The organism is Prevotella sp. P3-122 (genome assembly GCF_002251365.1).
In the GTDB taxonomy this organism is placed as follows: Bacteria; Bacteroidota; Bacteroidia; order Bacteroidales; family Bacteroidaceae; genus Prevotella.
The window spans coordinates 57,672-115,342 of sequence record NZ_NPJH01000087.1; the positions used below are offsets into that span (position 1 = coordinate 57,672).

Consider the following 57,671-nt stretch of genomic DNA (forward strand, 5'->3'; position numbering starts at 1 on the left):
TGCGCCAAGCTCGGTCTGCTGACCAACCTCGAAACCTTCAAGTCCTGCCTTTGTCTCCTCCTCGAACAGCTGCTCGTAAGAAGGATTGTGAGCGATTACCGTAGCGCCGGTAATGCCATACTTTGTCAAATCTAACTTTGCCATTTTCTATAAATGTATTTAAGTTGTAAATATATCCGTCGTCACAGATAGTCAGCCGCTATCTGTTTTCGGGCGCAAAGATAGCAAAAAATATAGACTTTCCCGACTTTTACAATGACAAAAATATCATTCTCTAATTCTTTTTAGGTTAAAGAACTTAAAAAACAGTCCACGCAAAAGATATTTGCCACATAGAGTTTGCAAATGTCTATTAGACAACAATCTGTTGCAATCACACATTATTATATTTAGGATGGGTTCTATTAATTCGCTTTGTCAGATTTTGTTTTTTCGAGGATAAATTGTAATTGGCTTTCGCCTTCCTCCTCCGCGTCTCGGCAATATTCAAGCAAGCTTGACATTGCGCTCGCTGCTCCATCGGTTCAGGAATAAAAAGAAAAATTCCATTTTCCTTTTATATTCCGTTCGTTTGCACTACCTTTTCATAATGTAGGCTGCATTTGGCTTAGCCGACCTCTGTCACGACTCGGCAATGTCAAGTTTGACATTGCGCTCGCTGCTCCATCGGTTCAGGAATAAAAAGAAAAATTCCATTTTCCTTTTATATTCCGTTCGTTTGCACTACCTTTGCAAACGAAAAGGCAAAAATATGGAAATCATAAACTTATCTGACACAAACAGTATTCTCGGCCAGTATCTTTCAGAGATACGTGACAAGGACTACCAGCAAAACCGGTTGCTGTTCCGCAACAACATCATGCGCATAGGAGAATACGAGGCGTTTGAAATATCAAAATCGTTGGAATACGTCCGTAAGGAGGTTACGACACCTCTGGGTACAGCTGTTGTAAACGTACCGAAGGACAAGATTCTGCTCGGAACCATCTTCCGTGCAGGTCTGCCATTCCACCAGGGCTTCCTGAACATCTTCGACCATGCCGGCAACGCTTTCGTGTCTGCTTACCGTGAATATACCAACGATGCGCATACCGAGGTGGGCATACATGTTGAATACCTTGCCACACCGAGCGTAGACGGGAAAGTGCTGATAATTGCCGACCCGATGCTCGCTACGGGCGGAAGCATGGAACTTGGCTATGAGGCTTTCCTGACAAAGGGTACGCCAAAACACATCCATGTGGCATGCGTCATCGCCACGCCAGAGGGTATTGACCATATAAAGAATACTTTCCCTGCCGAGAAGACCACCATCTGGTGTGCCGCCATCGACCCGGGGCTGAACGAGCACAAGTATATAGTGCCGGGATTTGGCGATGCCGGAGACCTATGCTATGGAGGCAAGATTTAACAACAGAGAGGTTGAAGCCTACAGAATTAAGAAACAGTTTTTATTGATAACACAAATTACAGAAAGAGATGAACATAGAAAATCAGATATGCAGCTCAGTGATAGCTGCCATTAAGGAACTATACGGACAGGATGTACCGGGAAATATGGTACAGCTGCAGAAGACAAAGAGTACTTTCGAGGGCAACCTCACACTTGTGGTATTTCCATTCCTGAAGATATCAAGGAAGAAACCGGAAGACACAGCACAGGAGATTGGCGAATATCTTGCAGCTAACTGCAAGGCCGTCAGCTCGTTCAATGTTGTGAAAGGTTTCCTGAACCTCGTCGTGGCCCCTGCCGCATGGGTAGGACTGCTCAACGACATCCATGCCGACGGGAAGTTCGGAGAGAAGACCGCTGACGAGAACTCGCCACTGGTGATGATAGAATACTCCTCACCAAACACCAACAAGCCATTGCACCTCGGACATGTGCGCAACAACCTCCTTGGTTGGAGCCTTGCCAAGATTATGGAGGCCAACGGCAATAAGGTTGTGAAGACAAACATCGTCAACGACCGTGGTATTCACATCTGCAAGTCGATGCTCGCATGGCTGAAATGGGGCAACGGCGAGACTCCAGAGACATCAGGCAAGAAGGGCGACCACCTGATAGGCGACTACTACGTGGCCTTCGACAAGCACTACCGCGAGGAGATAGCCCAGCTCAAGACACAGTACATGGCAGAGGGCATGGATGACGAGGCCGCCACAGAGAAGGCCAAGGCTGAGGCTCCGCTTATCAAGGAAGCTCATGAGATGCTTGTGAAATGGGAACACAACGACCCGGAGGTACGTGCCCTTTGGCAAAAGATGAACAACTGGGTATATGCCGGTTTCGACGAGACATACAAGACTCTGGGCGTGAGCTTCGACAAGATTTACTACGAGTCAGACACATATCTTGAGGGTAAGGCCAAGGTAGAGGAAGGTCTCAGCAAGGGCCTCTTCTTCCGCAAGGACGACAACAGCGTATGGGCAGACCTCACCGACGAGGGACTTGACCAGAAGTTGCTTCTGCGCTCCGATGGCACCAGCGTATATATGACTCAGGACATCGGTACCGCCAACATGCGTTTCCGTGACTTCCCTATCGATAAGATGATATACGTTGTAGGCAACGAGCAGAACTACCACTTCCAGGTGCTGTCGATACTGCTCGACCGCCTCGGCTTCAAGTGGGGCAAGGAGCTGGTACACTTCTCCTATGGAATGGTAGAGTTGCCAAACGGTAAGATGAAGAGCCGCGAGGGAACGGTTGTTGATGCTGACGACCTCGTAGCGACAATGATTGAGGACGCACGCAAGACATCCGATGAGCTGGGTAAGTTCGACGACATGACTGAGGAGGAAAAGCAGGAGATAGCACGAGTGGTTGGCCTGGGAGCACTCAAGTACTTCATCCTCAAGGTAGACGCGCGCAAGAACATGCTCTTCAACCCAGAGGAGTCTATCGACTTCAACGGAAACACCGGCCCATTCATACAGTACACCTACGCCCGCATCCGCTCCATCATGCGCAAGGCCGAGGCTCAGGGCATCACCATCCCGGCAGCACTCGCAGACGATGCTCCTCTAAACGAGAAGGAGACTGACCTCATACAGAAGCTCAACGACTTCGGAGCTGCCGTTGCTCAGGCTGGCATCGACTACAGCCCGAGTGGCATAGCCAACTACTGCTACGAGCTGACCAAGCAGTTCAACCAGTTCTACCACGACTACAGCATCCTCAATGCGGAGGACGACACACAGAAGACCGTCCGTCTTGTTCTTGCCGCCAATGTTGCCAAGATTATAAAGAATGGTATGGAGCTGCTCGGCATAGAGGTGCCCGAGAGAATGTAATCTGCCAGAGGATGAACAAGGATGGAAAAACTTATTAATCCACCAGACTATAGGCACGACACCATACTACCTCTGCACATGGAGGTCAATGCCAACGCGTGGGCTGTAGATGCCGCGTGCAGCGGCAATCCCGGCCCGATGGAATACAGGGCTATTGACTTGCAGACTGGAGCGGAGGTGTTCCACTTTGGTCCCATGCACGGCACCAACAACATCGGTGAGTTCCTTGCCATTGTTCACGCACTGGCACTGATGGAACAAAGGGGCATCAAGGACAAGGTCATATACAGCGACTCCTACAACGCCATGCTCTGGGTGAGAAACAGAAAGTGCAAGACTAAACTGGAACGCACGCCTCAGACAGAACAGCTCTACAACATAGTGGCAAGGGCAGAGAGATGGCTGCTCACCCACAGGGTGACAACACCGATAATAAAATGGGAGACAAAGCGTTGGGGAGAGGTGCCCGCCGACTTTGGCAGAAAATAGCAGACAGCAGGAACAGAACACCAATTCTGTCCCTGCTGTTTTTCTATTCTCAAACTTCAGTTATCAAAAAAAACAGAAAAAACTTGCCGGTTTAAAACAATTTAACTACTTTTGCACAAGCGAAACAAATTCACCACAACACTCAAGGCAGACAACAATGAAACTACATGCCGAAACTGCCGATAAACACACATTATTCAGCAATTTTTGAAAACTATTACATGCATTTCCATTAATAATCATTATTAAAATGAAAACGAAAATTACTCTCACGTTAGTAGCACTGCTATGCTGCTTCAACATCAACGTAAATGCTCAGGACGAGTATAGTTATGACGAGTCTTCTGAATTCAAATTTGGCATCTGTAAGCACGTGGCTGTAGGCGCAAGCTTGTCAACGCTTGGTGTGGGCTTCGAGGTGGCCACCGATATCACAAAGTTTTTTGCCCTGCGTGCCGGCGTGAATTTCATGCCTGCATTTAACCTCAAAGGCGACTTGGATGTAGACATTGATAATGTTGGAGGTAACCTTACGGAAACAACCGTTCAGGCAGAAGGCTCATTCAAGCGCACTACCGGCGAGCTTCTTATAGACTTCTACCCTCTCGGTGGCACACTGTTCCTGACAGGCGGTTTCTCCTTTGGCGGAGGACAGATTCTTAAGGTGAAGGCTCACTCCGACGAATTGGCTAACAGCAATAATGCCAGCATTATCATCGACAAGTACAATCTGCCAGTTGATGAGAACGGTGATGCCAATGGCGAGATTAGAGTAAAGAACTTCCGTCCCTATCTTGGCATAGGCTTAGGTGGCCGTGCAGTGCCCAAAGGACGTCTTTCCTTCAGAACAGAGCTTGGCGTGCAATTCCATGGTAAACCGAAGGTGACAGCAGGTGGGCAAGACCTTGTGGAAATGGCCAGAGAAGCTGGCGACGACGACATTTCCAAAGTTGTAGACAAGCTGGTTATATACCCCGTAATTAAGCTCAGACTGTGCGGAAGAATATTCTAAAAGGCAGATAAAGTCTTAGAATCTTTGTAGAAGTGAAAGGAATATCCATTTACAATCACAAACATAACTATTCAAACCAATGACAAGGACACGACTCATAGCCCTGATACTAACACTTTTCTTGGTCTCCAACAGTGTATATGCACAGTCCAAGAAGAAACGTTCAACAAAGAAGCCTGCAAAGACAGTAGTGGTAGAAACTCCTGTTGAGCCTGAAATACCTGTTCTGCCCGTTGACACGGCAGTAGTTGACTCAACCCAAGCCGACACCGTGGTCATAGAGGTACCAAAGGACCGTACCGACACCATATACTATGACAAGACCTGGCGCGTGATATCAAACAAGACATTCGCCACCTACTACAGATATGCCCTATACCCCGCTGACAGTCTGGCACCTAAGTATTTCAAGACCTTCTATCTGAACGGCGAGTTGCAGGGCGAAGGCAACTTCATCGAGCTTGGTGACAGGAACGACGCCAACAGCATCTTCGATGGCGAGATAGACTACTACTATCCCGGTGGAGCCCTGAAACGCCGCATGTTCTACAGCAATGGCAAGTCCAACGGAGAATGCACTGACTACTACGAGAACGGTAATATCAAGGAGCACATCAGCATTATTGATGGCAAGAAACATGGCATAAACTCGTCATTCACCGAGGATGGTATCGTATGCCGTCTGCAGGAATACGATAATGACAAGCCATCTGCATTCTACGTCATTGTTGACAAGGACGGAAACTACTCCAAGTATGATGCCGCTACAGAGCAGCCATTGCTTGAGGAGCCGAATGTCGACGAGAGACAGACGGAATACAAGAATGGTGTGGCATGGCCATACTATAACAAGAACGGACTTATCCTCGGTGTTAGCAACTCCAATGTACGCGACAACATCGGCAACTTCCGCGAGATAAGAGTATTCCTGGTCAACAAGAGTATGATTAATGTAGAGATAGACCCAAAGAATGTCACTGTATACTCTGTCAAGAAGGACAAGCGCACCAATTTTGAGCTTATGGAGGCCGACGAGTATGATGAAAAGGTCTACAAGAAGCAGGTGAAGAACAAGAAGCGCTCGCTCAAGAAGAAAGCTGTCGTTACCATAGAGCGTGAGGACAACGTGAGCGAGAACCTCGGAGCATCAGTCTTCGATGCCGGAACCTCCAACACACTGAAGGCATTCCAGGAACGCATCATCTCTCTGAAGACCCTCGTCAATACAAACAGGATGAAATATGCCGAGCGAGAGCACGATGACCTCGGCTATCTGGAGCGTACAACCGTTCACCCGGGCGAAATGGTGGCAGGCTTCCTGCTGACCGATGACAAGAAGGTTGACGACCTCTTCGTAGAAGTTACCATCGGTGGCATCAAGTATGTTTACGAATGGAAAACTGAGAAGAAGTAAGAAGGACTGAGGTCAAAGGGCTAAGGACTAAGGTCAAAGGGCTAAGGACTGAAGACTGAGGACTGAGGACTGAGGACTGAGAGTAAAGGTTGTGACATGATAATTTATTAGGGTGTACAGTTTGATGTGCAAAAATTGAATATCCTAATTCTGAAGTTCATGTCGGTAATTGTCGCGCTGTAAGCGCAGAAGCACATAGCCCAGGGTAGAGCGTAGCGACACCCTGGGCTATTTCATGTAGATGATTGTCGCGCTGTAAGCGCAAAAGCGTAGATAACAGCAGGATATATAACGCTTTTGCCCTTTCAGGGCGCATTGATTAGATTCCTCTAATACCCAGGGTGCCGCTACGCTCTACCCTGGGCTGTGCGCAGGTTGCCCTTTGCCTTTCCTTTCAGCCGGCGACCTTTGGTTCAGGGCGTTGTGCTACTGATTTTTGTACAACAAACTGGACGCCCTAATAATTTATCCCTATGGCTATCTAGCTCCCCTCCCTTTTGGGGAGGGGCTGGGGGTGAGGCTTTACAGTCCGCAGGGCAATGTTAGCAGCTGGTACATGAGCGTCTTGGCCATGCGCTCATGTCCCTTGTCGTTAGGGTGCAGGCGGTCGGTATCAGCATTGTTGAAATACTGTGAGTGTGCGTCAATCATTGGGAACAGTCCCGATGTGGCGTTGAGGTCCAGTACAGGTACTGCCCACACATTGGCAGCCTCTTTCACGGCATCTATATAGCTGTCGAGATACTCCCCGCAACGGTTCACGTAGTCTTCCGTACACTGCCAGTTTTTCTCGTTGGCATAGAAGCCTGCGCGGTGAATGGGTGTGAGCAGCACTATCTGCTTGGTAGGGTACATTCGCTTCAGCGAGTCGAGGGCTATATTTATGCGGCCCTTGTAGGTGTCCTTATTCATGGACGGATGGCGTCGCATCCTCTGCTCGGTTCTCTTGGCATACCTGTGGCCATACTCCACATTCTCCAGCCGTTCCTCATACCATTGTCCTATTGGCACGGCATTATTGTAGTCGTTGGTGCCCATGAATATCAGTATGGCATCGAAGTCGTCACCATGCTCTTCCTTCAGTTTGTTTGCCTGGCGTGGAATGTCGTCCCATTGTCTTCCGCTGACGGCATACACAAATGGTTTTATGCCGAGCCATTGCTCCAGTAAGTTCCAGTATTTGTTTCCCGCAGCCTTATTGTTCGGGTCGGTGATGGAGTCGCCGAAATATGCCACTCGCTTTCCCTGCCACGGATGCGTGAACGTGGTTTGCGTCTTGTCGTTCTTCTTCTGTGTCTTGGCCTGAGCCGATACTGTGGGAGCAGCAGCCAGCATACCTATTATTATATAGGTGGCAGCAGTGTGGAAAAAGTTTCTTGTAGCCATCATCTTTCTTGTTTGATGTTAGTAGTCTGTAAGTAGATGAAAATGATGTTAGGATAGTGTGAATAAGGCTTGTATGCGTGGTCTCACCGAGAATCGAACTCGGATCTAATCTTTAGGAGAGACTTGTTCTATCCATTGAACTATGAGACCCCAACAATAAAGCGGTTGCGAAATTAATCATTTTTTACGAGATGACAAAGAAAAAAGGCAAAAAGTTACACGAACACGCTATTTTCGCCTTTTCCTTGCCTTCTGTTTTGTGTATTATCGGTTGTATATCCGTATTTATAATAGTTACCACCGAGACTAAATTATATAACACTGATGAAACCCACCATACGGCAAACATTATGAGAGCATTTATTACATTAGCATTCGCAGCTCTGCCGTTTTCGGCTGTACAGGCTGACGACGGCCTTGAGAAGTACCTGGAACCATACATGCAGTTAGTGGCCGAGAACCCTTGCTGGCTCTCGTCACGCCTTCAGATGTACTGGTCGACTAATGCCACCGATGTATTCATCATGGGTGAGAGTTTCGACCATCCTGGCGGCGAGCGGGCACCACACCCTACCGTGAAGTTCAACGGCACCCGAAGCAATGCCTCGCAGTATAACAGGCCCAAGCTTGAGGATATCATCCCATACGACGATACTCCGCAGGGTGAGGTAACATTCATTAGCCGCGCAACGGGAGTGATGGAGAGAACGCACCCGTCAAAAACCGGATGCAACATCGACGGAGTAAACAGGCAGATACTCGGACTGGCGTCTGATGCGGCAAGAGCGTATGTGCAAACGGGAAAGAAGGAGTATGCCGACATGGCGCGTGGGGTTTTCGACGTGTTTATGAGGGGCATCTACTACCGCAACGCACCCACCGACCTCAACCATGGCCATCAGCAGACCCTTGTGGGCATGTGTACGTTCGAGGTCATTCACGAGGATGCGCTGGTGAAGTGCTGCGAGATATACCAGTACCTGAAGTCCGCACTGCACGAGGACAGCTGCGCGCTCTATGATGCTGCACTGAAGAAATGGGCCGACCTGGAGATTGCCAACGGTGTGCCGCACAACAACTGGAACATGTTCCAGGCAGAGTACATCACAGACATAGCCCTGGTGCTTAAGGACAATAGCTCATACAGCGACGGCAAGGGACGGCAATACTACCTTGACAAGGTTATGAACGCCACGGACATAAGGCAATGGGGCATGCGCAAGCTCTGCGACTTCGGCTTCGATGCCGATGCCCACATATGGTACGAGTCTCCGGGCTACAGCACTACCGTGATGGCCGACCTTGGCAAGTTCGCCAACAAGCTACACCTGGAGGCCGGCATCGACATGTTTGCCGAGATACCCGAGATAGCACGCTCCATAAAGAACCTACCGCAGTATCTCATGCCCAACCGCATGATATGCGGCTTCGGCGACACACATCCCAACTACCTGAACACAAAGGGTATGGAACAGCTTCTTGCCTATAGCAAGCGACGTTCCGACAATGCCACCCAGGATGAGATTGCAAGGCTGATGGAGGCCGTGGGCAAGGATGCTCCGGCAGAGACCGTCGAGCGGTATGTGTCACCGAGCTTCTATTCCGAAAAGGTGTCATGGCTCATACAGCGCAGCGGCATGGACAGCCGTCACGACCTGGCAATATCGCTCAACGGAAGCATTGGAAACCACATGCATGCCAACGGCATCTCGATGGAGCTGTACGGCAAGGGATATGTGCTCGGTCCTGACGCTGGCATCGGACGCAGTCTGTACAGCGGACTGGACTACCAGGAATACTACAGCCAGTTCCCTGCACACAACACGGTGTGCGTAGACGGAATATCCAGCTATCCGGTGATGATGTCGAGCCATGCCTTCAAGCTCATAGACCGCTTCCCGGCCGACAACTCCCTCACCCTCGCCAGCAGCAAGGGAGACACGCACTCGACGGTGGAGTTCCTGGAACCGGAGACCAACAGCAGGCAAGTGCGCACCAACGGCATCGTGAAGACAAGCAGCAAGGGTGGCTACTACATAGACATCTTCCGCAGCAGGAGAAACGAGGGCGGAGACAAGTTCCACGACTATTTCTACCACAACCTCGGACAGCAGATGACGCTCACGGCTGACAGCGGCGAGGACATCGGCCTTCAGCCTACCGACGAGCTGGCCTTTGCCGGGGGACACCTGTACGCCTACTCATATATATATAATAAGGTGGGAACGGAGACCGACAAGAACCTGAAGACCACGTTCACCATCAACATGCCCGACGGCAACGACATACACATGACAATGTGGATGAAGGGTGAGAGGGGACGCGAGATATTCAAGGCATTGTCGCCCGTAAACCTCGGATATGAGCGTATGCCAAACCAGCCATACAAGATAGATGAGCAGCCGGTTCTGACCTTCGTGGCACGGCAGCACGGCGAGGCATGGACAAAGCCGTTCGTAGCCGTCTACGAGCCATCGGCCAATGACGAGCCGTCGGAGATAGAGTCTGTAAGCTACTTTCAGCCAAAGAGCAAGGATCCTGACGCCATAGGTATATGCGTACGGCTGAAGAGTGGAGCCACGCACTACATATTCTCAAGCGCCAACGGCAGTGAGATGAGATATGAGGGCATGAGGGCCAAGGGATGGCTTCAAGTGATAAAAAAATAAAAAAATCAGCTGCCTGTTAGGTACTTTTCGCATAACTAACGTATTTATCAGCAATAAGAGTATAGTTTTATGATATTTAGGTTAATTAGTACAGTTAGTATTATTTTGGTCATGTCCACAAACTGGACAGTAAGCGCAAAGGAAGAGTTCTCTGTTGATAGGGAGCTCTCCTATTGCCGCTCGCAAGTGAAAAAAGCTCTTAAGGAACTTCGTCCATACAACTTCAATATGCAGCCGCGCAACATACTGCAGGGAGACAAGCAGAAAGGGTGGAACCTGCGCGAGGCAAAGGCAGAGGAATGGTGCTCGGGCTTCTGGCCGGGAATATTGTGGATGACGTACAGCATCGACAAAGACCCGGAGATACTGAAGGCCGCCAAGGGATATACGCAGTCTCTACGCGACCTGGCATACCGTCCCGCCTACGACCACGACCTGGGCTTCCTGATGTTCTGCTCCTACGGCAAGGGCTACGAGGTTACCCACGATGCCACCTACCGCGACATCATCAACGCCACCTCCGATACGCTGGCCACGCTGTTCAATCCCCTCGTAGGCACTATCCTCAGCTGGCCCCGTGAGGTGGAGCCAAACAACTGGCCTCACAACACCATCATGGACAACATGATAAATCTCGACATGATGTTCTGGTCGGCTGCCAATGGTGGCAACAGACTGCTCTACGACATGGCCGTGACACATGCCAAGACTACCATGCTCAACCATTTCCGTCCCGACGGCTCGTGCTATCACGTTGCCGTCTACGACACTCTCTCGGGCAACTTCATCAAGGGGGTCACCCATCAGGGATATGCCGACTGGTCGATGTGGGCACGCGGACAGAGCTGGGCCATATATGGCTACACCATGGTGTACCGCTGGACACGCATGCCCGTATTTCTCGACTTTGCCAGGAAGGTTACTGACGTCTACCTGCGCAGGCTCCATGACACCAGCGACGACATGGTACCAAAATGGGATATGGACGATCCTCGGGGCAAGGATGCTCCCAAGGACGCCTCTGCCGCCTGCGTTGTTGCCTCTGCCCTGCTTGAGCTCTCGGAATATGTCGGAGGCTCTCAGGGTGAATACTACCGCCAGCAGGCCATCAGCATGCTGGAATGTCTCAGCACGGACAAATACCAGAGCCGCGACCGAAATGTGGCATTCCTCATGCACAGCACAGGACACCATCCTGCCGGCTCCGAGATAGACGCAAGCATCATCTATGCCGACTACTATTACCTTGAGGCTCTACTGAGACTGGCAAGGAAGTAGACGCTCAAAAATAGCAATAGGCAATTATTTCTCCCCAGCCATACCTTAATAAGAGGATGGTTGGGGAGTTTTTTTTGTTTTTTGGGCTGTTTTAATGATAATTCCCCGCATTTTGACGATTTGTATCCTTGCCATATCGAATTAAATTGCTATCTTTGCAACCGAAGCCTTGCCAATATTTGCTACTATATCAATTTTAAATATCAATATTACTAATTAACTTATCAAAAGCATGAAAAAAGTACTACTAATGTCTCTTGCGATGTTTTTAGGCGTTAGTGCCTACGCGCAAGAAGAAGATGTAACGCATCTTATTAAAAATGCTGGTTTTGATAGCGGTTTAACATTTACCGATGAAGGAAAACCAGTCAACGAGACCACAGCTACCGGTGCTACTTCTGAACGTTCACGTTTCGTCAAGTCTACCGACGGCAGTATCTATGCTGTTCCAACTGACGGCAAGGGAAATAACATCGTAGGTGACCTATCATGGTATGGCTTCCTCGGCAATATAGAAGGATGGGAAGTACCAGCAGAATATGCAACGGAAACTCCTGAGTGGAAGTATTTCGGTGCTCTGCCCTATTCATTAAAGACAGACTATCTCGGTGTCGGTGACGGTAAGCCAGCTGGTGCCATCAATGCTCCAGAATCAAAGCCAGGGGGAAATGACACTGACGACAACACAGGTTTCCTCTATCTGCGTGCAGGATGGGGAGGTGCATGTGCATACAAGCAGGTAGTAAACCTGCCTTGCGCACAGTATCGTCTTGAGTATTGGACTATCAACACCAATGCCAAATCTACCGCCGAGGCTACCAACCTCTCAGAGGTTGTTTGCCGCAAGGATGTTTTCAAAGATACAGAGGGCTTGTCTTCTACAACATGGACAAAGCACGAGATTGAGTTCACGCCCGTTGACGAGTTCTCTATCCAGTTCGGCTACAAGTCTGCCGGCTCCAACTCAAACTCCAATCCTTGGCTTATCATCGACGGTATCAAGCTGTATAAGATTGGAGAGGCTACAGAGGAGGAAATCATTGCGTCTGACCTCAGTAGTCTTGAGGCAGAAATGTACGAGCTGATGGAAAGCGCTGGTGAGTATGGAGGCTTAACAGAGGAAATCAACGACGCTATCGTTGAGATAGACGATTGTATTGGCAGTGGTGACCTTGCTACCATGAAGGAAGGTTACGAGAAATACAATGCCTTGAAGGAGCAGATTGCTGCTGTTGTGGAGTCACTCCCTGCAACAATTGCCTTCTACAACAAGGCTGAGGCAGCTCTCGCCTTGGGTTATCCTGGCGCAAGCGCTCTGCAAGAGATTCTTGCCAAGTGGGATAATATTATCAACAGCGGCTACTCTGCCGCTATAGCAGCATACGCAGAGGAACTGAACCAGGCCTACCGCGATTACATGTTCAGCCAGGAGGCTTCTGAGGCCAGTCCTGCTGACTATACATTCCTTATTGCCAACCCATTGTTCGTTACCGCAGGCAACGAGCCAACCATCGAAGGCAGCACCTTCACATATCCTAACCAGGATACATACGAACTGGGTAAAGCTCCTGCTGACGCTACTTCTGAGGGTTGGTACAAGGCTGGTACAAATACCGGCGGCGACCAGCGTCTGAACTATGCTCAGTACCGTATATGCTGGAACGCATGGGCAAGTAATGCTGACGGAAAGACTCTTGCTGTTGCCACAGACCTTGAGAACCTGCCTAACGGTTACTATAAGGTTGCCGGCGACCTCATCACACAGACAGGCTTCGTTACCGACCAGCACGTATTCGGCACAAGCGCATTGCAGTCTGCCAACTCTGCACCTCTGACAGATGCTCTGTGGAGCGATGATGGCTATGGCACTTGGACAACACTCACCACAGAGAAGGTTCTCGTACACGACGGTAAGCTCACCATCGGTGCTTCCGGCACAATGGCCAACGCTAACCAGTCTGGCTGGTTCTGCGCAACCAACTTCAAGCTCTACTTCGTAGGCAAGGCTACCGACCAGGAGATTGCCGATGCTCTTGCCGCTAAGGTTGCTCACGCTCAGAAGCTTGCTGCCGCCATGCACTTCGCTGCTGACAAGGCTCAGGTTCTCGACAGCATCAGCGCATACACTGCTTCCGGCGACGTTGCCGTACTGAATGGCGGTATCGCTCTTGCAGAGACTTCTGAGGCTAAGTACGAGGAGGTTAATGCCGAGGGCAAGACCATTCCTACCGTTGCCCAGGGTCTGGCAGACAACATCTACGGCGAGGCTACCGAGTTTGTTAAGTACGCTTACGGTGCTGTTCAGGATTACTTCACTTCTGACGAGGCTACATATACTGCAGTTGACGCCATATTAGCTCAGCTCAAGGCTTATGTTAATAATTACGCTCCTGTATACAACTCTGCGTACGAGACTTACACAACCCTGACTTCTGCTACTGCCAAGGCTGCCCTTGAGGCAACATTCGCAAACCACAAGGCTCTGCTCACAGCTAAGCTCGAGACCGAGGCCACTGTAGCAAGCGCTGTTAGCGAACTGACAGCAGCCGTTGCCACAGCACAGGCTCAGGAGAAGTACGAGAACAATCCTAACGCTTCCGACTACACTGCCTTCATCATCAACGCTCAGTCTGCATCTACCGATGGCTGGACTGTTGTCAAGGGCGACGGTGACGGTCCTGTAAAGAAAGGTCAGTACTTCACAGGTGATGATTCACGCACTTACTTCGACACATGGAACGGTACAGCAGGCAAGAACAACTTCTACATGGAGCAGGTAATCGAAGGTCTGCCTAACGGTACATATACTCTCGGTGCCAACGTACGTACATCTGGTCTGGGTGCTTGTCTCTTCGGTGCTGTAGGCCCAGAGGCTGCTGACACCACATGGATGGAGATTCCTTTGCAGACTTACACTTACCAGGATCCTGCTTCTGGTGATTATGTTACAGAGAATGCTCTCGACAAGTGGGGACAGATATGGGAAGATGCCAAGAAGCAGCTCGAGACAGATACACAGAACGCTTATCTCGCTTCTATCACCAATGCAAACGCCACTAACGGTTATGGATGGATGCACCTCGATGTTCCAAACATCGAAGTTGTTGACCACACTCTCACCATCGGTCTGACTTCTGACTCTACCAAGACAGGCAAGCCTACTACTGTTACATGGTACTCAGCTACCGACTTCACCCTCACCCTGACCAAGCTTGGCAACAACGAGGGATGGAACGGTCCTATCACTGGCATCACAGAGATTAAGAACGAGGCCCTCAAGGCTGACGCCATCTACAACATCAACGGACAGCGCGTTGCCAACACTGGCAGCAAGGGTCTGTACATCGTTGTACGCAACGGCAAGGCCGTAAAGGTTGCTACAAAGTAAATACTGCCATCCCGTAACGGGACAACAGAAATGACTATAGGAACTCTCTTCTCCAGCTTGTGGGGAAGAGAGTTTTTTTTAGCTTTTCACTTGCCTATTTGGGCAACAAGTAGTATATTTGCAAAATAAAACCAACAATACTGTCGGCAAATCTGGCAAGTATTATCAACTATTCCAATATATACTGACTAAACTTACATACTGATGAAACAAATACTGTTACTCGCCTCTTTGGCTTTTCCAGCCTGCATGACGGCACAAACCGATGTTACTACTGACTATGTGAAGAATGCATCCTTCGAGGCTGATGACATCAGCACTCTCAGCGCAGTGAACAACTCCGCCGACGGTCTCCGTGGCTACACTCTGGCATCGCCCGCCAGCTGGACTGTCAGCGGTACCGGCGTGACCCAGCTGCTTGTCACCGCTGACTGCTACACGGACAACAACTTCGGAAAGGTTACCACCCTTGCCGACGGCACACAGGCTTACTACCTGCGTATGGGCTGGTCTACCGGCTCCACCACTCTGCAGCAGACACTTGGCGAGCTGCCCAAAGGCAAGTACAAGCTCTATGCCGACGTGCGCTCGGCCTATGCCAACTCCGCAACGTCCTCGTTCAAGCTCTTTGCCGGCGATGCCAACATCTCCGCAGCTTTCGACCAGGGTGCCACATCATATTTCACCACAGCAAAGTGGAACACCCATGAGCTGACATTCGAGCAGGAAGTGGATGGTGACGTAAATATCGGCGTAACAGTTGACTGGCTATCCGGAGGCAGCTGCATCATGGTCGACAACATAAGGCTCGTACGCATGCCCGATGACTATGTTGAGCCAGGAGACCCAACGGAAGACGAGATACAGAGCGTCACCGAGGGCATCATCAATGGTGACTTCGTTGACGAGGCTACCATGCAGGGCGACCTGCTGCAGATGCTCGCCAACTTCGCCACATATCTAAAGAACGACTTCCAGCAGGCACAGGCACCAAACAGTGTCGGAGAGGTGTGCGGATGCTTCAAGAGCAACTCCACCATGCAGAACAACGAAGACGGCGTGCGCTCGAATGCCGACCTGTCTATGATATGCGCCTTCCTCGCCAAGTATGGCAAGGACAAGGTGACGCTGCCTGCCAACGTCACATGGGATGACATCGAGGATATGGCCATGAAGTCGCTTGTCTTCGCTTATTCCACACATAAGGCAAACAAATTGAAGGTGTGCTCGGGCAACACCTATTGGGGCTCTACCTCTACCTCTGACCACGTTTGGGAAAGCTCACTGTGGGCAATGTCTGTTGCCTACTCCGCCTTCTTCCAATGGAACAAACTGACCGATGCACAGAAAGGATATGTCAAGGCACTGCTCAAGGCAGAGTGCAACTACGAGCTCTACCGCTCCATTCCTACAGGCTATGCCGGCGACACCAAGGCAGAGGAGAACGGATGGGAGGCTGACGTGCTTGCCGCCACTCTGGGACTCTTCCCCGATGACGAGCTTGCACCAAAGTGGTTCGCACGCCTTCGTGAGTTTGCCATCAACAGCTACTCCCACAAGGACGATGCCAACAACAACACCGTCATCGACCCCGACTACGACAACACAACAGTGGCTCAGCTCTACAAGGGACAGAACCTGTACGATGACTATACCCTACAGAACCATAGCTACTTCCATACATCTTATCAGAACGTGGTCATTCAGGAGCTTGGCGAGGCCGCGCTCGCACTGAAGCTCTTCCAGACTGCTCTCTACGGAGAAGAGAAATGGAAGACCAACGCACTGATGCACAACAACGACAAGGTGCAGAAGGAGGTGCTCAACTGGCTTGCGCTGGCCGACGGTGAGCTGGCCATGCCTAACGGCAACGACTGGAGCCTCTTCCTCTACGACCAGATTACCTCTTACTCTACCAATGCCTGCTTCCTGCGCGATGCAGACGCACTGATGCTTGAGAACCTGGCATACAAGATGATCAAGGCACGACAGACTACCACGGAGGATGGCTCGTGGCTGCTGCGCTCTGATATCGGAGCACGCCGCATGGGTGTCGAGGCTCACCGCGTCATGATGTCCTACCTCATGCACCTCGTTGCCTCTACCGCCGACATGCAGCCTACCGACTTCGAGACATTCCGCGCAAGACACTCCGAGGCCAAGCACATCAAGGAACAGAACATCGTGAGGGCATATACCAAGGACCGATTCACAACCTTCTCATGGGCACCGGGCATCAGCAGCTACACTGGCTACATTGCCGCCAACTCTGTTGACAAGAACAAGATTGTCGTGCCGTTCAAGCAGAACAACACCGGAAACTTCCTCGGCTTCTATACCGTCAGCGGCAAAGGCACCAACGCTACTCCCGTTGTCAACGGCATCTACCAGTTCGATGGCAACGCATGGGTGATGAATGGTGAGCTGAATACCAACGACGCCACTCTCAACAACCGCTTTGTCATCTACTCCACTCCAGGCAACGCTGTAATCTATCTCGACAACGTGACGGCTCTTGCCGACGGTACCATAACAAAGGAGCAGGGCGGACTGACTGCCATATCGGTAGACGAGCTGACAAAGACTCAGCGCACTCTCTACTATGAAGATACTCACAAGCTTTCGGATGGCTCGCAGCTGCTGACCTTCACCTCTCCATGGGTGAATATCGACAACGCACTCGGCATCGTGGCACACAATGGCGACAAGGGCATGGCATTCGGTGACAAGGCTAACAACAACTCCGTGATGACGGCCAAGCTCTATCCTGCCTACTCCACATCAAGCAGGGCGTTCACAGCTGGCTCTACCGTAGACCGCCGCAACATCGTCTACTACAGCAACATCAGCGCAGACGAGACCAAGCGCATGAGCGACGAGCTGATTACGCTCACCGACAAGCTGCCGCAGGGATGGAACGGTGCTATCGCCGCTGACCCTGACGGCACACGCTATACCATCATCTCAAACTTCAACAGCGACGAGAAGGCGACCTTCGAGCTGCCTACGACTATTCTCGGATATCCTGTCCTCAGCGTACCGACGACATTTGGAAAGGTGACTGTGGCAATAGAGCAAAACAACTCTTCGGCAAGTGTATCAAGGATATTCGTTGACGACCCATCATTGACAACGGTTCTCGACAAGGACGATGCCAACGTGGCATACCTTCAGGCAACAGCCGACTGCGACTGCGAGTACACCGTAAGGGCTATCACTGAGAAGGGCATCGTGGAGAAGACTTTCAAGACTACTGGTTGTGTAAAGGTAACTATCAGCGGAGGCGACCTTCTGGTGGAAGGGAGCACGTTTCCCGTTGATAATGAAGAAAATCTCACGGAAGGATATACGGACATTACGGAAGACAAGGTGCAGAACCCAAGCTTCGAGGAAGACGAGACCTACGGACAAGTAAGTTCCAACATCACGGCAAGCGGTGTCACATACGCCACATGCTACACCAACAGCGTATCGGCCTCTAATGCCAAGTGGCCAAACGTGCTGCCTGTGGCAGGATGGACTCCCGGCTCTACGCTCTCTGGAGGCAGCAACTATTGCCGCATGTACTCCATGCCCTATAGCTCGACGATGTTCTGCGTAAGTCCGAGCAGCGTGGGAAACTATGCCGCAAAGACGTCGCACATGATAGCTGACGACAACTGTGGAGCCCGCACGCTCACCGTCCTCAACTCCTGGGACATGGGCAACAACGCCATCACTCAGTCTGTATCGCTTCCTGCCGGCACCTACCGCCTGCTATTGGACATGAAGTACGAGTGTGCCAACGAGACGTCCAATGACGGCAAGAAGGTGACAACGGCTAATAACACCAATACCTCGCTTACCGGCGTGGCATACAACGGTATCACCGACTACCGCTACCCGTCAGCACGCAGCCAGTGGGAAGTAATGGTCTACGACTTCACGCTCGACAGCCCTACTGACATCGTACTTTCTCTTGGCTACGGCTGTTCTGCCAGCCAAGGTGCTGCCAACAACACCTTATTATATATAGACAACCTGCGCCTGTTGCAGAAGACAACAACTGGCATCACTAACGTCAGCAACGATGCCAACGCCAACAAGCTCTATAACCTTGCAGGACAGCAGGTCGGCAACTCCTACAAGGGTGTTGTAGTAAGCAAGGGAAAGAAAGCTATAGTAAAATAAATTTCCTATCTTTGCAAAAACTTAAAATTCTCACTATTAATTATCAACAAATTCCTAAGAGACATGACCCTTAAACTTATCAAATCACTCGTAGTGATGCTTGTGTTGCTCACGCCTGCATCGGCGGTGGCAGCCAAGAAGAAACAGAAACAACAGACGGACCGTGAGTACTGGTGCGAGCAGGCCTACAAGATGGCGCAGCCAGTGCTGGAGAACATGGCAAAGGGCGAGTTGCAGAAGAACATGCAGCTTGAGGTATCGCCCAACTGGGACGGACGCAGCAAGAAGGTTGCCTACATGGAGTGCTTCGGCAGGCTCATGGCAGGCATCGCACCATGGCTGACCCTGCCTGACGATGACACCGCAGAGGGAGCACAGCGCAAGCAGCTCAGGGAGTGGGCATTGGCAAGCTACAAGAATGCCGTTGACCCAAACAATCCCGACTACCTCGCATGGAGAGGACACGGACAGGCACTCGTAGATGCCGCATACGTGGCCGAGAGTTTTCTCAGGGCATACACCACGCTGTGGGAGCCACTCGACGATACTACCAAGAAACGCTACTTCGAGGAGTTCACACAACTGCGACGCGTAGACCCTCCCTACACCAACTGGTTCCTGTTCTCAAGCATCATCGAGAGCTTCCTCGCCAAGGCAGGAGCTGAATACGATGAGTTCCGTGTTAACACGGCTTGCCGCAAGACCGAGGAATGGTATGTTGGTGACGGATGGTATGCCGACGGCCCCGTATTCGCCTTCGACTACTATTCCAGCTACGTCTTCCACCCCATGTACCTTGAGACCCTGCAGGCAATGGTTGACGCAAAGGCCAACACACGCCTCGACTACAAGAAATACTACGACCGCGAGCTGAAGAGGGCACAGAAGTTCTCCATCATCCTTGAGCGCTTCATCTCTCCCGAAGGCACTTACCCTGTCTTCGGACGCTCCACACCCTACCGCCTGGCAGCCATGCAGCCATTGGCTCTCATGGCATGGTACCAGAAGTTGCCTGCCGACATCAGCAACGGACAGGTAAGGGCGGCACTGACAAAGGTCATGCACCGCATGTTCGACCAGCAGAACAACTATAACGAGGGCGGCTTCCTCACCATAGGCTTCTGCGGTTCACAGAAGAACATTGCCGACTGGTACACCAACAACGGCTCACTCTACATGACCTCCCTCGCATTCATGCCTCTCGGCCTTCCCGCCGACTCTCCTTTCTGGACTGACGAGGCACAGCCATGGACACAGGTAAAGGCATGGGGCGGTCAGCCATTCCCCAAAGACCACCGATGGGCAGACGACATACAGACAAAGGATAAATGGTAATTATTCCTCAAACACTAAAAAAATTCCAACAATGAAAAGAACACTTATCATAGCCTTGGCATTCCTCGGTATGCAGTCAGCATCAGCCAAGGACTGGACAGTCACCGAGGTGAAGACCATTATCACGAAGGTCAACGACACATGGCAGCAGAACCATCCAAAGCAGGAACGCTCCTTCTGGGACCCTGCTGTATACCACACGGGAAACATGGAGGCTGCAAAGTACATGAACAACCGCAAATGGTACCGGTATTCATACGACTGGGCTGAGCAGAACCTCTGGCAGGGAGCACGCGAGACCGACAACACCAAGTGGAAATACAAAACCTACGGTGAGGGACATCAGTTCGTTCTCTTCGGCGACTGGCAGATATGCTTCCAGACATACATAGACCTCTACAACTCACCGCTCGCACCATCCGACAAGGAGTTCATGGTTAAGAGAGCCAAGGAGGTTATGGGCTTCGAGGCATACAGCGATGCCTCCGACTACTGGTGGTGGGCAGACGCCCTGTACATGGTAATGCCTGTGATGACAAAGATGTACAAGCTCACCGGCGACAAGCAGTATCTTACCAAGATGCACGACAACTGGCTATATGCCAACAGCATCATGTACGACAAGAAGACTGGACTATACTTCCGCGACGGCAAATACGTCTTCCCCAAGCACACCACGGCAGCAGGCAAGAAGGACTTCTGGGCACGTGGCGACGGATGGGTAGTGGCAGCTTTCGCAAAGATACTCCAGGACCTGCCAAAGGATGATGCCAACCGCAAGGAGTACATCAAGTACTACAAGAAGATTGTCAAGGGCGTAGCAGCATGCCAGCAGGCAGAAGGCTACTGGACACGCTCCATGATGGACGCGGAGCAGGCACCAGGCAGGGAGACCAGCGGTACGGCTCTCTTCGCATACGGCATACAGTGGGGCATCAACAACGGCATACTGTCGAAGAAATACCAGAAGGTTGTCGACAAGGCATGGGAATACCTTGCCACGATAGCTCTTCAGCCTGACGGAACAGTGGGATACGTACAGCCCATTGGCGAGAAGGCCATCCCGGGACAGGTCGTTAACCAGAAGAGCGTCACCAACTTCGGTACAGGCGCGTTCCTGCTCGCTGCATGCGAGTACGCAAGGCATCTCGAAAAGAAATAATCCTTACCGTAAGGGATATTCTGCTGCTTGCAGACCAAATCTGTGTAATCTGTGTAATCTGTGGACTTATTACTTACCCTCTTTCTTGTCCCACGGATTTCACAGATTTCACAGATTTTGTCTGTATGGCCCCTGTCCTGACAATCCGTGTCATCCGTGGTTTTTTCCCTTATCCTCTGTTCTTGTCACACGGATTTCACGGATTTCACAGATTTTATCTGTAAGGCCCCTGTCCTGACTATCCGTGTCATCCGTGTTTTTTTTACTTACCCTCCATTTTGTCCCACAGATTTCACAGATTTCACAGATTTTGTCTGTATGGCCCCTGTCCTGACTATCGCATCCTTTGAGCTTACTACCTCCCCTCTCCCCTTGGAGAGGGGCTGGGGGTGAGGCTTCTCCCTCTTCTTTCTGTCCTGACAATCCGTGTCATCTGTGGGACAATACCGAGCAGGAATATTCCTATCAGCTTGATGATGAGAGAGACACCATGGGCTCTGGTGCTATATAGTCGGACAGAAGGGATGGATTGAAATTGTTTTTCTATACTATACCAAAGATTTATTGTCTCAATTAAGAAAGATTAAAAAAAAATGTTATCTTTGCAACGCATAATTGAGACATCTACTAAAACTATTACCAGTAACACATACTATAAAAGTATATATATTAAAACAAACTATAATAATCCTACATTATGGCACACTCTCTTCTACTGCGAACAGTCATCGCACTGCTCACGTCTTTGTCAGTCCTTCAGGCATACTGCCAGGACGACCCGCTCTATTTCACTCATGACTTTGAAGACAAGAGCATCTATCCGTCGAGCCGCACAGCAACCGAACAGACGTTCAACGCTCCCTACGGTGAATGGATATACGTCAATGCAAGCTCAAGTACCAATTCAAGCTATCTGCGCACTGGCATGGGCACACGCGACCTGCGTATGCCTAAGAACATTGGCAGCTATGTAGTACTGCCCCTGCTCGACCGCGGTGCCAAGGAATTGTCGTTCATGGAGGGACGTGGCGACAGGAGCATCACTGTTTATACTTCCGAAGACGGAGGAAAGACATGGACGCTACATTCAACGGTAGCGACAGACAAAACGTCGTACACCAACCATGTGGCAATCAGCAATATCAAGGTGAACCGCATAAAACTCGCTAATGAAGGCACTGCCGATGCAGACGTGGACAATATTCAGGTGTCTATCCTCGCTGCCGGAACGAAAGCTACGATGCGGACGGGCGACGCAACGGACATCACAAAGAACGGCGCAACGGTGGAAGGAGAAATCCTCGATACAGGTGACAAGGATATGGTTGAATGGGGTGTTTGCTGGAGCACGGAGAATAGTATCCCGAAGACTGCCGACTACAAACAGATGGCAACAGAGAATCCCTTCCAGATAAAAATAACAGGCATTGAAGCAGGAACCACAGTATATTACAGGGCATACGCCATAACAGGTGCCGGCACGGGATATGGAGAGGTGAGCACCTTCAGCACCAACGATGCTACAATGGCTATGCTATCTACGACAGAGGCCATACTGAATTCCACATCGACAGACCACAGCACCATGTCTGCTTACTCCGGTGGAACAATAACCGACAACGGAGGGGCGACACCTATATTATATGGTGTTGTGTATGGCACGAATGTTCTCCCAACAACAGAAAAGTCAACGAAGGCTATCGGCAACGGTATCGATGCCGACGGCAGCTTCAACGCCGTCATGCGCCTCTTGCCTAACACAACTTACTACTACCGAGCTTTCGCTACGACAAAGGCCGGCACGGCATACGGCGACGAAAGAAGCATCACGACGGGAGATCTTGTCATTCCCGACTTCGACGGACAGATAATCCATTGCGCACCTACAGGAAATGACGAGACAGGAGATGGCTCGGAGGCAGCTCCTTTCTTCTCTCTGCAGAAAGCTGCTGACATGGCTCAAGCTGGCGACACCATATTTATGATGGCGGGAACATACGTATATGACGCACGCATCAACATCCTGCACAACGGAAGAGAAGATGCATACATCAATGTCTTCGCAAAGGGAGGACGCGCTGTGCTCGACTTCTCCGGCATGCCCTACCACTCACACTCTGACAATCCATATCAGGGCATCAGACTATGCGGCAGCTACTGGCACTTCTACCGCATCGACATAACGAACGCAAGCGACAATGGTATGCTCATCGAAAGGAACAAACCTGATGGAGGCACGGCTCAGGACATCATCAACGCAACAGACCAGGCACACGATAACATCATAGAAGAGTGCAACTTCTATCGCAACGGTGATTCTGGACTACAGATGAAAAACCTCGCCTCAAACAACCGCATCATCAACTGCGACTCTTACCTTAACTGCGACGAAGGACAGGGTGACGCCGATGGCTTCGCTCCGAAGATTTCCGTAGGCGACGGCAACTATTTCTATGGATGCCGGGCATGGTGCAACTCCGACGATGGATGGGATGTCTTCTATAAGAAGGACGGTGGCTTCGGTGACAATATGACGGTCATTCTTGAAGAGTGTCTGACGTACAAGAACGGATTCCTCGACGAGAACACCATAGCGCCAAGCGGCAACGGTAACGGATTCAAGATGGGAAGCGACCAGGGGGCAATGAACCTTTACATGAACAGATGTCTTGCTGTCTGCAACAAGTCGAAGGGATTCGACCAAAACCACAATGCAGGCGACATCATCATGAACAACTGCACGGGCATGACGCTGAAGAGCATAAGCGACAAGGCTTACTCATATAGAATCTACGAGTCGATAGCTGACGGTCATGTCGTCAGACTCACTAACTGTATCGCCATCAACGACAATGAGGCTACGGACAAAATAGACACAAGCACCGGTCTGCCCAAGGCTGGAGAAGAAGGAAAATACGGACAATATGGACGATTCCAGGTTGACACCTCGCTCAATGGACTGACAACAACGACATGCGAGTTCAGAAAAGCTTCGCCAGACCAATTCATCGACACAGAGAACCATGCCATGCTCATCGCTCCCAGAAATGACGACGGCAGTCTGCCTTATTCCACCTTCGCAAGGATAAAGGACGAGTCGTTCCTCATTGACAAAGGAACACCGGTAGAGGCTACGCTGTACAGAGGCATTGAAGTGGAAGGCATAGCCTACACCGGAACGGCTCCTGACCTCGGAGCATACGAGAAGGAAACTGGAACGACAGGAATAAAAAGCACTGTCGCAACAGAGGAAACCAACAACCTGCGCATAACAACGACAATGGGCGGAAGGGTGATGCTCACCGTATGCAACGCCTCTGGCACACAGCATTTCAAAGCTATCGTATACGACGAGAATGGAAGGCTAACGGCAAACCACGATTTCGTGGGAACAACGACGATGCTGCCTGCAATCACAGGAAAAGGTATCTTCATCATCAGGGTGGAGAACGGAAATGGATGGAAAGCAACAGCTAAGATTGCTGTTCGCTGAAACTGAAACACATTTTTCGCATGCGCCACCCCAAACCACCTGATTATTCCACGTGACTCGTTGATTATCATCATACGCTATATGATGGCGCATAAAAAGTGATGAAGTCAGGGAATTGCTGGTTCATGCTATATCTCGAGTGACAATATATTGTTGCGTGGTCTATGCATATATATATCATTGCCGATAAGGTTAATAACCTTAAGGCCGTAAGGTTAATAACCTTTCAGCCGTAAGGTTATTAACCTTATCAGGGATGCAAACGTATTCATCTCCTATGGCAAACGGTTTCACCCACTTCATTTAATAATATACTTCAGGAATAATATATTATTATGCGTCACTCCATATTTCTGATGAACCGAATTGCTCCATTATTTGAAAATATGCATCCAAAAGGAGTGAGTTTCTCGGATTTTATTACTATCTTTGCCCTGTCTGTTGGGTTTTATACATATTTTGATTTGCAACAATAAGAATAGGTGAAAAATCTGACATGACAAATTCCTGTGCCGCTCGGCTTTGACGCTTGCCATAAGCAAGGACTCTTTGTTGCTCAGGAACTTACAATAATAGTTAAACTAATGTGCTACGGAATTTTGGTAAAACAAATCATGAAACAGACTATTCTTCTATCCTTAGCTTGCCTCCTTGGCACACCTACCGTCTCGGCACAGCCACGCTACGACATGCAGCACATCTGCAGGGAAAAGCTCAACAGGGGCGTAGTGGCCATAAAGAGCAACGGAACGGTGACGGTATCATGGCGGCTGCTCAAAGCCGACCTGGCTGACACTCCCTTCGACGTTTACCGCAACGGCAAGAAACTGAACAGCAAGCCAATAGCAGACGGCGGAACATTCTTCATCGACGAGCAGCCACTGCCTTCTGATGCCACCTACGAGGTAAGGGGAGGCAGTGCCAACGGCTCATTCCTGCTCACGGCCAATGCTCCCGAAGGCTATCTGCCGATAAAAATAGACAAGCCTGCAGAGATGACCATGCCCGACGGCAAGAGTTGCACCTACTCGGCCAACGACTGCTCCGTGGCTGATGTAGATGGGGATGGAGAATACGAGATTATCCTGAAATGGGAGCCGTCCAATGCTGCCGACAACTCACATACGCGCTATACGGGCAATGTCTTCTTCGACTGCCTGAAGCTCGACGGCACAAGGCTGTGGCGCATAGACATGGGACGCAACATCAGGGCCGGAGCACACTATACGCAGTTTATCGCCTACGACCTCGAGGGTGACGGAAGGGCGGAGCTGATGATGAAGACTGCCGACGGCACTATCGACGGCAAAGGAAAGGCTATCGGTGACCCGACGAAAGACTGGCGATGCCATCAGCAGGGCAAATGCCTCGGACGCATCATGGATGGCCCGGAATACCTTACCGTCTTCAACGGACTGACGGGCGAGGCCATGAAGACTGTTGACTACATCCCTGACCGTGGACCGCTCGGCAGCTGGGGCGACAGCTACGGTAACCGATCCGAACGCTACCTTGCGGGAGTGGGATACCTCGACGGCCACCGCGCATCGGCAATCTTCTGCCGAGGCTACTACACGCGCACCGTCATAGCGGCATGGGACTGGGATGGCAAGGAGCTATCCTCACGATGGGTCTTCGACACCAACAACCCCGAATGGAAGAGCTATGCCGGACAGGGCAACCACAACCTGCGCATTGCTGATGTCGATGGCGACGGAAAGGACGAAATAACGTTCGGCTCCATGGCGGTAGACCACGACGGACGGGGACTCTACAACACTGGCTTCGGACATGGCGATGCCCTGCACCTCATGCCATTCTATCCTGACAGCGACAAGCTGCAGGTATGGGACTGCCACGAGAACCGCCGCGACGGCTCTGACTTCCGTGATGCTGCCACTGGCAAGGTGATATTCCAGCTGCCGGCCAACTTCGATGTCGGAAGGTGCATGGCTGCTGACATCGACCCAACAAATCCCGGAGTGGAGATGTGGAGTGCCAACAGCGGGGGCATCAGAAACGTAAAGGGCGAGCTGGTGAAGCCTGCAGAATACGAGGAGCCAACAATGGACAGGAAGAAGAGAAGAGGTATGTCCACCAACTTCGGCATCTGGTGGGACGGCGACCTGCTGCGCGAATTGCTCGACCATGAGAGCGTACAGAAATACGACTGGAAGACGGGACGCGTAGACATCATCAAGCGTTTTGATGGTAGGTTCAACAACTGGACAAAGTCCAACCCCTGCTTAAGCGGCGACATCATCGGCGACTGGCGCGAGGAGGTGCTCATACGCGATGAGGCCAGCACCCTCCTACGCCTATATGTCACCGACATTCCAACACCCCATCGCATCCCCTGCCTCATGGAGGACATACCCTACCGACTGAGCGTAGCCACCGAGAACGTGGCATACAACCAGCCACCCGAGCCCGGCTTCTACTTAGGAACAAAGTAGCCTCACCCCCGGCCCCTCTCCAAGGGGAGAGGAAGAAAAGCCTCACCCCCAGCCCCTCTCCAAGGGGAGAGGGGAGGTAGTAAGCTTAAAGGATGCGATGGTCAGGACAGGGGCATACAGACAAAATCTGTGAAATCTGTGAAATCTGTGGGACAAAATGGAGAGGAAAAAGCCTCACCCCCGGCCCCTCTCCAAGGGGAGAGGGGAGGTAGTAAGCTCAAAGGATGCGATGTTCAGGACAGGGGTATACAGATAAAATCTGTGAAATCTGTGAAATCTGTGGGACAAGAATGGAGGGAAAGTAAATAATCCACGGAGGACACAGATTAAGAGAAAATAATCTTTATAATAATGAGTAGTGCAATAGATAAAACTAACGGCGGTGATGATTTTTGCCTTTTCAGAACACTCAAGTACCCAAAGTGGCTTGTTACATTTTTTTTTGCAGTGGCATATTGTCTCAATATCGCCGCACAAAACATAGTGGTACGACCATTTCCCTTCGTCCGTCAGTTATACACTAATAATATCTATGAAATCTTTCAGGACCGTGAGGGCTACATCTGGATTGGCACTGCGTCAAGTCTGCAGCGCTGGGATGGACATTGGCTGACGAACTTCCGTAACACCGACTCGCGCACACACCTTCTAGCCGACAACAATATTTCGAATATTGTTGACACCGACCAGCTGCTGTGGATATGTACCAGTGGTGGCTTGACCCTTTATGACAAAGCAAAGGGACATTTCTTTCAACCTACAGACAAGCGCATCCGTGGCAAATGGACAAACAGCATGTGCAACGATAGTGACGGTGGCATGTGGCTGGCTATTGGCACAGAGTTGTACCATTGCGATGCCACCTGTACTCAGATTGAACAGGTCAACCCGTTTGGCAACAAGAATGGGAAGCACAATATCAATGCTCTATACATGGACAGCAAGGGCATGCTCTGGCTGCTGTGCAGCGATGGCACCCTGATGAGGGGGCGTGGCAAGCGGTTCGACGCCGTCAAACCCATACCTGATGGTGTGGCATGCACTATGTTTGAGGATGCGGATGGACGCTATTGGTTTGGAACCTGGGGGCAAGGATTGTGGCAGTATCTGCCCGAAAAGGCGAAAGCTAAAGGCGACTGTTGGTTGCAGCATCATGTGCAGGACAATGACGAAGGAGGCGAGGAGGATATATTCTTCTGCATACAGCAAGATAGGACAAAGCGCTGGCTGTGGATGTTGTCGTACAAGAAACTCTATGTGCTCGAATATGCAGGCGGAAGGTTGAAACCAATAGACCTGACAGCCTACTTGTCACCACGCCACGAGTACACCAATATGATATGTGATAACGTGGGTAATATCTGGCTGGCGGCTAACGATGAGAGTTCCATTGTAAGCTTTGACTCTTCGGGCATCCTCAGCTATCACCCTCTTCTGACTTCGTGGCAGACTGATGAAGACCTGTACAACGTGCATGCTGATGGCAACTATATCTGGCTGAACTGGCAACGCAATGGCTTGCAGTTGTATGATCGTGCCCGCAATGAGATGACCAGCCTTCGAAACCTGAACCTACCAGAGATGTCGGTTATTCGTCCTTCACGTAAAAATGAATCCGTGTGGGTAGCACAGAAATACTATTCGACGGCCTATCGCCTTACTCGTGATCAGGGGCGTGTGTCCGTGGAGGACAAACTGGATTTGGAAGCTGTGCTGAAAGATTCATGTCCCATCTTAGACATCTGTGAGGACAACGGTGGCATTGTTTGGATGCTTACGCCTCGGCATCTGGCTGCAAGACTAACAGATGTAGGCAAGACCATAGCCGTTGCAGACATCAAATCTCCAACTGCCATCACTCAATCAACTAAGACGGGCACCATGCTGTGTGCGGCAGGCCACAGTCTTTACCGCTGCAAGGCTGAAGAAAGGTATTTGACATGCAGTACTGCCGCCGCACTCGATATGCTGTCGGACAACGAGAGGGTTATAGCCATGAGCCTTGACAGCAACGACGGCCTCTGGTTGGCGACATCCATGGGCAGGACCTTCAGCAGCGACCGGCATATGAAGAAGTTCCACCCATCGCCTGTAGATACATTGCTACGTGACGGACTTTGCGAGGATATCGTCTCTACACGGACCTCTGTGTGGCTGATGAATAACAAGAAGGTTGTGTGCTATAACCTGCAACGCAAATGTGCTACTATCTATCCGGTCACAGACGAAATTGTCAATATCCTCAGTTTCCGTCATCGCGCTATATGTACTGATGGAGACGGTGTCCTTGCTGGTGGATATGGTGGCTTCACTCACTTGCCTGAACAGCGTAATACGAAGTCTTCCAGAGTTTCATGCCCTGTACTGACAGACGTCCTGCTGGATGGTACGAGTATTTTTTTCAACAACAATAACGCATCAGAGAGTTCATTCAGTCATGCCATCCTGCCATCCGATGCCCACAACATAGAGTTGCGGTTGTCTCAGTTAGCATACTATACAGGCATGAAGCAGCACATGCAGTATCGTCTTAAGGGATTTGAGGACATGTGGTCTGAACTTGAATCTACATACCATCAAATCACTATTACATCACTCCCGTGTGGAACCTTCAATCTCGAAGTTCGCATTGAGCAACCTGATGGAAAGTGGAGTAAACCTTTTGGAGTAGCAACATTGGAGCGACTCCCAGCATGGTATGAGACGACCGTAGCTTACATTATATATATAGTAATAGCAATAGCGGTATTGGCGGTAACAGTATGGCACGTTCGGCGTCGCCATCAACGAAGATTGGAAACTGAGGTGATGCAAGCTAAGGTGGCAGTCATAACTGCCGATCACCACCTCACGGACAAGATGGTTGCCATCATCGACCAGCACCTTGACGACTCAGACTTTGGGTTGGAACAATTGTTGGCAGAGATAGGTATGAGCAAGAGTACTCTCTATCGTCAGCTGAAGACCGAGACCGATATGACACCATCTGACTTTATCCGTAACATCCGTATGAAACGTGCCTGTGAGATGTTGCAGGGTCGTACGATGACCGTGTCTGAAATTGCGTATGCCACCGGTTTCTCAACACCAAAATACTTCACTCGCTGCTTCAAGGACATGTTTGGCAAGACTCCTACGGATTATGTACGAAGCTATCAAAAGTCAACGGAGATATTCGACGATCAGGGGTAAAAAACGTGTCAAACGGGGGTATAAACGTGTCATGAAACCCTTTTTACCCCACAATAAGCCTATTTTGAACCCTTTTCTGCTACAAAAGGGATACTTTTGCGCCATCATTTCAATTAATCAAAAGTTTAATCAAAATGGCAACAAGACACAATCTATTCATGGCATTGCAAGCTGGAGCTTGCCTGATGTCATTACTTCTGGCACTACCGGCAACGGAAGCCAGAGCAGACGAACAACTGCCTGTCACAACCGTTTGGGTTTCGCCCAACGGTAATGATGCAAACAGCGGAGCGCAAGACACCCCTTTGGCAACGCTACAAAAGGCGTTGCAGATGGTGAGGGAATTGCGAAAGGCAGGAAAACCGCTTGGAGAGGTTCACGTAGTGCTCAAGGGTGGAACGTATTATCTGAATAGCACACTGGCACTGACTGCCGAAGATAGTGGTACGCCAGAGTCGCCAACCATCATTGAGGCAGAAGAAGGACAAAGCGTTATGCTGAGTGGCGGAGCTGTCATCCGCAACTGGGAGATAGCTGAAAGCATAGAAGGTCTGCCAACCATTGCTCAGGGACATGTATGGAAAGCCACCATTCCACAGTGTGAAGGGGCTGCAGTTCCTTTCCGCCAAATGTGGATAGGCAAGAACAAGATGCGACGCGCAAGCACATTCGACAAGCAGTCGCTTCCTCGTATTTTCTCTGTGAACAAGTCGAAGGGTGAGCTCATTGTTCCACGCCCTACACAGAAATTTGCCAATGCCGACGGACTGGAGATGACTATCATTCAGGACTGGGTTACGAATGTTATGCGTGTAGATGGCATCACCTCGGCAGGCGAGCACAGCATCTTCACTTTCAAGAGTCCGGAGAGTGGCATTGAGTTCAAACGTCCATGGCCTATCCTTCGTGCTGATGCAAGCAGCTCTACCAATCACATGTTCTACCTCTCCAACGCGATAGAGCTCCTCAATCGTCCTCAGGAGTGGTATGCCGATGGCGAGCAGGGGGTGGTGTATTACTGGCCTCGCTGTGGTGAGACACCTGAAACGACCGAAGCCGTTGCGCCAATGCTTGAAACACTAGTCAACCTAACAGGCGACAATGACAATAAGATTGAGAACATCACCTTCCGTGGAATTACCTTCGCACATAGCACATGGTTGCGTCCTTCACAACAGGGACATGTGCCATTGCAGGCAGGTCAATGGCTCTATAATGCCTATACTGATCCTTCTTCACGTGCAGGCAATGTGGCATGGGTAGGACGACCTGCTTCGGCAGTCAGTGTGAGCAATGCACGTTCTGTTACGTTTGAGGGTTGCAATTTCACTCAGACAGCATCTACGGCTATAGACTTTGTTGCTGGCAACAAGCAGATGATAGTGCGTGGCTGTACCTTCAGCGACATTGGTGGAACAGCTATCCTTGCAGGCTACTTCGGTGACGAGAACTTTGAAGCCCACGAAGCCTACAATCCCGAGAATCCAGATGTTGTGTGCGACAGCATAGTCATTGACAACAACTACATTGCTCATCCTGCAACAGAGGACTGGGGCTGTCTGGGAATCTGCATCGGCTATGCATCGAGTGTTACCATCAGTCACAATGAGATCTACGACACTCCTTATTCTGCTATCAGTGTGGGATGGGGATGGACCAAGGAGTCAAGCTGTATGCATGACAATCACATCACTGCCAACTACATACACAGCTTCTGCAACCAGATGCGCGATGGCGGTGCCATCTATACATTATCTTCGCAGCCAAACTCATCAATTGAAAACAATCGAATAGAAGATGTAGGCAATCCTATGTTCAACCCTATCATGTGGGAGAATATGGCGCACGCTCAGTTTGACCTATATACGGACGAGGGAACAGACTACTATACTGTCAAGAACAACTGGTGTGAACGTGGCGAGATCTCAAAGAACAAGAACGGATCACATAACACATGGGGTACCAACAACAAGAATGTATCCGAAACCATCAAGCAGGCTGCTGGTCTCCAATCTACTTATGCAGCTATCAAACAGCTGGTTAAGGAACAAGACCTTGCTCCACAGGATTCTATCAGCGATGATTCAGAGGATTATCAGACACTCTCATATCCCACGCCTAAGACCACAGGCGAACCTGTAAAGCTTCTTGTAGATGGCGAGGAGTATGCCATACAGAACAGCAACACAACTCTTGCCAACCGTAATTTCTATTGGGAATGGGGCACATATCTGCGTACTCATTCCGACGGCAAGATGGACGATGTGACCTTCATAGCACATGAGCATCAGAGGGATGGAAAGATTTTGTGGTCTTTTCAGATAAGTTCAGAACCAGGTAAGGGTAAGTACATGGGACGAAGCAATGGCTCAAATGTGCAGATAACCGAAAATGAGATGTTATGGAATGTCAGTTATGTCGAAAGCAGCACAAAAGAGGGTAACGGCTTCGTGCTTCTTCTTGACGGCGACAAGCCTGGCGAGGGACATGAGATGGTTATGAACGGCAGTGCCGACTGGGTAGTGAACTATGTTGACGGCAGCACTACTGACAAAACATCAGAAACTACTCACTGGTCTTTTGTGCGTACGACAGACATCAATAATGCAGACGTCAAGAAATACAATGACGCAAAGCTCAGTCTCTACCAGTATCTCGTTGAGGCATCGCAGATGTGCGAAAGGGGTATCATGGCAGCGGCAGATGCATACGACAATGCCATTGTAGTGTACAACAGGGCTGATAACACAACAGAGGATTTGTTGCAGTCTGTAGAGGATATTAAGAATGTAATCGTAGCATCAACGGCTAACTACGAGCAGGATGTTCCAGCATCGTATGGCATAGTGAATCCAAGTTTCGAAAATACCTCCTCGCAGCATAACACAAACAGTTCCGTACCCTTTGGATGGATAATGACAAAGGATGGTAATGAGGTGACAGATGCCACTCAGTGGGCGTGGTGTGGAGCAAACACCGATGCAAATAATGCAGATGGATACTTCATCTGGGGTGTATGGCACTGGGGAGCCTATGGTAATATGGAGCTTTCTCAAACACTGACAGGTCTGCCTAATGGACGTTGGAAGCTTACTGCACGGCTCATGAACAATCACACAGAGAATGGCAACCTAGCTCGAATCTTTGCAGGTGAAAATAGCATGCTGGCAGGTGATGCCAGTGCATACAACACATTGCCTGAAGGTGAGTATTGCAGCTTTGAGGGTTCGTGGGCAGAGAATGACTGGGATCTGAGTCACGTCATGACCGTATATGCTAACGTAAGCGATGGTATGCTAACCATCGGCGCCAAGTCGAACGGATTTTTCAAGGTTGATGACTTCAAACTTACATATCTTGGAGATATTCCAAGTACTATCTCGGATATGCCAGGACGAACGCCTCAATCTAATGTAATATATGATCTGACAGGAAGAAAGGTCAACACCGTAAGGCATGGTGTGTACATAATCGATGGCAGAAAAATTGTCTATTAAAACATCCCCCCTCCCACAAAAATGGGTAGGGGGCTGCTATGCGTCCAGGTCAGCCATGCGAGGGGATGCTTAATGTCCTTGCCTCTTGCAATCATTTTGCACGCATATTTAAACCACAGAGTTAAAGAGAACCAACGGTCACCGTCCGAAGGGTAAGGTAAAAAGAGATTTGTGATTTTATAGAGTAGGTCGCAAGTGACAGAGGACACAGAGTTTCCTTGCGGCAAACATGATGCGCAGCTCTCTATGAGCTCTAAATGCCTTGGCATTCACCCTCTTTCATTAGTATAAATACTCTATATCTCTTAAACTCTGTGGTTTAAAATATGCACGATTTACCCGTTGTGCTTTTTAGTAAGATGCCGATACATCCCAATAGCTTTTGATAGCATATAGAGGAACATTGACTACCCAATCCTCCTCACGGTAGTCAGCCATTGAGGTTCGTAGGCAACTTACTTCGGGGTTCTCGTTGTGGAAAGCCTTGAGGGATTTTGATTGAAGGTTTTCCTCTGATTTAACTTCTACGGCAACAATGTCAGCGTCGTGCTGGACCACGAAATCCACCTCCTGGGTACTGTTTTCCTTGCTGTAGTAGAATACCGATAGATTTCGGCAATTATGTAGCTGTGAACATACGAAGTTCTCAGTGAAACTGCCCTTGCTTTCTTTCATCTTGTTGGGTAGCAGCATCAGCGAGGGCGGCATGTCGTTCATTGCACCGAGTAGTCCGCAGTCGAGCATATACAGTTTGAATGATGAAAAATCTGCATAGCACCCTAATGGCATACCTGGTTTGCTCACCCTGTCTATCTTGTAAACCAAACCGGCATCGAGAAGCCATTGTATGGCAATCTCAAAATCCTTAGCCCTTGCACCTTTTCTCACAGCACCATATACGAATTTGCGGTTTTCCTTTGCGAGTTGTGCAGGTATGGATTTCCACACTTGGTTTATTCTTACGGCTTCATTCGTGGGCGCATGTTTGGATATGTCCTTATCATAGGCAAGAAGAATCTCCTTTTGTATTTCCCTCACCTGTACGGTGTCATTTGTTTCAAGGTGTTTCTTCACAGCTTCAGGCATGCCTCCAGTGAAATAATATTCCCTGAGCGATTGAATATACAAGCTTCGCATGCTGGCAACGACATCCCATTGTCTGTTCTTCAGCATTTCATACATTTGCTTCTGTCCTTTAGCCATGAGAAACTCCTCGTATGTCATTGGTTGGATATTTAAGGTGTTTACTTTTCCAACAGGGTATGACTCACCCTGATGAAGAGTAATGCCGAGCAATGATCCTGCTACTGCAACATGATATTCGGGGGCGTTCTCGCAAAAATATTTCAAGGCATTAAGTCCTCTTTTCAGTTCTTGTATCTCGTCAAGAATTATGAGGGTTTTGCCCGGTTTGATGCTAACATTAGTTATAGAACTAATAGCGAGCAGGATGCGTCTGATGTCATAGTCGGGTAGAAAAAGGTCCTTGACCATTTCGTTATCATCACAGTTTATGTATGCCGTTTGTTCATAATATCTCCTTCCGAACTCCTTGAGGATATATGTCTTGCCTACTTGTCGGGCGCCAAGCAGGATAAGTGGTTTGCGGTCGCTTCTATCCCTCCATTTTATGAGGTTTTTCATTATCTCTCTTTCCATTACATTACAGATTTTGCAATTTGTCTGCAAAAGTACGTAATAATCACCATATTACAAAATATCATCGCATTTTTATGAGGGACTTTTATGCATAATACAACATTTTTATGAGGGACTTTTGTGCACAATACAACATTTTTATGAGGGACTTTTGTGCACAATACATATTCTTAACCGAATAAAATCTGCAAAAAAACAAGCTGACAATGTAGTTTTACTATTTTGCTTGTCCCACAGATTTCACGGATTTCACAGATTTTGTCTGTATGCCCCTGTCCTGACCATCCGTGTCATCAGTGTCATCCGTGTGACAACATCGCACCCTCTAAGTTTACTACCTCCCCTCTCCCCTTGGAGAGGGGCTGGGGGTGAGGCTTCTCCCCTTGGAGAGGGGCTGGGGGTGAGGCTTCATCCCTTCCTTTCTTTTGTTTACTGTTAAAATAAAAAATAGCACTAACCCAACGGAAGCTTCCACTCTACCGAGGGGAAAAAATCGTTGGGTTAGTGCGATTATTAGTTACGAAACAGTCTATTCCGGCTTAAACCTCAGCGTATAGGTGTAGCTGCCGCTCGTCGGACATTGGTACTGCGACAGAGCCTGGTCGCCACCGCAACTATTGTTGCCAAGTCCACGCTGGTAGTAGTCGAAGTGCGCATATATCTGCGACTGCTTAGTCATGTCATACCAGTGGAGACCGTCGGACCACATAGTGTCGCCAGAGCCGTACCATGATTTCTCGTCGAAGTGTCCGAGCGAGAATGCCACCTGTCCGCTTGTCTTCACATTGAGCTTCACGTTGGCAGAGCTGTTCGTCAGCGTCAGCTCACGGAGGTCCTGATGGTCGCCGAATGTCTGCGGATGCGGGAATTCCTCCATGAAGTCGTCTACCGTAGTGGTATATCGTCCGAGCCATGAGCCTGTCTTGCGGTCTACGTAGTTAGACCATGGGCCACGGCCGTAGTACTCCACCTGCTCGAAGCCGCTGGGGAACTGCATGCCCAGTCCGATGCGGCGTGTTACACCCGTTGGGGAGAACGTCACTACCATATCCACCGTGGCGTCGGGATAGAATGTATATGCTATTGTGTACGAGCAGTTGGTTGCCGTTCCCCTCATAGTCATTGTCGCCTTGTTTCCGCTCTTGGCAAGAGCAGATGTGACGCTTGTATTGCTGCTGTTGACACATGTAGCAGAAAGGCTACGGTCGTTGTCTATGTCACGATAGCTGTTGAAGTCGGGAGCAGCATACATAAGCGACTGACCACCGTATGTCCATGATGACATCTTGCCGCTGCTGAATCTGATGCTCCATGCCTTGCCCGATGGTGTCGTTCCGCTTACCGTTGTTCCGCTTACCGAGATAGATCCTGACGATGTGCTTACCGTTGGCAGCGATGGCCATGATGCCAGCGTAAACTCACCCTCGGCTACAGGATATCCCTTGTATGCCCACATCTCGTCCTCTGCGAGGCAGAGCTGTAGATGCAGGATATACTCTGCGTCCGTTGTCGTAGAGGTAGTGTAAGGTATGCTTACCGTGCCTGTTCTTCCGGCTGCTATCGACGGCATGCTTACGATACCGCTCTCCACGCGCCGTCCGTCCTTCAGCACGAACCATTGCAGGGCATACTTGTTCAGATTGACGAAATTGTTCTTGTTCTTTATCGTCAGCGTCTTGTTGCTCAGCGATGAGAATGTCACGTTCTTATATACGTTCTTCACCTCGGCAAGCTCTGCGCTCCACTGGCGGTCGGCAGTGATAAGACCGTTGTTGAGGAAGTTGCCCTGGAAGCCGTAGTTCACGCCACCTGTTGAATTGTAGTCATAGCCAGAAACATAGTAGTTGAAGCCGTTGGCGTCCTTCAGCGTTCCTGCTGCAATCTTCGTTGGGTTATAGATGCTCTGGTCCACGAAGTCCCAGATACATGCGCCGATGATACCCGTGCTGCTCTCTATGATATCCCAATACTCCTGCAATCCTCCTAATGAGTTGCCCATTGCATGTTCGTACTCACAGATGAAGTAAGGCATGCCGTTATATCCGCTCTTGTTGCTGTTTAGTCTCTCTATCGTAGGATACATGTTCGAGCCGAGGTCGCTGTAACTCTGGTTCTGCTCGTTGTGTATCAGTCGGCTGTCGAGGCTCTTCACCATATTGTACATTCCTCTGAAGTTGCTTCCTGCTCCACACTCGTTACCCAACGACCAGAAGATGACGGACGGATGGTTACGGTCGCGCTTCACCATGCGCTCTGCACGGTCGTTCATTGCATTCTGCCAAGAGCTGTTGCTGGAGATAGCAGTTCCTACATAGTGGCACTCCACGTCTGCCTCGTCCATACAGTAGAGTCCGTAGGCATCGAACATGGCATACATCTTCGGCTGGCGTGGATAGTGGCTGGTGCGCACGGTATTGATATTTGCCTGCTTCATCAGCTCCACATCACGCAGCATGGTTTCCAGGCGTATGGCACGGCCCGTCAATGGGTCGGTGTCCTGAGTGTTCACGCCCTTGAAGTAGACCCTTTGTCCGTTGATGAGCACGGTATTGTCGCTTTGTGTGATATTGCGGAAGCCATAGCGTGTAGAGAATGCCATTTCCTCGTTGCCGCTGGCATCCTTCTGGCTTATGAGCACGGTATACAGGTTTGGCTCCTCGCAGCTCCATGCCTTCAGGCCTGAGAGTCCGGAGAGGGTAACGGTCTTGGTTGTAGTTGTTGCCGATGACATGGAGAATGTGGTAGAGCCAGAGGCTATCTCGTTGTCATCATTGTCGAGCAGGGTGACATCTACAGTCTTTGTTGCCGAGCCTCCGTCACGGTTGTCCATTGTCAGGGCTACGCTCATGCTTCCTGCTGTGGCGGCGGTATTCGATGCCGAGAATGTTATCACGTGGTCGCTGACGAAGGTCTTCGGGGTAGCAACGAGATATACATCACGGTGTATTCCCGACAGATGCCACATGTCCTGGCCCTCTAAGTAAGAGCCGTCGCACCAGCGGTATACGCATACCGACAGCTGGTTGTCGCCTGTAGAGACGAAGCCTGTGAGGTCAAACTCAGCATCGGTGTTCGAACTTTGCGAGTAACCCACGAAGTTGCCGTTCACCCATACCACTATCGCACTGTACGCTCCGTCGAAGTGCAGGAATATCCTCTTGTCGCTCCAGTCCTCGGGTATATTCATCGTCCTGCGGTAGAAGCCCGTTGCGTTGTGGTCTTGAACACCATAAGATGTATATCCTGTATTTGCATCTGGGGCGCTGCTTAAGAACGGGTAACCGACATTAGTATATACAGGCTTGCCGTAACCGGCCACCTCCCATGACAGTGGAACCTTAATGTCGTCCCATCCGCTATCATCAAGGGGCTCTGAATAATAATTGTATGAGCCTGGTGTACCCGATGTTCCTGAATTGAACTTGAATTTCCATGTACCATTTAGGCTCTGGTATTCTGTGTTATTCTCCGGTGTCAGCCAAGGCTTGTGGTAATTGACGTCTGCCTTCAGGGCTGCAGTCGAGGCGTAAGGCATGAATGTAGCATGTGCATCTTCCTTGTACTTGGCATATATCGTCTGGTCAGCGACCCAGCTAACATTGAAGCTGCCATGATTTGGTGTCTCCGTAGTGCTGCCGCCACCAGAGTCACCACCACCTGACTCGCCACCACCTTCTGATGATCCATCGACAAGAATGAATCCGAACACAGCAGCTTCGCTCTCGTCTGTGGTGCGTGTCATGATCTCGCCCGATGAGGTTGTAAGGTAATAGATTGTTGTAGAACCTCCATCCGTGTATTTTGCGCGGAGCTTATAGGTATTGTTACCCTGACTTACGAGATAGAACTCCTGATTCTCATTTTGGCTGTTATCATAAGACACCTCATCCGTCCACTGCAGCGGACTTAACGATGTGTTATTGTTGGCCATATCAATGGCAAGACCTGAGAGGACGCTCTTGAAGAGATATGGATAGCCTGAATCAAAGGTACTGTTCACAACTGTCCACTGCTGTCCAGTGGCATTGGTCAGAGACTGGACCTTCAAGCTCTCGTCTACGCTTCTCGTTGTCACGGTGATGGCCTTCGTAGGGTCATCCACCGGTACGATATAGTAGGACTTGCCGTACTCTGGAACTACGTATGTGGAGGTCTCTGTGGCATCAGTTATAGTCACAGCTTTATATGTGGCATAGCTTCGTGTATTTCCCTGTGTGCTGCCTATCTGCACGCTTGTCTGCGAAAGCAAGCTGGAGAGAACAGTTCCTGGATAGTCTGAATGTACTACGCCGTTTATGCTCAGTCCGGCTGATGACAGCTCTACGGTAAGGTCAGTGCTTGAGAGTATTATGTCTGTCTGTACACTGGCGTTGCTCATATTGACCCAGTTCAGCTGTAGCTTTTTTTCGCTTGCGGTATAATACAGATGGACATTGTAATAGCCGTTCCAATCGCCGATGCCCGTTCCTATCGACAGGATATTCTCCCACGTTGTGGATGAGGAGCATGTGCTGAGGTCTATCTCTGCCTTAATGCTCTGTGTCGTAAAGTCTATGCTTGCTGTCTGTGAGAATGAGACCCCTTTGGGGGCGTAGTTGCTCCACAGTGTGGTGTCAGCCTGAGCAGTTCCTAAGCCGAGCATCATGTAAACTGCCACGGCCCATATATATAATAATGTATGTCTCATATTTGTGTCTGTTATCTTTTCACTACTTTCTTTCCGTTCACTATGTACAGTCCGCTGGGCAGTCCGTCAAGCGATGTAGCATTGGTCTTGACCTTCTGTCCGTTGAGGTTGTAGATGTCGTAGGGCTTGGTGTCGAAAGACTCTACGATGCCGTCGATGGCTGTCGAGCCGCCAATTGTCCAGTTGCTGAGCTTCGACTGCCCCGTCGCATCCTCCCACATGTAGCTGCGGAAGCCGTAGAGGTCCATGTCGGATGTCAGGTGGTAGAGTTTGTTCTGGCTCCACACGTATGCCCTGGCTGGTACTGTTCCCTTGACGAAGGTACCGATAAACGTTATTCCTTCATGCCTTACGTCCGTAGGAGCCTCTGCGAAGCCGCTAACATTGTCGAACTCATAGTTAGTGTTGTCGGATGCTGCCTTGGTGGGCCACAGCAGGTAAGGAATTCCTGCCTCGGCACTATCCACGGGAGTGAAGTCTATGGTCTCGTCGGTAGCTCCTGTGAACTCAAGGAGCACGCAGTCGTCACCGAACTGATTCCTCAACTGCGCCGCGCTGATTCGGAACGGACAGCATAGTGTATTCCACATGTTAAGCGCAAGCGAACGCTGGAACAGCACGTTGAATGTTCCTATAGGACGGCTGTAGCTTGTATCGCCCTCCTTCAATGTCAGCGTAGGAACCACGTAGTCGTTGGCAGACACAAATTCCCACTGCGCCTTCTGGTCACTTGCCGATGGGGCCAACGGGTTGCGCAGGACGTCGCCTGTAAGGTCGCTATATTCCAGATAGGTGTAGGCGTTCACGCCGCTGTTTCTCAGTGCAACATTGTACGTGCCATTCTCTGCTGCCGTAAATGTCCACTCTTCGTACATGCCGCCATTGCTCAGGAGCCTCTCGGGCACTGTTGCCGACAGCTTGTCGGAGGAGTCCAGCAGGTAGTAGGTACCTACGGTGCTGTTGGCTGACTGCAAGGTCAGCGGTGTGCCACTTGCCGACAGCATCACCCTACCCTTGCCATCCTGGCAAAGATACTGGCTGGTGTGGACGTTCCTGATGTAGTAGCTGCTGCCATTAGTGGGCTTCTGTCCGCTCTGCGCCATAGCCCCAGGGCATACGGCCATAGTCATGGCAACAAAAGTCAGAAATAGGTTCTGTCTCATAATCGTTTTATTACTCTGTTCATTTGTGTGTGTTTGTGTATTACTCCTCATCGTCTCCCCACAGGTTTCCCCGCTTGGAGTTGATGGTAGGTGTAATTCCGTCTCCCGTAGGATTATACTCATTAACGTTGCCCAATGGAAAGCTGGTTTCACTTGCTCCAAATTCAGGCGATGCTGCAAGCAGTGCATCCATTGGAAGCTCATGCACCTTAATGTTTGGTTTTTGATAAAGTTTCTTTTTCATAATTAGTATTTTGTTGTTATAAATTCGTCTATATCGAACCGTGTGACAATCCCCACAGCTGCTTATCTTTATTCACACGGATTTCACGGATTTCACAGATTTTATCTGTAAGGCCCCTGTCCTACCTATCCGTGTCATCAGTGTCATCCGTGGTTTTTTAACTTCCTCTCCATTTTGTCCCACAGATTTCACAGATTTCACAGATATTGTCTGTATAGCCCTGTCCTGACTATCGCACCCTCTAAGCTTACTACCTCCCCTCTCCCCTTGGAGAGGGGTCGGGGGTGAGGCTTTTTTCCTCTCCATTCTTGTCCCACAGATTTCACAGATTTCACAGATTTTATCTGTATAGCCCTGTCCTGACTATCGCACCCTTTAAGCTTTCTACCTCCCCTCTCCCCTTGGAGAGGGGCTGGGGGTGAGGCTTTTCTTCCTCTCCCCTTGGAGAGGGGCCGGGGGTGAGGCTTCACACGCGAAAGGGGGGATGACACCCCGTTAGGAATGTCGTCCCCCCACTCTTATTCTCTTGACCAATGATGGTCAGTGTTCTGCATTCTTACTTGCTCCATAAGTCGAAGTGCTTGTCCCAGTAGTTTTTCTTTGAGTCCACCTCGATGTCCTCATCGGTGTTCTCTCCGATACCTTGCTGCATGTCACCGTCCTGGTTCACTATCGTTCCTGCGTGGAGCAGGCTTTCTGTTTTTGTTGTTATCACCTCAGTGAGGGGAATGATATATTTCTTTTTCATACTGTTTTGAGTCTTTGTTGTGCAGCCGTGGGGGGTGGCTGCGGTGAGTAATAGTTTACCTATAGAGTGGGGGAGGAGTGGTTATTTCACCACTACCTTCTTTCCACCTATTATATATATGCCCTTGTCCAGACCATCGACAGATGTCGAGTTGCTGCGTACAAGCTGGCCATTGAGGTTGTAAATATTACTGTTTCTCTTCTTGCTTACCTCCATTGAGTTCTCGATGCCCTCGATTGCTGTTGCCTCGCCTTCCTCGATGCCGTTGATGAAGAACTTAACGTCAGAAGCTGGTGCTGCCTTGCCTGTCTCAAGCCATCCGCGCAGACCCTTTACGTTCTTTACGGCAACTGTTGTATAGTACCACTTAGAGCCTGTCTCGCCCTTTGGTGTTCCGAGGATATAAGAGTTTGCAGGAATAGCCTTGGTGCCTGTCGTTACGGCATCGCCCTTCTTTACGTAAGTACCAACCATCTGCAGGTAGCCCTGGTCTGTTGATGCACCAGGAACAGGAACAGTTGGGTATGACACATCTCCGCTAGTACGTGTCTCTCTCAATACCACCTGGTTGATGGTGTAATAAGTTCTAAGGCTTAAATTGAAGGTCTTGCTATTATGGTTTACCACCCTTGTGACAGCATCAGCATCGTCTGGCAGGGTTGTCATACCTACCTGTGGCTTGATGATGTAAAGCTGGCCTGCATGGATAGCGGTAGCATCATCATCGATAAGGTCAACCTTTGTAAAATAAATCCTGTTTGGAGCCTCCGCACGAGCACCCTCCAGTACTGACAACTTGGTGTCACCACCGAATGTAGCCTTCACCTGACCGGCTGTAAGATTTACAGGAAGTACCAAAGAGTTCCAGTTGTCGGTCTTGAATGTACGATGCAGACGCATGGTGTGGTTACCCTCTGTGTCTACCTGACCATTGATATAGTCATAATCCGTCTGGTTCTCATCAATAATAATATCGGTATCTGGATCTGGGTCGCCGAGATAGCGTATATTGAAATTGTCAACACACGTCCAAGAACCTCGTACAACAACTTCTTTATCGGCATTTCTATATCCGTCTGTTCCGTTCTCAACGAATGCACCAAATACAATATATGAACCATCTTTTGCCAATCCCGCTTTTTTAGAATCAGCTCGGGGCACATATACTGTTACAGACTGGTGTGCTCCCTCCAAATTACTTAAAGTTTTGGAAGCCTTTACGTATGTTGTTGGTATTGTCGATATTGTGGTAAGAGGTGCTATTTGTCTGGAGTCAGAAATACCTGATGTTGCACCATCTACAGAAGCAAACAAGTATCCTGTTCCATCTGTTGTGAAACCATCACAGCTGATTTCATACCATCCAGAGCGTAAATTGTCAGCATTGGGATCTGAAGTGTTTGCCATTATAATCTTCTGGGATATGCTTCCACTTGCACCATGGATATTTGCTGTCCAATAACCTCCATACAAACGCTGCCAATAGTCATCCTCACCACTTGGCAAATCTGGTATGGCAATTCCGTCCTCATCAACTTTTGTCTTTGAAAGAGCATCGGTTCTTTCTGTAAATCCGTTGCCTACATAATATTTATAGCCATCTTTATCGGATACTACCTCCTCTGTTTTTTCATCATCAACAGCGGTAAGAGTAATGGCCTGACTTATAAGATAGGTGCTGTTGTTCGATTTTGAGGAATGAGTGTGCCCGCAGGATAAGCGGTTTTTTCTGGTTAGATTTGCAGTACTACCTATAGTTTCACTTTCCGTTTTTAATGTTGTTGAAGGGACTATAACTGGGTCAAGCGTGGTTCGGTCCCAACTGGGTCCCTGTGTACAAACAACGCTATAGGTGTATGTTTTAGGAGTTGTAACAGTAGAAGTTGTCCTGATAACCATAGCGCTATCAGGAATGACATGATTATCTCTGTTATTTGAAAGGGCTCCATCCGCTCTGGTGCTTCCTGTAAGCCAATTTGATATGTCAGTATCATTTCGGTTAAATCCTAAGTCTTTTAACACAAAGTAAGCAGGTACTGGCTGTGCGTCTGTTGCCTCAGCGTTTTTATATTCTTCCAAGAAGTCTTGTTTGGTAACCAATATCCATAGATATTCTGGGTTTTCATAATCTGCCGTTTCTGTTGTACAGGCTATAGTATCTCCATTAGCATAAAGATAATGATCACCAGGATTTTTGGTAAGTTCCGTACCTGTTGTAATATATAGTCTATACAGATTTGTATACCCAGTCTTTTCTACTGGTTCAAATATTATGGTTCTTGATTCATTATAACCGGCTTGTCTGTCTGTGTATATATTATTACGGTCTTTTGGAGACTGTTCGCCGGTCATATATTCAATGTAACCAGTGGTTCCATTCCAAGCTTTTAAACTGCCACTAAGAAAATATTGATTAGCATTACCAGTCGTTTCCATTGTTAATGGCATACCTTGTTTTGACAGTGCAGCTTGTGTGCCCCATCGCCCTCCATTAATCAGATACTGCTTTGTTCCCAAATTGTAGAGATAAAGAACCTTTGCTGCATCAGATGTCTGTGCGTTTCCTTCTGCATCGGTATACTTACCGGCATACACATCAGCCGGTGTGTGTCCAGCCCATTTTTGTGCGCTGCCCTGCGCGCAAACCTTTTGCGCGTTCATAAGCCCTATGAGCATTAGGGCCAAAACAATTAGTCGATTTCTTTTCATAATGTATTTATTTTGAGTTGAAACATATACATACAAGACATAGCTTCCCTGCAGCCGTGATTTGGTTGTGGACGGCTGAGCATCTGAGTAAATTACGTACTTGCATAAAATACATTTCCATGTTAAATATCTGCATTCTTAATCAATTGTATATAAAGCCATTAAGGCCTGTAGTAGCTCGGCAAGCATAATCATCCTTTGCCGCCTGTAGCCATAAATCGTATCTGCATTCTTAATATTCGCCTTGAGGCCTCTCATCGGTCATTCCGCCTCTTGTCAGTAGCTGAAATGAGTAATTTCAGCGCTGCAAAGTTAGATGTTTTCAATTAACTGTACAAGATATTTAACAAAAAAGACAGATAAATAAACATTGTTTAACACAAAAGCCTCACCCCCAGCCCCTCTCCAAGGGGAGAGGGGAGGTAGTAAGCTTAGAGGGTGCGATAGTCAGGACAGGGGCCTTACAAATAAAATCTGTGAAATCTGTGAAATCTGTGGGACAAAATGGAGGGTAATGAAAAAACCACGGATGACACGGATAACACGGATAGGCAGGACAGGACTATATAGACAAAATCTGTGAAATCCGTGAAATCCGTGTGAATAAAGATAAGCAGCTGTGGGGATAAAGATAAAAAGCAGCTTACAGATTTATCCCACGAATGTTTTCCATAGAAATGGTGGAACATTCGTGGGATTAGTGGGATTAGTGTTTTTATGAGTTCATGAACAAGTGTTCGAACTACTCGAACCATTCGAACTACTCGAACTACTCGAACCACTCGAACTACTCGAGCTCTCGAACGACGCGTTACTTCTTAATCCTATATATATAAAAGGTACGCGCGGGAACAGTCACCTGCTGCGATGGTGCATTGACGGTGAGGGTTGAGGTCTGCGGAACTATCTTTGTAGGATTGTCGAGAGTGTTCTCTGCATCGAGGTCATCGGAATGGAAGGAGATGAGGGTTGCCTCACGTGTACCCTTCTTCATACCCTTAAGGTTGAGCGTAACGTCCTGTGGTGCGTCGCCAGTGTTGATAACCTTGATGACAACCTCGTTGGCCTGCTTGTCAAGCACAGCCGATGCGAAGAGGCCGTCCTGTCCGTCGTTGCCCGCCACGGGCTTGCCGTTCATGGTAAGCGGCAGCACGTTTGTACCCTTGTTGAGAGTGTACAGCTGCTGCACATAGTAAGAGCAGGAGTTAAACTTGCGGAGGTTGTCGAACCAGATGGCATCGGGACGCCACTGCCATCCCTCGACATGTGCGAAGAGAGGCGCGTAGGTGGCCATCTCAACGATATCCGCATTGCGCTCCAGGTCTGTCATGAATGCAGCCTCCATGAGTGATGCGTTGAAGTGGTTCCACTTCTTTCCCTTTCCGTGGCACGCATACTCGCCGGCAAACACCTTCGGTGCCTTCTTTGAGCGGTCGTAGTTGTCGTAGCGGTTGCCGCTCTTGAGGAACCACTCCTCATTGCGGTAGAAGTGCTCGTCGTAGAGGTCGCAACCGAGCTGCTTCATCAGCGGCTGCAGACGGTCGAAGTTCTCGCCCTCCGAGTCGGGGCCTGTAGAACCGATAAGCTTTATCTCCGGGTGTACCTTGCGGATGGCGTCGACAAAGAGTTTCAGGCGCTTGGTGAAGGCGGGGTTGTCCTTATAGTCCCACTGCTCGTTGCCCACGCCGAGATACTTGAGGTTGAACGGCTCCGGGTGTCCCATGTCAGCGCGCAGCTTTGCCCACTTGTTGGTGGCAGGGTCGCCATTGGCAAAGTCGATGAGGTCGATGCAGTCGTCGATGTATGGCTGCAGCTGGTCGAGCGGCACGTGCACATGGGCCTCGTTCTTGATGTCGTTCTGATACTGGCAGCTCATGCCGACATTGAGAACAGGCAGCGGCTCGGCACCGATTTCCTCGGCAAGCTGGAAATACTCATAGAAGCCAAGTCCGTAAGACTGGAAGTATTCCGGGTAGTAGCGGTGGGTGAAGGTATAGTGCCAGCGGTTCTCATTGAGTGGACGGTTCTCTACCGGGCCAACAGTGTTCTTCCACTGATAGCGTGTTGCGAGGTCGGTACCCTCAACGATACATCCTCCAGGGAAGCGGAACACACCAGGATGCAGCTGTTCCAGCGACTCGGCAAGGTCCTTGCGCATACCATTCTCGTGTCCCTTGTAGGTATCGACAGGGAAGAGGGAGATGTGCTCAAGGTCGGTAGTAACCTTGGCATCGCCCCAGATACGGATATGTGCCTTGTCGAATGTCCTCTTCGACTTGAGGACAACAGTGTATTTCTTCCATTCCTTGCCTGCAACGTCGAGGCCGGCATTGCATATCTTCTGGTCGTTGGTCATGGAGGCATTGTCTACAAGGTCTATCCACAGCTTGGCGGTACCGCCATCGGGAACTCTTGCCCATACAGAGAAGCGGTAGTCGGCATTCTCCTTAAGGCCGATGCCGAAGAATCCCTCGTTCTCAATCATGGTATGTTTCTCGCGGTGTCCAGATGGAGCGAGGCGCACATAGTGTGGGTTTCTGTCGAATGGTCCGTCATCCTTTATTGACACCTTGCCGGAGATAGTCCAGCCGGCATAATGGTCGGGGAACTCAAACGAGCGGTTCTTGATAAGCTCGGCATAGAGGCCGCCGTCAGCGGCATAGTTGATGTCCTCGAAGAAGATTCCATACATGGTGGATGGAATGGGAGCACCAACCTTAGTGGTGTTGATGTCGAACTGATGCTGCGCATAGGCTGGCGATGCCATGAATGCCGATGACAGCAGGATAGAGAGGAATGTTGATTTTCTCATTGTTATTGTTGGTTTTAGGTTAATGGTTTTGGGGGGGCGAGGGGCGAGGGTGATAGAGGAGATAGAGGAGATAGATTTAATAGAGGAGATAGATTTAATAGAGGGCTATCGCCTCTATCTTATCTATCTCCTCTATCTCATCTATTTCTCCTATCTTATCTATTTCTCCTATCCCATCTATAGCCTCTTGGGAATAGTCGTGGTTACTTCACTGGTGAGATAACGAAGGAGAAGGTCTTGTCGGCATAGCCCAGACGGTGCTGCGGCAATGGCCATGCTCCCCAGCTGTTCTCACCGCCAACACCGAACTGCTCCTTGTCGATGCACAGCTCTGTGTACTTCGACTGTGGCACCTCGTAGCTGTGGCGCTGCTCTTTCTCCTCTCCGTCATCAAGGTCATCGATGCTGTAGTGGAGGGCACTTGCGCTGAAGAGGTTGCCGGATGTGATGCGGAAGCCCTTGCCTGCCTTATCGGTCTGCTGCCACCAGCGTATGTCGCTCTTGGTACCAGTCTCCTGCGGGCGGATGTATGGGAAGAACTGCTCCTCGGCAGTCTGTGTATAGATGCCTACGTTCTGTGAGCCCTTGCGGTCGATGTAGTTCTCGATAGGACCGCGGCCATAGAATGTGGAGTTGTCCATCTGGAATGGCAGCTGCATGAGCATGCCGAAGCGGAACATGTCGGAAACCTTCTCGCCCTCGGTAGCATCCATGGTCTGCTCAACACCCATGGTACCATCAGGAGCGATGGTGTAGGTGATGGTGAGCGCAGCCTTCACGTCGGGCATGTCATAGACAGCCTTTACGACGGCGTTGACATTCTTTCCTACCTTTACCTTGCTGGCAGTGATGGTCTGGAGGTTGAGAGCCGGCGCACGCCATACCCTGAACTTCTTCTGCAGCTGGGCACCCATATCATTGTCTGTTACGGCACGCCAGAAGTTTGGCTTTAGCGTACCACCCTCTCCGAGGAGGTCTACGCCGTTCACCTCATACTCCTTGAGCAAGCCAGTAGCCTTGTCGAACTCTATGTCGATGAAGTCGTTGAGCACCTTAATCTCAGTCTCCTTCTTCTTGTTCTCCACCTTCAGCTTGCCCTCTGCAACAACGGCAGCAGCGGCATTGGCCGTGCGTACCTCAAGCTGGCGGTATGCAACCATCTGTCCGGCCTCCATGAGAGGCTCAGCCTTCTTGAGCCTGAACTCGATGTTGAGGAGCACCTCGCCCTCAGCAGGAATCTGGTAAGGCAGAGTCACGACGGTCTTCTGCTGTGGTGCCACGTCGAGCTTGTCAACAGTGCCATTCTGTACGGCCTTGCCATCCTGAAGGAGAGTCCACACGAGCTGATAGTTGGCAAGATTGCGGAAGAAGTGCTCGTTGTAGACACTAATCTTTCCAGCCTGGAGGTCTACAGCCTCAGCCCAGATGTTCTGATACTCGTATGCCACCTCATAGGCGTGAGGATTGAGCTGGCGGTCTGGTCCGATAACGCCATTGCAGTTGAAGTTGTTGTCAGACGGGTCGTAGTCGTTGTAGTCACCACCATAGGTGTACTTAATCTTATTGTACTGAGCGTATGTGAGGTTGTCCTTTACCGACATCGGCTTAACAGGGTTGCGGTGCAGCGCCTGGTCAACGAAGTCCCAGATGTATCCTCCCTGGAACTTAGGATACTTACGTACCATATCCCAATATTCCTTGAGGCCACCGCTGGAGTTACCCATGGTATGGTTGTACTCGCACTGAATGAGTGGGCGTGTGAACTTGTCGTCCTTAGAATATTTGTCGCAACCGTCGTGGCTATAGTACATCGGGCAGAAGATGTCGGTATTCTCACCCGTGCGTCCAGCCTGCTCGAACTGTACGGGACGGCTCTTGTCCTGCTCCTTAATCCAGTTGTATGCAGCAATGAAGTTGTCGCCGTTTACCGTCTCGTTGCCGAGAGACCATACGATAACCGACGGATGGTTGAAGTACATCTCCACATTGTGCTGGTTGCGCTCGAGTATCTGCTTGGCAAACTCCGGCTTCTTGGCCTCGGCGTCGTTGCCGTAGCCAAAGCCGTGGCTCTCCTGGTTGGCCTCGGCGGTAACGTATAGTCCGTACTCGTCGCACAGGTCATACCATACTGGGTCGTCAGGATAGTGGCATGTGCGTACGGCATTGATGTTGAGACGCTTCATAATCTTGATGTCCTGTATCATGCGCTCACGAGATACCACATAGCCACCATCAGGGTCCATCTCATGACGGTCGGCACCCTTGATCAATACAGGCTGTCCGTTGACGAGCAGCTGCGAGTTGACGATCTCCACCTTGCGGAAGCCCACCTTTTGCGGCACCACCTCAACGATGTTGCCCTTCTGGTCCTTTACTGTTGCCACGAGAGTATAGAGATACGGGTCCTCAGCACTCCACTTCTTGACATTCTTGATGGTGAACTGCGCCGTGCCATTGACACGCTTCTTGAAGTTGGCGTCGCTCTTGATGATTTCGATACCGTTGTGGTTGAGGAGCTTGTACTCGATGACAGGCTGTCCCTTCACCTCGGCAAAAATCTGTACGACACCGTCCTCATAGCCGTTCTGCAGGTCGGGAGTAATCTTGATGTTGGTGAGCTGTACGGCGGCGTCGCGTGCATAGAGGTAGCTGTCGCGTGCCACACCAGACAGTCTCCAGAAGTCCTGGTCCTCGCACCATGAGCCATCGCACCAGCGGAAGGTCTGGAAAGCTATGAGGTTGTCGCCCTTCTTCAGGTAGGGAGTGATATCGAACTCCGCTGCCACCTTTGCATCCTCGGCATATCCTACGTACTGTCCGTTGACATAAAGGTAGATATTTGATGTCACCGAGCCGAAGTGTGCTATCACCTGCTTGCCGTCCCAGCTGTCGGGAATGTTGATGATGCGGCGGTAGCTACCCACATTGTTGTCCTTTACAGGCACAGCAGGCGGCTTCTGGTCGAAATGTCCTCTCCACGCAAAGCCTGTATTGACATACTCCGGTACTCCGAAGCCGTTCATCTCCCAGTTTGCCGGAATGTTCATGGTCTTCCATGCGCTGTCGTCGAGGTCGGTCTTGTAGAAGTCTGTCGGTCTCTTGTCGGCATCCTTTACCCAGTTGAACTTCCATGCTCCGTGGAGGGAGATGAAGTTCGCGCTCTTGTCCATCTGTCCTGCCAGTGCGAGAGTCTCATTCTCGTAAGCGAAATAGTTGGTGTGCAACTTGAGCCTGTTTACCTCGTTTACCTGCAGGTCGTGCCATTCGGTGAACGTAGGAACGAGTTTCTCCGCAGCTTTTTCTTCAGCAGCCGATGCACCAACGGTGCAGCCAAGCAAAGCTGCCATGAGCAAATGTTTCGGGCAAAGCCCAGTCTTTGTTGTTTTGTTCATGATTATTGTTTTGGTTGTTGATAATTGATAGTTTTTTAAAATTTCAGTTTTAGTTATAGACATATAGCCGGAAGGGTATCTTGCCAGTCACAGCCTATCTTGTGCAAAGATAGTAAAAAACCCCGATACTTAGGCTTACAGGCTGAAAAAATGTCACGGCATGGGCAATAGTCCTTCCCATCGCACATCCCACGACGATGGGAAGCCAGGGTTACGTCCCTCTGCTCCATCCCATCCCGCACACATCATTGCCACAGCCGTGAGCAGTCCGCCGTTGCCGGGCATATACACTCGCAGCCTCTTGTCCTGATAGTTATGTCCATTGACGAGATATGTATTGGTGCGCTTTGGCATGAGGAGAGCATCGACAGCCCTGTCTGCAAGTCCGAGCCTCGCACATGTCATTGCCACCATAGGGAAGTCCCATCCCCATGTCTCGTCCCAGTTCCAGTTGTCCCATATCCAGTCGAGCGTCTTTGTCATTACCTTATCGTTGACGAGTGGTGTGTGCGGCATCACTCCAAGCGCGCCCAGCAGTGCCGGATGGTCGCTTGTGAACCGCCGGTCGGTATATGTCGCCGTTGCCGTCTCGGCAGCGAGATAGAGGCTGTCGGCATTGTATGCCAATGGTGACAGCTTGGCAATGATGGAGTCCCAGCGTGCGACAGGCTCCTCTCCCCTTCTCTCTCTCCACTTCCTCGCCATGTCGAGAGCTGTATACCAGTATGCAAGCTCGAACGGCGGGTTGATGGTAGAGTCGGCCTTCAGCGTCTCCTGTGCCGGTATACATCCCCTGATGATAAACCTGTCAGCTACGGAGTCGTATTCAGCAAACCGTCCCATGAACAGTGCCGTAAGGTCAACAAGGCATGCATAGGCGTCGAGGACAGCCTTCCGGCGTACGTCGTTGTCGGCAGCACGATAGAGAAGCTCGGCAAGGTAGATGACGTGCGGCTGCTGCCAGATGAGGTATGATCCTACATTCGACGGTGCCTCTCCCGCTGCAGGGTCGGTCATCTTCATCCACCTCACTCCCGGAAATCCCTGCCTCTGTGCTATCCCCTTCGCATTATTGGCAGCATAGAAATACCATTTCATAGGGTTCTCAAGGATGTCGGGCTTGTTCCACAGCCCATAATGTGCAAGGTGCCACCATACCATTTCGAGGTGGAACTTGCCAAACCATGAGTTGTAGGTCAGTCCCGTCTCCTGTGGAGGCAGTATGCCAGCCTCCTGCGCTCCCATGAGATACTGGCTCAGTATGACCCTGCGCTCAAGCTCGTGCGCCCGAGGGTCGCTGACATTAGAGAAGTCTATGAAGCCACCCGTATTCCAGTATTCCCTCCATCGTCCTGCCGATGCCATGGCAAAGTCGGCAAACGGACGCTGGCTGACATAGAAGCCCATGGGCTTGCGGCCGCTATAGCCGGCATAGAACTCCAGCGTTCCTTTCTTGGAGGTCAGCGATACGGTATGTGCGTCCTTCTTCCTGATGCGGGTACCCTTGTTACATTCCACGTTGACGAAATATACCACTCCGTCGACTACCCTCGTGATGAGTGCTCCCCGTCCATCGACAGACAGCTCGGTGGTATGCTTGTCCTCTGCTTCCCAGTTGCAGGCGTCGTCGCTGTGTGCTCCCGTAGGATAGGGGAACCGCAACACCACCTCGATGGTGCTGTCAGACTCTATGTGTGACGCTATGACGTCATTGTCGGGGTCGCACACCGTCATGACGTGATACTTATGACCAGCATACCTGAACGTGCTCTCTACCTTTCCCGTCCACATGTCGAGTGTCTCGTCGACATCGGTGACGAGGGCTGGCGTGTCGAAGGCAAAGCCTATCGTTCCGAGATGCAGCCTGTGGGGGTTCTGCCGGAAATAGTTGGATGCATCCTTCTGCCGTCCGTTCTCCTTGAACTGTGCGGCGTAATATTCCTCATGTCCCCGATGGAAGTCGCGTGCCACCAGGGTCTCCGAGTGCTTGTAATGCTTCTTGTTGGGAAACGAGTGCCACCCCCAGTCGCTCATTGTTCCGAGCGGCACACCCTTGCTGTACAGCTCCGGGAATGTCTGCAGTCCTGTGGCGTCAACCGTAAAGGCAAACCCTCCGTTGCCGACAGTTAGCGATGCCAAGGTATCAATGGCCGTAACATGTGGGTTATGGCGTGTGACCACTTTCTTTCTGTCTATACTCTCTTTTGCCGTCAACGACATGGCTATGCAGACGAGGAATAAAATAGACCAAGCTTTTCTCATTATTAATAATAGCAGTGATTAAGGCAGAAGCCAAAGGTTAGTTGAAATGATGCCAACGATATAGCAGGCAATTATGTTTTGCAAAAATATAAAATGTTTTCTGAATGTACAAGCAAAAATTAGTTAAAAAAGCATGTCCGTTCAGTTCTAATTATTATCTTTGCAAATAAATCAGCTCACATAGTATGATGCTGGCGCATTTTTGCGCCAATACACGTAGTTACATATATTAAATCATAAAAAACAAGTATTATGCTTAACAAGAAAGTTGAAGAGGCTATCAATGCCCAGATTAACGCAGAGATGTGGTCAGCCTATCTCTATCTCTCAATGGCAGCATACTGCCACGGCAACGGCCAGCCAGGTATGGCCAACTGGTTTGAGATTCAGTTCCGCGAGGAGCAAGACCACGCAAAGATTTTGTTCAACTATGTAGTATCACGCGGTGGCGTGGTGACACTGCGCCCTATCGACGCCGTACCAACAACTTGGGACTCGGTACTGGCCGTATTTGAGAACACTCTTGCCCACGAGCAGAAGGTGACCTCACTCATCAACGACCTTTTCGCCCTGACAACCCAGGAGAACGACTATGCTACACAGAGCATGCTGAAATGGTTCATCGACGAGCAGGTGGAGGAAGAGGAAAATGCCCAGACCATCATCGACAACCTGAAGATGATAAAGGACAACGGATATGGACTGTACATGCTCGACAAGGAACTTGGCACACGCACGTACTCTACCCCCTCACCTCTTGCCAAGGGTGAATAATCAGGAAGGAGTTATGACAGGAGCTTGCTGCCTGTCATAACTCCTTAACAAATAAGCAAATACCCAACTACTTAAAATTACAATTAACCTAAAACCATTACCACGAAACCATATGAGACGACTCTTATTATCAACCTTTTTTCTTCTTTCCGCAACACTGACATTCGCTGCCGACATAGTAACCGCAGAGGGCGCATGGTGCTGGTTCGCAGACTCCAGAGCCATTCACTACCAGAATGACGGAGGCACGATAAACGCCTCATACATAGGATATATCGACGTTCACGGAAACGTGAAGGCCACACAGGTGGACTGGCTCACCAACCGCCGCACGGAAGTGCTCGTAAGAAGCTATTTCCAGCCCGACGACCACAACAACCCCACATTCCTCGTACTGCCCGACGAGAGGATAATGATATTCTATACACGTCATACCGACGAGCCGAAGATATGGTACCGCATATCACAGAAGCCCGGTGACATCACTATGCTCGGAGAAGAGAAATACATCGCCGTAGCCAACAACACCACCTATCCGTCACCTTTCATCCTCAGCGATGACCCGGAGCACATATACCTCTGCTGGCGAGGCATCAACTGGCATCCCACTATGGCAAGGCTCACCATGCCCGACGAGAACGACAACGTAAAGGTGGACTTCGGCCCGAAGCAGATTGTACAGAGCACGGGCGCAAGGCCATACGCAAAATACTACAGCAACGGCAAGGACAAGATTTACCTGACATATACCACCGGACACCCTGACAACGAATATCCCAACTGGCTGTACTTCAACGTCATTGACGTGAACAAGGGCAATGGCCCGATACTGAAAGACATCAAGGGCAACACACTGAAGAACGTTGCTGACGGTGTGTTCAACGTAAGCAAGACTGACAGCTACGCAACAACATACCCCTACACCGTGGTCGACAAGACCGCCAACTGCCGCAACTGGGTATGGCAGATAGCACTCGACAAGGATGAGAACCCCGTGATAGCACTCACGCACATCGACAATGCCAAGACCACACACGTGTACCACTATGCACGATGGACCGGAACGGCATGGAGAGACACATGGGTACAGTATGGCGGCCACGCTTTCCACCAGAACTGGAACTCTACGGAGAAATGCTACTCCGGCGGCATGGCACTCGACCCAGACAACATAAACGACCTGTATCTCTCCATTCCAACCACCAACGGACAATACAACAAGGACGGAGTATACGAGATATGGAAATATGTCATCGACGACGAGGGAAAGGTTGCATCGCAGGAGCTGCTGACCACCAACTCCGCAAAGAACAACATGCGCCCATTCGTGCTGCCCGGCTCCGCACAAAGCAAGCTGAGACTGACATGGATGAACGGTGACTACTATTACTGGATGGTGAACAAGAACTATCCCAAGGGATACCCGACAGGCATCATGGCCGACGCCACACTGCCCAGACAGGCTGTAGACCTGAAAGCTGGAGAGGGAGCGCAGAACGGAGACGCCAATTTCTCAATAACTAAGTTCGCATACCCCGATGCCGACAACTACAAGGGTACACTCTTCAATGTTGGCGACATAGAGATAGGACTGGGCAGCGACAGCAAGCTGTATGTAACCATCAACGGCACCAAGCATACCAGCAGCTGCGCCTTCCTGACATCCGACGACTGGGCAACCACATCTACCGGAACATCGGGAGACTTCCATCCTACCAAGATTGCGTCTGCAGCCATCACGCTCATCTACGACGGTGAGTATCTGTACGTATACCGCAACGAGATGCTCGAGATGAAAATCCCTGCTGAGGGCCTGACATTCTCAACTGTTGCCGACGGTGACATCAAAGGCGACATCAGGACATGGGGCAGAGCACTCAACCAGGACGAGATGGACCAGATGAAGCTGCTGCTTGCCGCAAGCATGGTAACAGTACCGCAGACTGTCACAACGGACATCGTGCTGCCGGAAACAGCTGGTGGCACACCAGTGGTATGGACATCGTCTGACGAGAGCATCATCACCACTACAGGTATCGTAAACCTGCCGGCAACAGAGACACAGGTAACCCTCACCGCCACCATCGGCAACACTGTGAGGGAATTCACCACCACCGTACTGCCCCGCAACATCGCAAACAACCTCCTGGCAAGATACGACTTCGAGACTAACGACACGTTTGCTGAAGGCAATACCACCTACGTCACCGACCTGAGCGGCAACGGCAACCACATGACGGTGATGGGATCGGCAAAGGTTGACGGAAAGCTCAATCTCAGCAGCAACCAGCCGACGGCATTCTCAACTAACGGCTATGGCCTGGCTCCCAAAGGTCTGCTCAAGGGGCTTCGCTCATATACTTTCATCATCGATGCCAACCTGTCAAACCGCGGAAAGATGCCACGCTTCTATGACTTCGGTGCCAACAACGGCAACAGCGTATTCTGCCGCATAAACTCAAGCTTCAAATATGGAGCGGGAGAGAAGCTGGGCGGAGGCACGACGCTGATGGTAGAGGCAGCATCAGCCACGCAACCACTTAACGAGACCGTGACTGTGGCCGTGACATTCGATGCCGCAACGAAGACAACTACTATATATGCCAACGGCAAGCAGGTGGCGCAGGGAACGAACGTCACATATGAGGCATGGCAGGCAGCACCTAACGGCAACGACGGAAGAAACTACATTGGACGTACACAATGGTGGGACAACAACAGCGACAACGGTGATGTTGTCGGCACGCTCGACAACTTCCGCCTCTATGACATCGCACTCACCGCAGAGGAAATAGCCAACGTGACATCTGACATCAAGGCATGCACCAAACCGCTGACAGACAGCTGCGCACTATACTCCATCAATGGCATACGGTTGGAGACTGAGCCATCAAGGGGGATGTTCATAAAGTCTGGAAAGAAAATGATAAAATAAATAATTTAAACTTCGCAAGTAGTAAAAAGGAGATAAATGAAGATAAGA

General features: G+C 50.1%; 29 protein-coding genes and 1 tRNA gene (1 of these 30 only partly in view). 18 read left to right on the forward strand and 12 right to left on the reverse strand.

Translation table 11 applies throughout. The features are described from left to right. On the reverse strand, positions 1-144 hold the start of the coding sequence (pckA, locus tag CIL02_RS14290; RefSeq protein WP_094402732.1) for a phosphoenolpyruvate carboxykinase (ATP). It extends 1,458 nt beyond the left edge of the window; only the first 144 of its 1,602 coding nucleotides appear in the window; the start codon lies at positions 142-144; its stop codon lies beyond the left edge, outside the window. Between the two features lie 607 nt (positions 145-751). On the opposite strand from pckA, the gene upp reads away from it, so the two are divergent. The 5 genes from upp to CIL02_RS14315 all read left to right on the forward strand — a co-directional run bounded on the left by upp (position 752) and on the right by CIL02_RS14315 (position 6,212). Beyond that, complete coding sequence (gene upp, locus CIL02_RS14295) at positions 752-1,411, forward strand: uracil phosphoribosyltransferase (protein WP_094402733.1); 660 nt, start codon at positions 752-754, stop codon at positions 1,409-1,411. A 68-nt stretch (positions 1,412-1,479) separates the two neighbouring features. Continuing rightward, a complete protein-coding gene (argS, locus tag CIL02_RS14300; RefSeq protein WP_094402735.1) occupies positions 1,480-3,297 on the forward strand; it encodes an arginine--tRNA ligase in 1,818 nt (605 codons plus the stop codon). Positions 3,298-3,318: 21 nt separating this feature from the next. Next, complete coding sequence (locus tag CIL02_RS14305) at positions 3,319-3,786, forward strand: RNase H family protein (protein WP_094402736.1); 468 nt, start codon at positions 3,319-3,321, stop codon at positions 3,784-3,786. A gap of 250 nt (positions 3,787-4,036) precedes the next feature. Further along, positions 4,037-4,798 carry a hypothetical protein gene (locus CIL02_RS14310; protein WP_094402738.1) on the forward strand — a complete coding sequence of 254 codons (762 nt, stop codon included), beginning with the start codon at positions 4,037-4,039 and terminating at the stop codon, positions 4,796-4,798. 79 nt (positions 4,799-4,877) lie between these two features. Further along, positions 4,878-6,212, forward strand: coding sequence for a toxin-antitoxin system YwqK family antitoxin (locus tag CIL02_RS14315; RefSeq protein WP_094402739.1), 1,335 nt, complete (start codon positions 4,878-4,880; stop codon positions 6,210-6,212). 522 nt (positions 6,213-6,734) lie between these two features. On the opposite strand, the gene CIL02_RS14320 is transcribed toward CIL02_RS14315, so the two are convergent. Both CIL02_RS14320 and CIL02_RS14325 read right to left on the reverse strand, forming a co-directional pair. Then, positions 6,735-7,601 (reverse strand): SGNH/GDSL hydrolase family protein, encoded by an 867-nt coding sequence (locus CIL02_RS14320; protein WP_240513724.1) that lies wholly within the window; start codon positions 7,599-7,601, stop codon positions 6,735-6,737. A 75-nt stretch (positions 7,602-7,676) separates the two neighbouring features. Further along, positions 7,677-7,748: transfer RNA gene (locus CIL02_RS14325), tRNA-Arg, on the reverse strand. A gap of 200 nt (positions 7,749-7,948) precedes the next feature. Here CIL02_RS14325 and CIL02_RS14330 point away from each other — a divergent pair. The 10 genes from CIL02_RS14330 (at position 7,949) to CIL02_RS14380 (ending at position 34,238) form a co-directional block, all read left to right on the forward strand. Further along, positions 7,949-10,267 (forward strand): heparinase II/III family protein, encoded by a 2,319-nt coding sequence (locus CIL02_RS14330; RefSeq protein WP_094402741.1) that lies wholly within the window; start codon positions 7,949-7,951, stop codon positions 10,265-10,267. Between the two features lie 111 nt (positions 10,268-10,378). Then, positions 10,379-11,545 (forward strand): glycoside hydrolase family 88 protein, encoded by a 1,167-nt coding sequence (locus CIL02_RS14335; RefSeq protein ID WP_240513725.1) that lies wholly within the window; start codon positions 10,379-10,381, stop codon positions 11,543-11,545. A gap of 232 nt (positions 11,546-11,777) precedes the next feature. Then, positions 11,778-14,933 carry a hypothetical protein gene (locus tag CIL02_RS14340; protein WP_141210257.1) on the forward strand — a complete coding sequence of 1,052 codons (3,156 nt, stop codon included), beginning with the start codon at positions 11,778-11,780 and terminating at the stop codon, positions 14,931-14,933. A gap of 204 nt (positions 14,934-15,137) precedes the next feature. Then, positions 15,138-19,103: a hypothetical protein gene (locus CIL02_RS14345; RefSeq protein WP_141210258.1), complete on the forward strand. Its 3,966-nt coding sequence runs from the start codon at positions 15,138-15,140 to the stop codon at positions 19,101-19,103. A gap of 96 nt (positions 19,104-19,199) precedes the next feature. Then, on the forward strand, positions 19,200-20,438 hold the full coding sequence (locus tag CIL02_RS14350) for a DUF2264 domain-containing protein (RefSeq protein ID WP_094402781.1): 1,239 nt from the start codon (positions 19,200-19,202) through the stop codon (positions 20,436-20,438). A gap of 31 nt (positions 20,439-20,469) precedes the next feature. Beyond that, entirely contained in the window at positions 20,470-21,600 is a 1,131-nt protein-coding gene (locus tag CIL02_RS14355) for a glycoside hydrolase family 88 protein (RefSeq protein ID WP_094402746.1), read from the forward strand. A 697-nt stretch (positions 21,601-22,297) separates the two neighbouring features. Then, on the forward strand, positions 22,298-25,093 hold the full coding sequence (locus tag CIL02_RS14365) for a right-handed parallel beta-helix repeat-containing protein (RefSeq protein ID WP_094402750.1): 2,796 nt from the start codon (positions 22,298-22,300) through the stop codon (positions 25,091-25,093). A gap of 614 nt (positions 25,094-25,707) precedes the next feature. Continuing rightward, positions 25,708-27,549: a rhamnogalacturonan lyase gene (locus CIL02_RS14370; protein WP_094402751.1), complete on the forward strand. Its 1,842-nt coding sequence runs from the start codon at positions 25,708-25,710 to the stop codon at positions 27,547-27,549. Between the two features lie 483 nt (positions 27,550-28,032). Then, entirely contained in the window at positions 28,033-30,741 is a 2,709-nt protein-coding gene (locus CIL02_RS14375) for a helix-turn-helix domain-containing protein (protein ID WP_170935116.1), read from the forward strand. A 134-nt stretch (positions 30,742-30,875) separates the two neighbouring features. After that, complete coding sequence (locus CIL02_RS14380; protein ID WP_141210259.1) at positions 30,876-34,238, forward strand: right-handed parallel beta-helix repeat-containing protein; 3,363 nt, start codon at positions 30,876-30,878, stop codon at positions 34,236-34,238. 351 nt (positions 34,239-34,589) lie between these two features. Here CIL02_RS14380 and CIL02_RS14385 read toward each other — a convergent pair whose 3' ends face one another. From CIL02_RS14385 to CIL02_RS14420, 7 genes are all read right to left on the reverse strand, one after another. Beyond that, positions 34,590-35,897: an ATP-binding protein gene (locus CIL02_RS14385; RefSeq protein WP_094402756.1), complete on the reverse strand. Its 1,308-nt coding sequence runs from the start codon at positions 35,895-35,897 to the stop codon at positions 34,590-34,592. Between the two features lie 529 nt (positions 35,898-36,426). Further along, positions 36,427-40,584 (reverse strand): glycoside hydrolase family 2 TIM barrel-domain containing protein, encoded by a 4,158-nt coding sequence (locus tag CIL02_RS14390; protein ID WP_094402758.1) that lies wholly within the window; start codon positions 40,582-40,584, stop codon positions 36,427-36,429. A gap of 11 nt (positions 40,585-40,595) precedes the next feature. Next, on the reverse strand, positions 40,596-41,747 hold the full coding sequence (locus tag CIL02_RS14395) for a T9SS type A sorting domain-containing protein (RefSeq protein WP_094402759.1): 1,152 nt from the start codon (positions 41,745-41,747) through the stop codon (positions 40,596-40,598). 40 nt (positions 41,748-41,787) lie between these two features. Next, positions 41,788-41,991 (reverse strand): hypothetical protein, encoded by a 204-nt coding sequence (locus tag CIL02_RS14400; RefSeq protein ID WP_094402761.1) that lies wholly within the window; start codon positions 41,989-41,991, stop codon positions 41,788-41,790. A 556-nt stretch (positions 41,992-42,547) separates the two neighbouring features. Further along, positions 42,548-42,739 (reverse strand): hypothetical protein, encoded by a 192-nt coding sequence (locus CIL02_RS14410; protein WP_094402764.1) that lies wholly within the window; start codon positions 42,737-42,739, stop codon positions 42,548-42,550. 81 nt (positions 42,740-42,820) lie between these two features. Then, positions 42,821-45,448, reverse strand: coding sequence for a hypothetical protein (locus CIL02_RS14415; RefSeq protein ID WP_141210260.1), 2,628 nt, complete (start codon positions 45,446-45,448; stop codon positions 42,821-42,823). Positions 45,449-46,259: 811 nt separating this feature from the next. After that, on the reverse strand, positions 46,260-48,260 hold the full coding sequence (locus CIL02_RS14420; RefSeq protein ID WP_094402767.1) for an alpha-L-arabinofuranosidase C-terminal domain-containing protein: 2,001 nt from the start codon (positions 48,258-48,260) through the stop codon (positions 46,260-46,262). A 22-nt stretch (positions 48,261-48,282) separates the two neighbouring features. Here CIL02_RS14420 and CIL02_RS16170 point away from each other — a divergent pair, with 22 nt between their 5' ends. Then, positions 48,283-48,483, forward strand: a complete 201-nt coding sequence (locus CIL02_RS16170) for a hypothetical protein (RefSeq protein ID WP_141210261.1) — start codon at positions 48,283-48,285, stop codon at positions 48,481-48,483. On the opposite strand, the gene CIL02_RS14425 is transcribed toward CIL02_RS16170, so the two are convergent. Together CIL02_RS14425 and CIL02_RS14430 are read right to left on the reverse strand one after the other, a co-directional pair. Further along, a complete protein-coding gene (locus CIL02_RS14425) occupies positions 48,464-51,652 on the reverse strand; it encodes a glycoside hydrolase family 2 TIM barrel-domain containing protein (RefSeq protein WP_094402769.1) in 3,189 nt (1,062 codons plus the stop codon). The genes CIL02_RS16170 and CIL02_RS14425 overlap by 20 nt on opposite strands. Positions 51,653-51,805: 153 nt before the next feature. After that, entirely contained in the window at positions 51,806-53,914 is a 2,109-nt protein-coding gene (locus CIL02_RS14430) for a hypothetical protein (protein WP_094402771.1), read from the reverse strand. 252 nt (positions 53,915-54,166) lie between these two features. Between CIL02_RS14430 and CIL02_RS14435 the strand changes: the two genes are divergently transcribed. Both CIL02_RS14435 and CIL02_RS14440 read left to right on the forward strand, forming a co-directional pair. Next, a complete protein-coding gene (locus CIL02_RS14435; RefSeq protein ID WP_094402772.1) occupies positions 54,167-54,688 on the forward strand; it encodes a ferritin in 522 nt (173 codons plus the stop codon). Positions 54,689-54,800: 112 nt separating this feature from the next. Next, on the forward strand, positions 54,801-57,623 hold the full coding sequence (locus tag CIL02_RS14440; protein ID WP_094402774.1) for a BNR-4 repeat-containing protein: 2,823 nt from the start codon (positions 54,801-54,803) through the stop codon (positions 57,621-57,623). Positions 57,624-57,671: the final 48 nt, after the last annotated feature.

Bases quoted from the DNA above. Each gene is read 5' to 3' on its own strand.
- CIL02_RS14320 (WP_240513724.1), bottom strand. From the start codon at position 7,601: ATGATGGCTACAAGAAACTTTTTCCACACTGCTGCCACCTATATAATA.
- upp (WP_094402733.1), top strand. From the start codon at position 752: ATGGAAATCATAAACTTATCTGACACAAACAGTATTCTCGGCCAGTAT.
- CIL02_RS14410 (WP_094402764.1), bottom strand. From the start codon at position 42,739: ATGAAAAAGAAATATATCATTCCCCTCACTGAGGTGATAACAACAAAA.
- CIL02_RS14435 (WP_094402772.1), top strand. From the start codon at position 54,167: ATGCTTAACAAGAAAGTTGAAGAGGCTATCAATGCCCAGATTAACGCA.
- CIL02_RS14350 (WP_094402781.1), top strand. From the start codon at position 19,200: ATGCTTGTGTTGCTCACGCCTGCATCGGCGGTGGCAGCCAAGAAGAAA.
- CIL02_RS14355 (WP_094402746.1), top strand. From the start codon at position 20,470: ATGAAAAGAACACTTATCATAGCCTTGGCATTCCTCGGTATGCAGTCA.
- CIL02_RS14420 (WP_094402767.1), bottom strand. From the start codon at position 48,260: ATGAGAAAATCAACATTCCTCTCTATCCTGCTGTCATCGGCATTCATG.
- CIL02_RS14415 (WP_141210260.1), bottom strand. From the start codon at position 45,448: ATGAAAAGAAATCGACTAATTGTTTTGGCCCTAATGCTCATAGGGCTT.
- CIL02_RS14430 (WP_094402771.1), bottom strand. From the start codon at position 53,914: ATGAGAAAAGCTTGGTCTATTTTATTCCTCGTCTGCATAGCCATGTCG.
- CIL02_RS14385 (WP_094402756.1), bottom strand. From the start codon at position 35,897: ATGGAAAGAGAGATAATGAAAAACCTCATAAAATGGAGGGATAGAAGC.
- CIL02_RS14305 (WP_094402736.1), top strand. From the start codon at position 3,319: ATGGAAAAACTTATTAATCCACCAGACTATAGGCACGACACCATACTA.
- CIL02_RS14395 (WP_094402759.1), bottom strand. From the start codon at position 41,747: ATGAGACAGAACCTATTTCTGACTTTTGTTGCCATGACTATGGCCGTA.
- CIL02_RS14340 (WP_141210257.1), top strand. From the start codon at position 11,778: ATGAAAAAAGTACTACTAATGTCTCTTGCGATGTTTTTAGGCGTTAGT.
- CIL02_RS14345 (WP_141210258.1), top strand. From the start codon at position 15,138: ATGAAACAAATACTGTTACTCGCCTCTTTGGCTTTTCCAGCCTGCATG.
- CIL02_RS14315 (WP_094402739.1), top strand. From the start codon at position 4,878: ATGACAAGGACACGACTCATAGCCCTGATACTAACACTTTTCTTGGTC.
- CIL02_RS14335 (WP_240513725.1), top strand. From the start codon at position 10,379: ATGTCCACAAACTGGACAGTAAGCGCAAAGGAAGAGTTCTCTGTTGAT.
- argS (WP_094402735.1), top strand. From the start codon at position 1,480: ATGAACATAGAAAATCAGATATGCAGCTCAGTGATAGCTGCCATTAAG.
- CIL02_RS14390 (WP_094402758.1), bottom strand. From the start codon at position 40,584: ATGAGACATACATTATTATATATATGGGCCGTGGCAGTTTACATGATG.
- CIL02_RS14380 (WP_141210259.1), top strand. From the start codon at position 30,876: ATGGCAACAAGACACAATCTATTCATGGCATTGCAAGCTGGAGCTTGC.
- CIL02_RS14425 (WP_094402769.1), bottom strand. From the start codon at position 51,652: ATGAACAAAACAACAAAGACTGGGCTTTGCCCGAAACATTTGCTCATG.
- CIL02_RS14440 (WP_094402774.1), top strand. From the start codon at position 54,801: ATGAGACGACTCTTATTATCAACCTTTTTTCTTCTTTCCGCAACACTG.
- CIL02_RS14370 (WP_094402751.1), top strand. From the start codon at position 25,708: ATGAAACAGACTATTCTTCTATCCTTAGCTTGCCTCCTTGGCACACCT.
- CIL02_RS16170 (WP_141210261.1), top strand. From the start codon at position 48,283: ATGGTTTTGGGGGGGCGAGGGGCGAGGGTGATAGAGGAGATAGAGGAG.
- CIL02_RS14330 (WP_094402741.1), top strand. From the start codon at position 7,949: ATGAGAGCATTTATTACATTAGCATTCGCAGCTCTGCCGTTTTCGGCT.
- CIL02_RS14310 (WP_094402738.1), top strand. From the start codon at position 4,037: ATGAAAACGAAAATTACTCTCACGTTAGTAGCACTGCTATGCTGCTTC.
- CIL02_RS14365 (WP_094402750.1), top strand. From the start codon at position 22,298: ATGGCACACTCTCTTCTACTGCGAACAGTCATCGCACTGCTCACGTCT.
- CIL02_RS14400 (WP_094402761.1), bottom strand. From the start codon at position 41,991: ATGAAAAAGAAACTTTATCAAAAACCAAACATTAAGGTGCATGAGCTT.